At 63.3% G+C, this 55847-nt stretch carries 57 protein-coding genes and 3 tRNA genes (1 of these 60 running past the window's edge); 30 read left to right on the top strand and 30 right to left on the bottom strand.

Annotated features, from left to right (window positions below; genetic code table 11):
* From ACR9ZJ_RS01365 to ACR9ZJ_RS01355, 3 genes are all read left to right on the top strand, one after another.
* On the top strand, positions 1–37 hold the end of the coding sequence (locus ACR9ZJ_RS01365; RefSeq protein WP_481286605.1) for a ThiF family adenylyltransferase. 1160 nt of this gene lie to the left of the window's left edge; 37 of the gene's 1197 nt are visible here — the last part of the coding sequence; the start codon falls outside the window, past its left edge; the stop codon is at positions 35–37.
* Positions 25–483 carry a ubiquitination-like system serine protease family protein gene (locus ACR9ZJ_RS01360; RefSeq protein ID WP_481286604.1) on the top strand — a complete coding sequence of 153 codons (459 nt, stop codon included), beginning with the start codon at positions 25–27 and terminating at the stop codon, positions 481–483. The genes ACR9ZJ_RS01365 and ACR9ZJ_RS01360 overlap by 13 nt, the downstream gene beginning before the upstream one ends.
* Positions 484–624: 141 nt before the next feature.
* Positions 625–882: a hypothetical protein gene (locus ACR9ZJ_RS01355; protein ID WP_481286603.1), complete on the top strand. Its 258-nt coding sequence runs from the start codon at positions 625–627 to the stop codon at positions 880–882.
* 171 nt (positions 883–1053) lie between these two features.
* Here the strand turns inward: ACR9ZJ_RS01355 and ACR9ZJ_RS01350 are convergent, their stop codons facing one another.
* Positions 1054–1929 carry a LysR family transcriptional regulator gene (locus tag ACR9ZJ_RS01350; protein ID WP_481286602.1) on the bottom strand — a complete coding sequence of 292 codons (876 nt, stop codon included), beginning with the start codon at positions 1927–1929 and terminating at the stop codon, positions 1054–1056.
* Between the two features lie 327 nt (positions 1930–2256).
* On the opposite strand from ACR9ZJ_RS01350, the gene ACR9ZJ_RS01345 reads away from it, so the two are divergent.
* The 5 genes from ACR9ZJ_RS01345 to ACR9ZJ_RS01325 all read left to right on the top strand — a co-directional run bounded on the left by ACR9ZJ_RS01345 (position 2257) and on the right by ACR9ZJ_RS01325 (position 6129).
* The gene (locus ACR9ZJ_RS01345; RefSeq protein ID WP_481286601.1) at positions 2257–2877 is read left to right on the top strand and encodes an NADPH-dependent FMN reductase; all 621 of its coding nucleotides are present in this window, start codon (positions 2257–2259) and stop codon (positions 2875–2877) included.
* A gap of 72 nt (positions 2878–2949) precedes the next feature.
* Entirely contained in the window at positions 2950–3864 is a 915-nt protein-coding gene (locus ACR9ZJ_RS01340; RefSeq protein WP_481286600.1) for a pirin family protein, read from the top strand.
* Between the two features lie 121 nt (positions 3865–3985).
* Complete coding sequence (locus ACR9ZJ_RS01335) at positions 3986–4600, top strand: NADPH-dependent F420 reductase (RefSeq protein ID WP_481286599.1); 615 nt, start codon at positions 3986–3988, stop codon at positions 4598–4600.
* 90 nt (positions 4601–4690) lie between these two features.
* Complete coding sequence (locus ACR9ZJ_RS01330) at positions 4691–5782, top strand: alkene reductase (protein WP_481286598.1); 1092 nt, start codon at positions 4691–4693, stop codon at positions 5780–5782.
* On the top strand, positions 5779–6129 hold the full coding sequence (locus ACR9ZJ_RS01325; protein ID WP_481286597.1) for a putative quinol monooxygenase: 351 nt from the start codon (positions 5779–5781) through the stop codon (positions 6127–6129). Before ACR9ZJ_RS01330 ends, ACR9ZJ_RS01325 begins: the two co-directional genes overlap by 4 nt.
* Positions 6130–6447: 318 nt before the next feature.
* Here the strand turns inward: ACR9ZJ_RS01325 and ACR9ZJ_RS01320 are convergent, their stop codons facing one another.
* From ACR9ZJ_RS01320 to ACR9ZJ_RS01300, 5 genes are all read right to left on the bottom strand, one after another.
* The gene (locus ACR9ZJ_RS01320; RefSeq protein ID WP_481286596.1) at positions 6448–6945 is read right to left on the bottom strand and encodes a recombinase family protein; all 498 of its coding nucleotides are present in this window, start codon (positions 6943–6945) and stop codon (positions 6448–6450) included.
* Between the two features lie 281 nt (positions 6946–7226).
* The gene (locus tag ACR9ZJ_RS01315) at positions 7227–8504 is read right to left on the bottom strand and encodes a TniQ family protein (protein WP_481286660.1); all 1278 of its coding nucleotides are present in this window, start codon (positions 8502–8504) and stop codon (positions 7227–7229) included.
* Positions 8505–8595: 91 nt separating this feature from the next.
* On the bottom strand, positions 8596–9669 hold the full coding sequence (locus ACR9ZJ_RS01310; protein WP_481286595.1) for an AAA family ATPase: 1074 nt from the start codon (positions 9667–9669) through the stop codon (positions 8596–8598).
* On the bottom strand, positions 9659–12100 hold the full coding sequence (locus ACR9ZJ_RS01305; protein WP_481286594.1) for a transposase family protein: 2442 nt from the start codon (positions 12098–12100) through the stop codon (positions 9659–9661). Before ACR9ZJ_RS01305 ends, ACR9ZJ_RS01310 begins: the two co-directional genes overlap by 11 nt.
* Positions 12101–12374: 274 nt before the next feature.
* The gene (locus ACR9ZJ_RS01300) at positions 12375–12650 is read right to left on the bottom strand and encodes a hypothetical protein (RefSeq protein ID WP_481286593.1); all 276 of its coding nucleotides are present in this window, start codon (positions 12648–12650) and stop codon (positions 12375–12377) included.
* A gap of 323 nt (positions 12651–12973) precedes the next feature.
* Here ACR9ZJ_RS01300 and ACR9ZJ_RS01295 point away from each other — a divergent pair, with 323 nt between their 5' ends.
* From ACR9ZJ_RS01295 to ACR9ZJ_RS01280, 4 genes are all read left to right on the top strand, one after another.
* On the top strand, positions 12974–14143 hold the full coding sequence (locus tag ACR9ZJ_RS01295) for a TIR domain-containing protein (protein WP_481286592.1): 1170 nt from the start codon (positions 12974–12976) through the stop codon (positions 14141–14143).
* Between the two features lie 207 nt (positions 14144–14350).
* A tRNA-Ile gene (locus ACR9ZJ_RS01290) sits at positions 14351–14449 on the top strand.
* 17 nt (positions 14450–14466) lie between these two features.
* On the top strand, positions 14467–14850 hold the full coding sequence (locus ACR9ZJ_RS01285) for a hypothetical protein (protein WP_481286591.1): 384 nt from the start codon (positions 14467–14469) through the stop codon (positions 14848–14850).
* Between the two features lie 110 nt (positions 14851–14960).
* A complete protein-coding gene (locus ACR9ZJ_RS01280) occupies positions 14961–15326 on the top strand; it encodes a hypothetical protein (protein WP_481286590.1) in 366 nt (121 codons plus the stop codon).
* Between the two features lie 76 nt (positions 15327–15402).
* Here ACR9ZJ_RS01280 and ACR9ZJ_RS01275 read toward each other — a convergent pair whose 3' ends face one another.
* Positions 15403–17976, bottom strand: a complete 2574-nt coding sequence (locus tag ACR9ZJ_RS01275; protein ID WP_481286589.1) for a hypothetical protein — start codon at positions 17974–17976, stop codon at positions 15403–15405.
* Between the two features lie 116 nt (positions 17977–18092).
* Between ACR9ZJ_RS01275 and ACR9ZJ_RS01270 the strand changes: the two genes are divergently transcribed.
* A complete protein-coding gene (locus tag ACR9ZJ_RS01270) occupies positions 18093–19163 on the top strand; it encodes a hypothetical protein (RefSeq protein WP_481286588.1) in 1071 nt (356 codons plus the stop codon).
* A gap of 35 nt (positions 19164–19198) precedes the next feature.
* Here the strand turns inward: ACR9ZJ_RS01270 and ACR9ZJ_RS01265 are convergent, their stop codons facing one another.
* From ACR9ZJ_RS01265 to dtd, 6 genes are all read right to left on the bottom strand, one after another.
* Positions 19199–19744 carry a hypothetical protein gene (locus ACR9ZJ_RS01265; protein ID WP_481286587.1) on the bottom strand — a complete coding sequence of 182 codons (546 nt, stop codon included), beginning with the start codon at positions 19742–19744 and terminating at the stop codon, positions 19199–19201.
* A 151-nt stretch (positions 19745–19895) separates the two neighbouring features.
* Positions 19896–19971, bottom strand: a tRNA-Ile gene (locus ACR9ZJ_RS01260).
* 68 nt (positions 19972–20039) lie between these two features.
* Entirely contained in the window at positions 20040–20882 is an 843-nt protein-coding gene (locus tag ACR9ZJ_RS01255) for a nucleotidyl transferase AbiEii/AbiGii toxin family protein (protein ID WP_481286586.1), read from the bottom strand.
* Entirely contained in the window at positions 20875–21909 is a 1035-nt protein-coding gene (locus ACR9ZJ_RS01250; RefSeq protein WP_481286585.1) for a type IV toxin-antitoxin system AbiEi family antitoxin, read from the bottom strand. Before ACR9ZJ_RS01250 ends, ACR9ZJ_RS01255 begins: the two co-directional genes overlap by 8 nt.
* 149 nt (positions 21910–22058) lie before the next feature.
* Positions 22059–23921: an RNA polymerase sigma factor RpoD gene (gene rpoD / locus ACR9ZJ_RS01245; protein ID WP_306848285.1), complete on the bottom strand. Its 1863-nt coding sequence runs from the start codon at positions 23919–23921 to the stop codon at positions 22059–22061.
* 181 nt (positions 23922–24102) lie between these two features.
* On the bottom strand, positions 24103–24543 hold the full coding sequence (gene dtd / locus ACR9ZJ_RS01240) for a D-aminoacyl-tRNA deacylase (protein WP_481281857.1): 441 nt from the start codon (positions 24541–24543) through the stop codon (positions 24103–24105).
* 77 nt (positions 24544–24620) lie between these two features.
* Between dtd and ACR9ZJ_RS01235 the strand changes: the two genes are divergently transcribed.
* Positions 24621–25526, top strand: coding sequence for an LpxL/LpxP family acyltransferase (locus tag ACR9ZJ_RS01235; protein ID WP_481281856.1), 906 nt, complete (start codon positions 24621–24623; stop codon positions 25524–25526).
* Here ACR9ZJ_RS01235 and ACR9ZJ_RS01230 read toward each other — a convergent pair.
* From ACR9ZJ_RS01230 to ACR9ZJ_RS01215, 4 genes are all read right to left on the bottom strand, one after another.
* Positions 25501–25824 (bottom strand): tetratricopeptide repeat protein, encoded by a 324-nt coding sequence (locus ACR9ZJ_RS01230; protein WP_481281855.1) that lies wholly within the window; start codon positions 25822–25824, stop codon positions 25501–25503. The genes ACR9ZJ_RS01235 and ACR9ZJ_RS01230 overlap by 26 nt on opposite strands.
* Positions 25821–27767 carry an ArnT family glycosyltransferase gene (locus tag ACR9ZJ_RS01225; protein WP_481286659.1) on the bottom strand — a complete coding sequence of 649 codons (1947 nt, stop codon included), beginning with the start codon at positions 27765–27767 and terminating at the stop codon, positions 25821–25823. Before ACR9ZJ_RS01225 ends, ACR9ZJ_RS01230 begins: the two co-directional genes overlap by 4 nt.
* Positions 27768–27880: 113 nt before the next feature.
* Positions 27881–28879 carry a glycosyltransferase family 4 protein gene (locus ACR9ZJ_RS01220; protein WP_481286584.1) on the bottom strand — a complete coding sequence of 333 codons (999 nt, stop codon included), beginning with the start codon at positions 28877–28879 and terminating at the stop codon, positions 27881–27883.
* 3 nt (positions 28880–28882) lie between these two features.
* Complete coding sequence (locus tag ACR9ZJ_RS01215; protein WP_481286583.1) at positions 28883–30139, bottom strand: O-antigen ligase family protein; 1257 nt, start codon at positions 30137–30139, stop codon at positions 28883–28885.
* A gap of 144 nt (positions 30140–30283) precedes the next feature.
* Here ACR9ZJ_RS01215 and ACR9ZJ_RS01210 point away from each other — a divergent pair, with 144 nt between their 5' ends.
* On the top strand, positions 30284–31420 hold the full coding sequence (locus ACR9ZJ_RS01210) for a glycosyltransferase (RefSeq protein ID WP_481286582.1): 1137 nt from the start codon (positions 30284–30286) through the stop codon (positions 31418–31420).
* Here ACR9ZJ_RS01210 and rsmB read toward each other — a convergent pair.
* The 3 genes from rsmB to def are packed head-to-tail and all read right to left on the bottom strand — an operon-like array spanning position 31381 to position 34147.
* On the bottom strand, positions 31381–32700 hold the full coding sequence (gene rsmB / locus ACR9ZJ_RS01205) for a 16S rRNA (cytosine(967)-C(5))-methyltransferase RsmB (RefSeq protein WP_481286581.1): 1320 nt from the start codon (positions 32698–32700) through the stop codon (positions 31381–31383). The genes ACR9ZJ_RS01210 and rsmB overlap by 40 nt on opposite strands.
* Positions 32697–33641: a methionyl-tRNA formyltransferase gene (gene fmt / locus ACR9ZJ_RS01200; protein ID WP_481286580.1), complete on the bottom strand. Its 945-nt coding sequence runs from the start codon at positions 33639–33641 to the stop codon at positions 32697–32699. The genes rsmB and fmt overlap by 4 nt, the downstream gene beginning before the upstream one ends.
* 2 nt (positions 33642–33643) lie before the next feature.
* A complete protein-coding gene (def, locus tag ACR9ZJ_RS01195; protein ID WP_481282736.1) occupies positions 33644–34147 on the bottom strand; it encodes a peptide deformylase in 504 nt (167 codons plus the stop codon).
* Positions 34148–34350: 203 nt separating this feature from the next.
* On the opposite strand from def, the gene ACR9ZJ_RS01190 reads away from it, so the two are divergent.
* The 5 genes from ACR9ZJ_RS01190 (at position 34351) to ACR9ZJ_RS01170 (ending at position 41330) form a co-directional block, all read left to right on the top strand.
* Positions 34351–35505: a LysM peptidoglycan-binding domain-containing protein gene (locus ACR9ZJ_RS01190; protein WP_481281849.1), complete on the top strand. Its 1155-nt coding sequence runs from the start codon at positions 34351–34353 to the stop codon at positions 35503–35505.
* Positions 35506–35614: 109 nt separating this feature from the next.
* Positions 35615–36754 carry a DNA-processing protein DprA gene (gene dprA / locus ACR9ZJ_RS01185; protein ID WP_481281848.1) on the top strand — a complete coding sequence of 380 codons (1140 nt, stop codon included), beginning with the start codon at positions 35615–35617 and terminating at the stop codon, positions 36752–36754.
* A gap of 99 nt (positions 36755–36853) precedes the next feature.
* Positions 36854–39379 (top strand): DNA topoisomerase I, encoded by a 2526-nt coding sequence (locus ACR9ZJ_RS01180; protein WP_481286579.1) that lies wholly within the window; start codon positions 36854–36856, stop codon positions 39377–39379.
* A 1-nt stretch (position 39380) separates the two neighbouring features.
* Entirely contained in the window at positions 39381–39950 is a 570-nt protein-coding gene (tsaC, locus tag ACR9ZJ_RS01175) for an L-threonylcarbamoyladenylate synthase type 1 TsaC (protein WP_481286578.1), read from the top strand.
* An 84-nt stretch (positions 39951–40034) separates the two neighbouring features.
* Entirely contained in the window at positions 40035–41330 is a 1296-nt protein-coding gene (locus tag ACR9ZJ_RS01170; RefSeq protein WP_481286577.1) for an AMP-binding protein, read from the top strand.
* A gap of 7 nt (positions 41331–41337) precedes the next feature.
* Here ACR9ZJ_RS01170 and blaOXA read toward each other — a convergent pair whose 3' ends face one another.
* On the bottom strand, positions 41338–42183 hold the full coding sequence (gene blaOXA / locus ACR9ZJ_RS01165; protein WP_481286576.1) for a class D beta-lactamase: 846 nt from the start codon (positions 42181–42183) through the stop codon (positions 41338–41340).
* A gap of 135 nt (positions 42184–42318) precedes the next feature.
* Between blaOXA and purD the strand changes: the two genes are divergently transcribed.
* The gene (gene purD, locus ACR9ZJ_RS01160; protein ID WP_481286575.1) at positions 42319–43602 is read left to right on the top strand and encodes a phosphoribosylamine--glycine ligase; all 1284 of its coding nucleotides are present in this window, start codon (positions 42319–42321) and stop codon (positions 43600–43602) included.
* 60 nt (positions 43603–43662) lie between these two features.
* Positions 43663–45537 (top strand): MFS transporter, encoded by a 1875-nt coding sequence (locus ACR9ZJ_RS01155; RefSeq protein ID WP_481286574.1) that lies wholly within the window; start codon positions 43663–43665, stop codon positions 45535–45537.
* Between the two features lie 13 nt (positions 45538–45550).
* On the opposite strand, the gene ACR9ZJ_RS01150 is transcribed toward ACR9ZJ_RS01155, so the two are convergent.
* From ACR9ZJ_RS01150 to ACR9ZJ_RS01115, 8 genes are all read right to left on the bottom strand, one after another.
* Positions 45551–46417, bottom strand: coding sequence for a beta-lactamase induction protein (locus tag ACR9ZJ_RS01150; RefSeq protein ID WP_481286573.1), 867 nt, complete (start codon positions 46415–46417; stop codon positions 45551–45553).
* A gap of 52 nt (positions 46418–46469) precedes the next feature.
* Positions 46470–47456, bottom strand: coding sequence for an NAD(+) diphosphatase (gene nudC / locus ACR9ZJ_RS01145; RefSeq protein ID WP_481286572.1), 987 nt, complete (start codon positions 47454–47456; stop codon positions 46470–46472).
* A gap of 13 nt (positions 47457–47469) precedes the next feature.
* Complete coding sequence (gene erpA, locus ACR9ZJ_RS01140) at positions 47470–47835, bottom strand: iron-sulfur cluster insertion protein ErpA (protein WP_371023634.1); 366 nt, start codon at positions 47833–47835, stop codon at positions 47470–47472.
* A gap of 49 nt (positions 47836–47884) precedes the next feature.
* Positions 47885–48319 carry a bactofilin family protein gene (locus tag ACR9ZJ_RS01135; RefSeq protein WP_481281838.1) on the bottom strand — a complete coding sequence of 145 codons (435 nt, stop codon included), beginning with the start codon at positions 48317–48319 and terminating at the stop codon, positions 47885–47887.
* On the bottom strand, positions 48306–49049 hold the full coding sequence (locus tag ACR9ZJ_RS01130; RefSeq protein WP_481286571.1) for a DUF6776 family protein: 744 nt from the start codon (positions 49047–49049) through the stop codon (positions 48306–48308). The genes ACR9ZJ_RS01135 and ACR9ZJ_RS01130 overlap by 14 nt, the downstream gene beginning before the upstream one ends.
* A gap of 112 nt (positions 49050–49161) precedes the next feature.
* Positions 49162–49641 (bottom strand): bacterioferritin, encoded by a 480-nt coding sequence (bfr, locus tag ACR9ZJ_RS01125; protein ID WP_072323582.1) that lies wholly within the window; start codon positions 49639–49641, stop codon positions 49162–49164.
* A gap of 105 nt (positions 49642–49746) precedes the next feature.
* Complete coding sequence (locus tag ACR9ZJ_RS01120; protein WP_481281836.1) at positions 49747–49950, bottom strand: (2Fe-2S)-binding protein; 204 nt, start codon at positions 49948–49950, stop codon at positions 49747–49749.
* Between the two features lie 76 nt (positions 49951–50026).
* Positions 50027–50569: an RNA pyrophosphohydrolase gene (locus ACR9ZJ_RS01115; protein ID WP_429198413.1), complete on the bottom strand. Its 543-nt coding sequence runs from the start codon at positions 50567–50569 to the stop codon at positions 50027–50029.
* 161 nt (positions 50570–50730) lie between these two features.
* On the opposite strand from ACR9ZJ_RS01115, the gene ACR9ZJ_RS01110 reads away from it, so the two are divergent.
* Together ACR9ZJ_RS01110 and ACR9ZJ_RS01105 are read left to right on the top strand one after the other, a co-directional pair.
* Positions 50731–50807 (top strand) — tRNA-Met (locus ACR9ZJ_RS01110).
* Positions 50808–51023: 216 nt separating this feature from the next.
* A complete protein-coding gene (locus ACR9ZJ_RS01105; RefSeq protein WP_481286570.1) occupies positions 51024–51926 on the top strand; it encodes an Abi family protein in 903 nt (300 codons plus the stop codon).
* A 28-nt stretch (positions 51927–51954) separates the two neighbouring features.
* Here the strand turns inward: ACR9ZJ_RS01105 and ACR9ZJ_RS01100 are convergent, their stop codons facing one another.
* Positions 51955–52569, bottom strand: coding sequence for a LuxR C-terminal-related transcriptional regulator (locus ACR9ZJ_RS01100; protein ID WP_481286569.1), 615 nt, complete (start codon positions 52567–52569; stop codon positions 51955–51957).
* Positions 52570–52780: 211 nt separating this feature from the next.
* Here ACR9ZJ_RS01100 and queD point away from each other — a divergent pair, with 211 nt between their 5' ends.
* The 6 genes from queD to ACR9ZJ_RS01070 form a co-directional block, all read left to right on the top strand.
* Positions 52781–53134 (top strand): 6-carboxytetrahydropterin synthase QueD, encoded by a 354-nt coding sequence (gene queD, locus ACR9ZJ_RS01095; protein WP_481282735.1) that lies wholly within the window; start codon positions 52781–52783, stop codon positions 53132–53134.
* A 388-nt stretch (positions 53135–53522) separates the two neighbouring features.
* Entirely contained in the window at positions 53523–53888 is a 366-nt protein-coding gene (locus ACR9ZJ_RS01090; protein WP_306848233.1) for an ATP synthase subunit I, read from the top strand.
* Positions 53889–53891: 3 nt separating this feature from the next.
* Positions 53892–54731 (top strand): F0F1 ATP synthase subunit A, encoded by an 840-nt coding sequence (atpB, locus tag ACR9ZJ_RS01085; RefSeq protein ID WP_481281834.1) that lies wholly within the window; start codon positions 53892–53894, stop codon positions 54729–54731.
* Between the two features lie 82 nt (positions 54732–54813).
* Positions 54814–55101, top strand: a complete 288-nt coding sequence (atpE, locus tag ACR9ZJ_RS01080) for a F0F1 ATP synthase subunit C (RefSeq protein ID WP_089975626.1) — start codon at positions 54814–54816, stop codon at positions 55099–55101.
* Between the two features lie 82 nt (positions 55102–55183).
* On the top strand, positions 55184–55654 hold the full coding sequence (locus tag ACR9ZJ_RS01075; protein WP_481281833.1) for a F0F1 ATP synthase subunit B: 471 nt from the start codon (positions 55184–55186) through the stop codon (positions 55652–55654).
* A 2-nt stretch (positions 55655–55656) separates the two neighbouring features.
* On the top strand, positions 55657–55847 hold a 191-nt coding region (locus ACR9ZJ_RS01070; RefSeq protein ID WP_481286568.1), incomplete at its 3' end, for a F0F1 ATP synthase subunit delta.

Below are 55847 nucleotides of genomic sequence, written 5' to 3'. Positions count from 1 at the left end.
CATGGCTGCCAGCGAGGTCACCCCATGCCCCGTCTGAGTCGTGTTGAACACCGATTCGTGGATAGCTTTCCAGCGCCCCTGGAAGGGGGCGTTCTCTATGTCTCGCTGCGATTCCGCACGGCCGCCCACCTCTGTGCCTGCGGATGCGGAAACAAGGTCGTCACGCCCCTTTCGCCGGCGGGTTGGTCGATACGTTTCGATGGCGAGGCGATTACTATCGAACCCTCGATAGGTAATGGCCGCCTTCCATGTCGGTCACACTATTTCATTAGGGAAAACCGAATCCTTTGGTCTTATAAAATGACGAATGAGCTGACGGCCAAAGCGCAGAAGAGCGATGACGCTGCTCGCTTGCGGCATTACGGGACTAAATTCAATCCGGACTCAATTCAAGACCCAAATGCCGCACCACTTTCATGCTTCCCTGTGCCGCAACCCCCAAAACCACCACTATGGAAGCGACTACGAGGCTTTTTGCAGTAGCCGCGCACATGAGCGATCAGACGACAGATGCTTCTCACGAATATCCAATTCGCGTCCGCTAAGTTGACCACCTCTCCCTTAACGTGCGCCGGGTATATCACGACAGAGGTCCGCTGAGAGAAGATCTAAGCTCGGGAGGTCATGTCCAAAGGTGTCCTGCCCGCTCACTTCCGTGTCAAAGTGGTTTCGGCTTGCCGCCCCCTGATCGAGAAACTCGAATTCAACCTTTCTAGTCATTCGAGACAACACGTACTCAGTGAAAAGGTGTTGAAGGGTGTTCAGCTCGGCCGAAGCGGCAACGACGAGCCCGAAGCAATTGGGGCACGCATCATAGAGATCGCGAAGTGTGTCGTTAGTTTGCAGCGATTCCTTAGCCGGCTGTCGACCAAGGTCATCTAATTCGTCGATAGGAAGGTAGACCGCTGGCGCGAATCGCTCCTTCGCGTCGCCTATCCATCGAAGATTGGCCAGACCGGACAAACTTTGATTGGCCGCGACGGTCCAGCATAGTTTGTCCTATAAGCCTTATGAAGATCAGGTTATGAATTCAGCCTTACGTGGACGCGGTCGTCATACCGCCTCGCTTGAGGCAAACCATTCGACCATCAGATCGATAAACACTCTCACTTTCCTGGGCGTGTGCTGACTTTGCGGTCGTACCACAAAAATCCCGACGTCTGGCAGTGTGTACCTTGCCATGATCGGCACCAGCCTGCCGTCCTGGACATAGGGATCTGCGATCATGGCCCCCATTGCCACGATGCCTAAGCCCGCTGCAGCCGCCTCCGTCAGGACGTATGCATTGTCTGCCATAAAGCGTCCCTGGGGGTTTACCGTGAAGCTCTGGCTCCCGTCACTGAAGACCCAGCTATTCGTGCCGGCGGTGATGGCGGCATGCTTCAATATGTCACCCGGGTAGTCAGGCGCACCATTTTTCTCAATATAGTCGGGGCTGGCGTAGAGCCGCATAGGCAGTGACCCGATTTTCCGTGCGATAAGGGCCGAATCAGGCATGTAGCCGACGCGGATGGCGCAGTCAAAACCCTCGGCGACGAGATCGACATACTGATCCGAAAACCGCGTGTGAATATTCAACGCTGGATGCCGGCGGGCAAAGTCCGCGAGCACCGATGCGAAATATGTCCCTACAGAAGCTGGCCCGGCGATCCGGAGCAATCCCCGGATATCACCGTTAGGAGACATTTCATCGCGCGCTGCGTCGATCTTTGCGCAGATGTCTGCCGCCTGGTCCCGGAACGATATGCCCGCTTCAGTCAGGACTGCGCCGCGAGTGGTCCGCGAAATTAACTCAGCCCCGAGTTCCTCCTCGAGCTTCAGTAGACGTCGACTCACGATCGACTTTGCAAGGCCAAGGCGGCGGGCCGCGGAATTTATGCCACCGGCATCGGCCACCTCGACGAACGTTCTCAGATCCTCAATATCCACCCTTCTACCTCGTCTTCGTAACAGCGTCCGGGGCCGGCTGGTGTTCCCGCTTCTGGAACGAAAGGTAGCATTTCATCAACCAGTTGGGATCCCGGACGGCTTAGAAGGTCAAATACCCCTTCCAGGGGCGTCAGGAACCCGCATTTTGTGGAGATTTCGATGGCCTGTGGGGAAAAAGGAGCTCCTGCCTGTTCAAAGTGTTCCTAAAAATGCACCCCCGCAGACCGATCCTGCTATCTAGTGGAGGCCCTTCCGCTGCGTCAAATTGACTTCGCCAAGAACGAGATTGCCCGAGCAGTCTTCCCCAAATGAGCGAAGGAACTTCCGATGTCGACTACCACCGCCAAGCCTAAGATCGCCCTCATTATCGGATCGACGCGCGCGGCGCGCTTTGCCGATATTCCCGCGCAATGGATGCTCAAGCAGGCCCAGGCCCGCGACGACATGGATGTTCAGATGCTTGACCTGCGCGACTTCAATCTGCCTTTCTTCGACGAGGTTGCGTCGAGCGCCTGGGTACCGAGCCAGAGTGCGGAAGCAGCGCGCTGGCAGCAGACGCTCGCCGGCTTCGACGGCTTCATCTTCGTCGTCGCCGAATACAACCATTCGCTTACCGCGTCGCTTAAGAACGCGCTCGATCATGCCTACAAGGAGTGGAGCCATAAGCCTTTCACTGCGATCGGCTACGGCGGCGTTGGCGCGGCCCGCGCCATCGAGCACCTGCGTCTGATCGGCATCGAAATGCACATGGTCTCGACCCATGCGGCCGTGCATATCGGTGGCAGCGACTTCTTCACGATCTTCCCGGCCGTCGGCAATCAGCCGATCGAGACGATCGAACAGAACCTGCTCCCTGCGGCCGCCGCCGCGCTCGATGAATTGGTTTGGTGGGCCAAGGCGACCATGGCCGCTCGCGCCGAGACGGCGGCCCGTACCGAAGCGGTCTGACAGCCTCGCTTCGATCTTAATTGCAACCAAATGGCGGCGCGGAAGTTGACTGCTGCCCGAAGGAGAGAGCCCGTGTCCATCGTCGACGTCAACCGCGACAGCAAAGTCAGCACTACCGGCACGATAGCTGGCCGCGACGTCATCTACCGCACGCGTGGTCGTGGTCATGGCGAGGTGTTCCGACTCATGAGCCCAAGCGGTCTGGGTGAACAACTCAAGCCCTTTGTGTTTCTCGACAGCTTCGGCGGCGTGATGAGCGAATTCGCCGCCGCAGGAGGCATGCACCCTCATTCCGGCATCGGCACGGTCACCGTCTTCACCCGAGGTGACGTGCATTTCGACGATCCCGAAGCGGGCTCGGGCTATATTGGTTACGGCGGCGTTGAATGGATGCGCGCTGGGGCAGGTGTCTGGCACGGCAAGGAACTGTCTTCCGGCAAGTCCGAACGGATCCACGGCTTCCAGCTCTGGCTGGCATTGCCCGCCGCGCTGGAACTCGCTCCGGTCGATAGCCAGTATGTCGAGGCCTCTGACATGCATCAGGTCGGCCCGGCATACGTCATCATCGGGACGCATGGCGGCGTCACCAGCCCAGTGAGAGCTCCGGCCGGCGTGAACTATCTCCTTGTGACGCTCGCGCCCGGTCAGCGCTGGGATTACACGCCTCCCGCCGGACATACTGTCGGTTGGCTTGCCCTCTCCAAGGGAAGTCTATCCGGTTCTACCAAGGCCTCGAACGGCGAGCTGCTCGTCTTCTCGGAAGACGATGGCACGATTGCCCTGCAAGGCGGCCCCGAAGGTGCGACGTTCGTTCTCGGCTCAGCCATACCGCATCCGCACGATCTGCACCTCGGCTATTACTCGGTGCACGCGACCGCCAGAGGGCTGGTGACCGGCGAGCGCAACATCGCCGCGCTCAAGGAACAGCTTTTCTCGCTCGGAAACCGCCAACGCTCGTCGGGATCCACTCCGATCTACCGGGGCTGATTCCGACTTGTTGTCGTTGGATGGGACTTCCTTTGTCTAGCCACAGCTACAACCGCAACCGCAACCCGCCTCCGTCCGGGTCGTGGTCGGCGCTTCTCGTGAATGAATCTGGAGACCATACATGCCTTCAATAGGAATTATTGGAACCGGAATGATCGGCGGCGCGATCGCCAAGCGTTTCGGCGCCAGAGGTATTGCAGCGACCATCGCCAACAGTCGGGGCCCGGAAACGCTCGCCGCTCTTGTCGCCAAAGCGGGGGCCTCGATCACGGCAGGCACCCGCGAGCAAGCGGCCGCCAAGGATATCGTGTTCGTATCGGTGAACTGGCCCAAGCTGCAGGGCGCACTAGCCGGGCTCGACTGGAAGGGCCGAATCCTGATCGACACCAACAACAACATGCAGAAACCTCCGTTGCCGCCCATCGATATCGCCGGGCGTGCATCCACCTCGATCGTCCAGGAATGGGCGCCTGGGGCGCGCGTGGTGAAGGCATTCAACCATCACTTTTTCATGAATCTGGAGAAATCGCCCGATGCCGATGGAGGGCGGCGCGTGCTGTTCTACGCAGGCGACGACGAGGATGCGAAGGCCGTGGTTGCGAAGCTGATCGATCAGCTCGGTTTCTTTGGACTGGACCTGGGCGACGTGGAGCATGGCAGCCGTCTTTTCCAGTCCCCCGGTGGTCCGCTGATTGCCCATGATTTCGTCAAGATCGACAGCCCGCTGCCGTCGTGACGTGACCATCGCTGCTGCACGGCACACCCAGTTCTCGCCTCCCACGTAGGAGACGCTGGGTTCCTTCAACACGAGACAGTGGAACTACGAATGACCGATATCCATTCGCCCTTTACGCTTGGAAGGATCAATCTTCAGAACCGCTTCGTAATGGCACCGATGACGCGCGCCCGCGCGAACGAAGATGGTACTCCGGGGCCTCTGGCGGCTGAATATTATGGACAGCGCGCCAGCGTAGGCCTGACGGTCACAGAAGGAACGCAACCATCGGAGGATGGGCAGGGTTATCCGTTGACGCCAGGCATCTACACCGATGCCCATGTGGCAGGTTGGCGCGAGGTCAATGAGGCGATCCACGCGCAGGGAGGTCACATCTTCTATCAGCTCATGCACGCGGGGCGCATGTCGCATCCCGACAACACGCCGCATCACCGGCAGGGCGTCGCGCCTTCCGCGATCGCGCCGGGTGAAAAGATCTACACGTTGGGAGGGATGAAGGACATTCCGGTTCCCCGTGCATTGACGACCGAGGAGGTGTCGGCGACGGTTAAGGACTACGCTTATGCTGCACGGCGCGTGATCGAGTCCGGCGCCGATGGCGTCGAAATCCACGGCGTCGCCTACCTTGTCCACCAGTTCCTCGCGATCAGCTCCAACCAACGCACCGATCGCTACGGCGGCTCGATGGCGAACCGGGCACGATTTGCCACCGAGGTCGCGCAGGCCATTATCGCCGAGATCGGCGCCGACCGGACCGGCATCCGCCTCTCACCCGGTTTCACCGGTTTCGGCCTGGACGTCGGCCCGGAAGGACCGGATCTGTTCCGCTACCTTGTGGGCGAGCTGGACAAGCTCGGCCTCGCCTACATTCACATCGTCCATTATGGCGCGGACGACATCTTGCACGACTTCCGTAAGATCTGGCATCAGGCGATCATCCTCAACCGCCCTGGGCGCGCTCGCGAAGATATCGGGAAGGATATCGCGTCGGGTCTCGCCGATCTGGAATCCTACGGGATGCACGTCCTGGCAAATCCGGACTTCATTGACCGTCTCGCTGCGAATGCACCACTCAATACTGCTGACCATAGCGTCTTCTTCGGGCACCAGCCCGAAGGACCCGCTGCTGGATATACCGACTTCCCCACGCTAAAAGCCGAGCAGGAAGGAGTTCAAGCATGAGTCGGTTTCAGGCGGTGGTCCGTTTTGACATTCACGCTGGCATGCGCGAGGAATTCAAGCGTATCGCCGAGAACATGGTTCGGCTGACGCGCGAGAAAGACACCGGTACAGTCCGACTCGACATTTTCGTCAGCGATGATGGCTCCAAGGCGGTCTTCTACGAGGAATTCGTAAGCTCAGAAGCACGACTCGAGCACCTTGAGAATATGGGAAGCAATGTAGATGCCATGCTCGCGCTCGGAACTATGCGAGCGGAAGTGTGGACACACGCCGATCCGGTGCTACTTGCTTCTGTCCAAGGATATGATGTTAGTTTCTACACGCCGTTTCTTCGCCTCGCGCCTTAAGTTGAAGTGAAAGTGCAAGTGGAAGATGGCCACCGCGCGGCAGTCGACACAACCGCACCTACCGCGCCAAAGTTTGGGCAGGCGGTTTTGTCGACCCCTTCGCAATCGTTGCGTTCGAGCTCGCATCCGCCCGATGCTCGCACGATTGCGACGCTTTACTCACTTCGTCACGTCTAGGGGGCGTGACTGGAGCAATAAGTGCTGACGAACGCCCCGTGGGACGCGCGTCGGTCTCTGACGATTATTCGTTTTTAGCTAGTCGCCGAACTGACCGCGACTATGTCGCCATTCGTAGAAGTGTGTTGCGCTGATCGGTCGCTACCTACACCTGTCCACACGTCGCGCTGGCCATCGATAATAACCTGAACGGTGCCGGCGTCCGGCGACTTCAGGGTTAAGCCGTGCCGGCAAGTTGCGTGGGAACGGATGGCGGTCTTCGCTGGCTCCTGACGTCCAGCCGTGCCAAGGAGGGGACAACTTGCCAGACGTCCGTCGAGGTTTGGCCGCGCCCATCTCGCATAGTTTGGCTATTCTCACCAACGTAACGTCAAGCACGAGCACCGCTTTGAACTCAACGGAATCGGATTGCACATCCTCAAGCAGCCGTTGTAGCGCACGTCGCCCTTCCAGGCGGACGCCACTACGGCCTTCGTCGGAATACCTCCGAATCACTTCCATTCCGTTCGCAGTCGCATACTGAGCAATCGCGGCCGCCTGGTTCGCTGCCGAATAGATCTGTTTCTCAGTTGACATTCGCAAGTACTGCGCTACAGCAATATGCGCACGGTGCGCTTCCCGCGGAAATGAATCGATCATCTTAGAGTCCTCTAACGGCCCTGCCTGAATCGACCCTACGCCGCTTTTCTCCGATACTGAACGGATAGCTGCCACGCGCCTCGGTGGTCGCACGACACGCGTTGCCGTTCTTACCGAATAGAGATTGGCCGCCGAATCGGCCGGTGGACGAGAGCCGTGAAGGGCGTCGCGCATACAAATCGCGTCTCTAAGGCCCGCCTCGTGCCCGTACCGAGCACATCAGAGAGTCAATTTTGACTTAAAGACACAGGTCGGAAGTTGCCGCCCTTCGGCCAGCGTGCTCATGTGCGCTCTTTCCTTAGCTGATTGAGAGCCAATCTCGCCCGCCTCTTGCCACAGCCGCAGTATCTGGCAGTTGCCATGACGATGCTTTTTTGGTGCGGAAATTCTGCGGAGGGATAGCGCTGAAGCGCGGCTGTGAGAAAGATCTTTATTCTCGTGGCCTCATTGCGCTCGCATTCTTCAAACTCACGATGCCAGCGGTTTCTGTACTGGTATGTGAGGCCGGGAAATCTATAGCGTAGGTATCCATCCGAAATGCCAAGCTCGCGCAATATAACGGGGTAAGGCGTAATCCTGTCGTGGCTAGGCCTCTTGAGTTCTCGGCGTATGCGCTCCGAAACGTGATAATGAAACGATGGCTCTCGTCTATGCGGGCTGCTGTTCGGAGGAATAAGAGGCGGCACGAGCTGTCCTGCAGAGCGCGCCGCTTCGACTGGTGACGTCAGGATATCGATGGCTCGCACTCCCGCGGCAGCGCATTGGCGAAGCAGCGAGGGAAAATTGGGGTGCCTCTGGTTTCGAAGGCTTACCATGGTTGTGTACTCGATTCGCGCTGCTTCACGATATGGTGGCGGAGCGGAATCCTTTGGATAAAGTCCAAGCCGCTTCATCTCGGTGCAAAAGTTCCAGCAAGCCTCATCGACGGATCTGATGAGCTGACCTGTCGCAATAGAACTCACTAGCTCAATGCAATCTCGTTCACCAAACGTGGGCCGATCCCGAATCTTCCAGAGTTTGGTGGGCGTATCCAAGTCCGAGCCGCAGCGAAAGCATTGAGTTAGCGCACCGCTACGCGGCCATTGAGTCTGCGGCGAGCCACATGCCGAGCAGGATGAGACCAGTTCTGTGTGGTGAATTGGGCACCGCTCAATCAAAGCGAGCGACCAAGAAAGTCGATCGTAGACGGTCGACCCTGATGACACATGCTCGTGGAGGCATGTCGGGCACCATGCCCTGCCTCGACGTGTGAGGGCGGTTGTCCGCATTGAGATAGCCGGCGCAATCGCCAGGAGCGTAGTCCGTTCGATATGTCTACTTCCGGTCGCCTGCGTGAGCGCGCGCACATACAGCTTCAGCGTTGGCTGGACCCCGCATAGCGCAACAGATGATTGATAGAGACGATCCGAAGGAAGCTTAGAGCCGTCGCCAAATCTGCCCCACCACTGTGCAAGATGAGTACAGAATTGCTGGATACTTACGCCGTGCACTGCAGCCAGTCGGGCCAAGTAAGATGGGAATGACTCTATTTCTTCGGAGTCAAGCCCCTGGGGTGTCAATCGGAAGTAGTCGGCCAAGGCTCGGACTCCGTATTGTCAGTGCCGCGCTCTCAGGGATGGGGAGCCTTGCCGTCGCGTTCTCGGAAGACACTCAATCGCCCTGGTAGATTTCTATTCCCTTTATCTCTATACGCTGGGGCAAGCTCTCGAACGCCCGGCGCTTCTCTTTAGGATCGGCGGGACTGTCTGGGTTAGCTCGAGCCTGCGCGCCGCCTTCTGCAGAGGATGCCCGGACTTCGGCGGTAGGCCCGTCGTTGCTCAAAGAGTCCCCGCCCCTACGTATATCCTCGTATATGAGCTTTTGTTCGTGAATTGGGGGCGCACATCGTCGTATCACATCTGCGGTGATCGGGACGCCCAAGCATTCCGTAGATTGCCTACAGGTCCATAGCCATTTTTCAAGCAGCCCAATGGTTCCGTTCGAGGCGAGCAGAAGCGGCTCAGCCATATCTACGAGAAGCGTAAGCGGTTTGAGCTGTAGGTAACTGCTAAAGGAGTTGAGAATTCTCATCCACTCGGTCACATGTGTCGCCGATGTCGTGTAACGACCCATGTCATATACCGTCGTACGTCCGGCGAAATGGGGATGATCGAAGAGGCCCATGTAGGCGAGTTCGTAACCTCCGCACAACAGTAGCGTTCTATCGATCGCAGCCACGGACTTCAGGGACTCAAGGATATACCCGCGAAATGCTGATCTCTTGCTTCTTGTAAGAAGGTGAGCCTCGTCGATCGCGATGCAATTTGTCGCTCGCGCAGTCAGGGCGGCATTCATTGCGATACGAAGCGAAGCTTCATCCCGGCCCCTACTTGGGAGATAGTGGTCGAGTTCATCCATATCGCCGATGTGCATGTAAACGGGGTGGCGAAGTGCCTTCAGGATCATGACATCAAGCCATTTCCCCTTGACTCGCCCTTCCTCGACGGTCTCGATTTGTACCGACACCAGTGGGATTCTTCCGTCGGTCTCAGTTTCGGCGTTGTCAGTCATGGATTTGAGTATCCGTCGGAAGATAAGTGACTTTCCGGCCTGTGTCGGGCCCACCATGGCGATGACTTGGCCCGGGTGCGCGCTCGCACACATCGCGCCAAATATCGTCCTAGCCTGATTGAACAGAAGGTGGTCAATCGGCCTATCGGTGATCTTGAGGAAGTTAGAATTCATCGAGCTCCTCCAGCGGCGCTTCGTCAGAAGATGCACTTCTCCTGGCGTGGTCGAAGGCATTACCTGTTGGTGTATCAGGACGGGAAGTGATGTCGGGAGTAGCCGGCCGCTTGGCTATCTGATCGAGACTCTTCCTCACGATGGATGCCGCCTCCGCATCCAGCTGCACTTGAATTTCCCTCCGCAATGCGCGCAGCTCATGGCGCTCACGTGCTTCTTCTACCAGTCGGCGATCTGAGGCGGCTGCGTTGTAACTTGTTGACGTATTTCTGCAGATGAGCCATTTCTCGTCGATGCACACATAAATTAATGATGAGTCAAACGGTTCGAGCCGGACCTGCATGTCCTTCTTGAAGCCGTAGTACCTAAGGAGTGCGGGATTGGTGTACCACTGCCCGTCCACGTGGATGCCTCTCCCACGGAAAAGCGTGTACCCGGCTTGAGGCGCATCGATAGACGTGGAAATCATGAATGGAAGGTCCCATGGGATGGCGACCCCTGATGAAGGGAACGTAGCCGTGCTTGCCATTCGCATGTCTGTCCTTGTCTTGACTGTGCTCGACGAGCGCTTTGAAAAGTTGTATCCCTGGAAGGCATACCGTTCGAGGATTTCAAAGGCAGAGGATGTCGTCAGAGTCGCAGTTCGATGCGCCTTGTGCGACCCCGATACCGCGCGGGCCTGTTCGATGCTGAGGCCAAACCCGGGTAATCCGCGCGCGAACTTTTCTTTGAGATGACCGAAGAGACGTTCGACCTCCTTTCCGAAACGAGGGTCTTCAGGCGGACGTTCGCACCGAATGACCCCAAACGTTGCAAGCATGACCGCAAAGTGGACACTCCTGAACTCAGATCCCCCGTCGACAACCAGCATTTCAGGAAGCCTCCCGTGCCTTCGCACGCAGTCGCGAATGACCATTGAGCACGATTTCTTGCTGGGAGCTGCCAGCGACATCCATAGCGCAAGAATCTCTCCGGTAAACGAGTCGACCATGGCGGTCACCCAAGGTCGGGCGGTAAGCTTTTTCCCTTTTAGATGACCGATGACCACGAACAGGTCTGCTTTCCAGTGATCTATATGCGCTGTCTCAAATGCGCGAGTGGCGATGATGGTCTTAGATATAGGGTCAAAGACATCGGCTTGAGCGTTCTGAAGCCTTCGGCCTCCCCTCTCTAACGCATCACTGTCGGTGTGTTGGGCTTTTTCCCACATTCGATAGTAAGTCGCGCGAGACACGGGGCGTTCGTGGTAAAGCTCAGTAGCGGCGCCAAATGCGCCATGCGAAGCCTGGTAGCTTTGGTAGCAGGCATAGACCGTGGGACAACTCGTATCTCGCCGCCCCTCCCTGATGCTACCGATGATTGCGGAGAGGTGAGTCGCTCCGATTCGTGCTTCGTTGTTGCCGCACACATCCCACTTGGGCTTGAGACATCGGATATCACCGCCGCCGTCTCTTAAGAGTTTCCGATATCGACGCACGGTGCGGGCGGACACCTCCTTGCCGCGACGGCCGATCCTAGTTGCACCGTCTATGATCGCCATCCGAATAGCAACGTCGGCAAGATACTTTCCGCCAAGTACGTCGCTCGTCGTCAGTGTGGACTGATCACGAAGAATCTGAGTGAGGTGCTTGTCCGATTGCTGAATTATGTCAACGTCGCTTTGAGAGGACGAAAGCCATACGTTTTCGATGTCGGACAAAATTGTCTGGTCAAGGGATGCGAAGATGAGTTCTTGATCGATCAGTTGGAGAATGGCGGTAGCGTCGCTGCATCCGAGCCGTTCTAGCAATTCGCTACCTCGGATTGCGTACTCCGATGCCACGATTCCGTGGACGATATGGCGCATTTTTCGAAGCTGCTTAGTGTCAGTCTGGCGACGCGAGGCTTGGAGCAACCTGAGATTGTCTCCACGGACTGAACTAAGTTGGCTAATCGGTACGACTATGTGCTTGATGCCGAGTTCAGAAAAATGATGTTCCGCGGGCAAGTAGTGGTATCCGTCGACGTCCCGACGCCAATCTGAAGGCCGTTCGTCACTGAGTCTTTCGAGCTCGAAGTCGGCCTTCACTTCGTAGACTGCGACCTGGTTACCATCGACTACGAGGTAGTCGGCGGTATATGAAATGCGGGTTCGACGACCCGCTCGATCAGTGATTTGCAATGGAACACGTGTCGGCTGATCATAGGCAGCGCATATGTCGTTTCGACCGTTGAGCTGAACGAGAAAAAAGAACTCTCCCGACAGGGACTCCGCTTGAAGGGAGACTCCCAACGCGGGCATCGGCACGTGGAGTATCAGATTGCGGCGCCGCCTGCGCCCGACTTTCCTGTCCGGGGGCGAATCCGATACGCGCAGTACGTAGTTGACTCCGGCCTCGGTCAGGCCACGGGAGCGGAGTTCGTCCGCGCTCACACAGTTAGAAGCCGTCATTTGGGCACCTCCGCAGCGCAGAATGCGCAGTCCAGGACAGCCGCTGGATGGACGGAATTTGACCTCCGGCTGCGTCCGGGCACGAGCGCAAGCTGCAGTTTCGTTTCTGCGTGCCGACGGGGAGAACGCGCCCGACCCGGCTGCAGCGGGTACTTGAAATCTGCTGGATGGAGGGTTTAGAGTGAGCTCACAACGCTCCCAAGCGCTAAGCTCAAGCATTTCCCGGCCCGCAAAGCCGGGTTTTGCTTTTCTAGCCCTCAGAAATCGGACTAGGTCATGACTCCTCCTTGGCCACCAGACCTGACTGGGTTCGACTAGTGGGGGGCGACGATATCCCTGTCGCAGCGACATCGAGCCATTTGGCAATAGCCGAGGTCTCGGCGAACCAGCCCTTCCGGTGCGGAATCCGGAACATATGAATGGGCAGCAGGCCCCTGCCTCTCGCTTTTGCCAGCGCGTCCGTGTTCTTGAAGCCAAGAAGGTGCGCGGCATCGGCAGAACTGACCACTACGCCAAACTCGCGTATCAGAAGCGTTTCCAGTGGCTGCATTGGGCCCACGGATAGTCCTGCCTTGTCCTGCTAAGGCTTAAAGCTAGGCCTGTTCGAATCGTTTGGCAAGCGGCTGTTTTTGAAGTAAAAATAGGGCCGTTCGTTACTGTAACGGAAGTCAACCGGGCGAACTATCTAGCTACCCGGACCGCATGCCGGCGGTGGACAGGTGGCTTATTGATTGCCGCCATCCGCATCTGGGCTGGGTGTTGCATTGGATGTTGGCGCGACCGTTGTGGGGGTGCCAGATCTATATTTACACCGCAAATATAATCTAGTCTGCCGATTGGGCACGTTCCAACACAGAACGCTAAGGAGTAGCAATGGGTAAGGCAACCAAGAAGGCGACACCGGCAAATAAGGCGACACCTGCCAAGAAGGTGGTGAAACCCCGTTCTTACATGTCCCAAGAAGACATCCCGGCGTACGACCTGGATGAGGCACTCTTAGTGGCCAAGGCGTTGCTTCAAGAGTACGGCGGGCACGCAGCCGCGCCACTCGACGTTGCGGCAGCAATGGATCTCACTCCTACTAGTGGTAAGTTTCGAATGTTGTGCGGCGCATCCATCGCTTACGGCCTGACAACCGGTGGCTACAACGCTGCCCAGATCGCACCAACCAACCTCGCAACCCAGATCGTAGAACCTCAAGATGAAGGGGCCGATCTAGCAGGTAAGCGCGAAGCACTCATGAAGCCGCGAATTCTTAGGGAGTTCCTTTCGAAATACTCGGGCTCTCCGATGCCGCGCGAGGACATCGGCATGAACGTCCTAAAGGGAATGGGAGTGCCGGCCGATCGGACAAAGCAGGTTCTAGACATGGTCATCAAGGGAGCCGACTCAGTCGGCTTTCTTCAGACGATCAAGGATCGGAAATACGTCAATCTCGGCGGAACCAAGCCCGCAGCGCCCACCGGATCTCAGGAGATCGAGGAGAGCTCAGTCGAGCCTCCACACGCTGAAATTAAGGATCTAGTGCGGATTGTCTCGGAGCCGGAGCCTGCGGAAGTCATGCATGAATCGAGACGTTCCGCGACGCATAACGATTCCAGGTTGCGTCGGGTTTTTATCACGCATGGGAAAAATACTGCGTTCATCGAACCGATCAAGGAGCTCTTGGGCTTCGGTGAGTTGATCCCTGTCGTATCGATCCAAAAGGAGTCGGTCGCGCAGCCCGTACCTGATAAGGTAATGAACGACATGCGGGGCTGCGGAGCAGCGATCATTCATGTCGATGGTGAGCTGACTCTTCTTGATGCCGACGCTCGAGAGCACACGGTAATTAACTCGAACGTACTGATCGAGATCGGGGCCGCGATGGCACTATACGGAAGGCGTTTCATTCTTCTTGTCCGCGACGGCGTAAAGCTTCCATCCAACTTGCAGGGGCTTTATGAGGTCCGATATCAAGGCGATGCGCTGGATGGCGCGGTTACGATACGGCTGTTGAAGGCGATTAACGAGATGAAAGCTGTATCTCTGCCAATGGATTAGATTTGTGTTCGATTTACATTGGGCGCAAGCGAGGAGCGGCGGAATCGGGCTGGGGATATCAGCCCGATTCCCCGGTACGGAAGAGGTCCCATATCCATTCACGCTGATGTGTCGGCCTTCTGATAAGCTGTTCCCATGCCATCTATCAACCTCTGGTCTCTGCGAATATCGCGAAACCGCGAGTGAGCTTAGCTCCCCGTGAGTTTCGCCCCCGTGGCCGAGAGGTTAGGCGTCCGGTTTATACCCGGATAAAGGCAGTGGCCAGATAAGCCGCGCATGCAGGTTCGAGTCCTGCCGGGGGCACCAGCTTTCAGGTGCCCAAGATGAATTCTCAGAACGCGCTCGCCCTCTATCAGCAGTTCCCTTCGCTGTATGGCTCTGTTCGGGTGGATCCGACGGATCCGTCCAGTCCGCGAATCGAGCCTGTCCTATTTTTTGAGTGTGGTGACGGATGGTTTGAGCTGATTCGTCGCCTCAGCTCTAGTTTGTGTGTTCTCACGGGCCTTTCAGGCGACGATATCCTGGTCGTCCAAGTGAAAGAGAAGTACGGCCGTCTCCGCGTTTACGTCGACGGTGGGAATGAGGCAACTGAACACCTCATTGATGCTGCGGAGAAAGAGTCGGAGTACATCTGCGACCTTTGCGGTGCCACGGGATCGATCTCCGTCGCCGGATGGCGCTCGACACGCTGCACGAAACACCGCTGAGCGTTGTGAGTTCGGATCGACCGGCTGTAGCCATTAGGTCGAGCCGCGCATCGATCCTGTCTCATCGCGATCGACCGGCCTCTATCGCGCCAAGTTCGAAAGGAGTCATGATGTCCGATCAACACTTGCCGTCTGCAATCGGGTGGGAGCTAACGGATCCTTTAGAGAAAGCGGTCTGGGGAACCACGTTTGCAATGAGGCTGGCCCAATTTAGTCCGGAAGAGGCGGCGGCCATTGCGAACGAGGCGGTCAGGTCAGCCTCGTTTCTCGTGCCGGGGCGGAGCGGACCAATCGATCCGGCTTTGCGCGCCGCTCACTCAGCGATCGAAATCAGAAGGAGTGACTTCGAGGTATGGTTCCGGGTCGAACGTCAGCTACAAGCCGGCCGTTGGCATCAATACAGCACAACCGTGACCAAGCAAGAGATCGACGAGGCATTCGAGCGCTATTCGAGAGGGAGATCCGACTTTTACTAGGTTGCCATATTGCACACTTCGACGTAATAGCCGGTAAGGCAGGAGATGAGCGATGTTTACATGCCAGCTGCCGCTGTCACATGAAGAACCACGGGTCATTGCTGATGTCATTTTCCTCGTCCAAGGTCCACAACTGAGGTTCAACTCCGGTCCCTTCCAGCGCCTGGGAGAACTCCTCGAACTTAGCGTCGAGACTAGGTGACCTTGGTCCCATGACAGCGATGAGAGCGACATCTGGGCGCAGTCTGGCCAGGTTTTCAGCGACGCGGCCCGGATTCACAAACACTCGCTCCGACTGCTTAGCCTCGCACATGATCACCTTGCCCTGATGGACGATCGTTAGATCAATGTCTGTGGTGACCCTGCGCTGCTCGTAGGCCTCCTGGTCGAAGAAAATGTTGAGGGGACCTTCGAACCAAAAGGAATCTCGAAAGGTTTTCTGGCATCTGCCAAGCACCCAGAACAAGGGGCCGGTGCCATGGCGTTGTAATGCGTCTCGGATGAAGCCATTCAATCGAAACTGCCACGGCCGTTCGACAGGCGGCAACGCAATCTCGTGGCAAACCTGACACGGCATTTTTGACTTGAGGTCCACTATGCCGATCCAGTTCTTATGAAGACACTTGGGGCACTTCAACTCGTATCCCTGGTGAAATACTTCAATTTCACACATGCGTCGCAGGCAATCACTAAGTTCTTTCCTGTAGTGCTTCCGTTTCTCCTCATCGGTCTCGGCTTGTTTTTCATCGGCGTGCTGATTGGCCGCCATGAAGCCAGTCACAAAGGTTTCGAAGTCGTCGCTGATATGGCCCCACGATCGATTACCAATGGTGACCTTTTCTTCATGAACTATCTGAACGACGATGTTCGCTAGGGAAGCTCGGTAGTCTGGCGTGTTCGGATCTATGCCGCGTAGTCGCCCTTCGATGGTTTGGAGCACTCGTTCGTGGCGAGCCACGGCCCGCCTGTCGGTAGCTCCAAGTTTCTCCAACTGGTCCCGCCAAAAGGCATGAAGCAGCACGGATGCTGCGGCGCGCACAGACCCGAAGAGCTGGAAAGTTCCGTAAAAGTGCTGTCCGGCGTCCGACCGATCGGCGTAATAGCTAAGCTGGGTGGGAGCGCGCTCCCGATCGCGCCGATGGAATGGCGGCCAGTCCCGGCCCCTATGGAGCGCGCTGCGAATGGCATCCGAATCGCTGGGCAGATTGATCGGCGGCAACTCGTGCTCTGGCAATGTAAAAACGGTCAGAAAGTCCCCTCTGGACACCCGTGGCCCCACAAAAGGGCCGTGGGGAGTAGTGATCTGGTAGTGATCGCAAAACGCTATTGCCACACGGAGGCGCCTGGGCAGACGCCACCGGTGCCGAACATTGTCATAGGGTGAGTGGTTGATCGCCCGCTCGATGTCCAGATCTACAGCCCATGCGCCTGAGTCCGGTGACAGTGCTTCAGGTGGAAGCACGCGTAGGTGGTCGGGGCGCGGCGAGCCGAGGCGCAGGGTATGCCCGGTGCTATAGCTCTCCTTCCAAGGGTTTGAAGATGAATACGACCGATTCAGCGCTAGGCCAGCGTATTCCAGCGTGCGGGGACCCGGAACGCAGCCGTCCAGAGATGCGACTTGCTCGCACGCCACGACCTGTCCCCGAATGGAACCCGCCAGTGCCGCCCTGAGTGGCTCAAGCTGATCTTGGGTCAGACTGACCGAGCGCAGAGTGATTCGAGACACGCTGTTGTTGTGGCCATCGTCCACCGAATTACGGCGTTGGAGTAGCTCGGCCAGCGCCGCAACGAAGTCGGCATCGTTGAACCGCTCTGCCGGGACGCACATATCCACCATCTGCCCATCCCGCCATGCCGGGATAAAGAAACGGGCATTCCAATACATGATGCGGTCGGCGACTGTATCGCCAACGACCAAGTTGAAGGATCTTCCCCAGCGCTGATCTTCGAGGCCCAAGCGGGGCGCGGCCAACGCTGAGAGTTGTGTGAGGCCGACATCTCGTGGCGATGCGGCGATTGCCCGAAGAAGAGCCTTGATATCAGGCACCACTTCTTCGCTCTGGACAACATAGGGTGCACGGGGCTGAAGCTCTTGATCAGCGATAACAATCAGCGACGATCCGAAGGGCGCTAACCGGCTTCGCAGTGCGTTTCTCAACGCAAAGTCCGAGCCGAAGCTATCTCGAATCGACCGATCCGATTCTGAGCTCCCCATCGCGCTGACCACTCGGCTCCCGCGGACGGCGTTGAACATGGTTGGTATGCCAGCCAGCGGAAGCACTGTGGCAACGCTAAGGGGCTTGAACGGAAGCTCAGGCCGGAATCTGGCATTTTGGTCGTCGCCCTCATCCGGGTGACGGATCAGATGGGATGGATAGAGATCCTCATGAATCGCGAGCTGTTGCTCAGGGGTAAGGTCCACATAGGAGTAGATGACGTCTGGATCGTAGGCTTTGAGCCATGCCGCATACGACACGGCAGGCCCCGCCTCATCGCACGGCACGATCAGGGAAAAACGACCGGCCCAAAGGGCTAGAGTCGACTCGAAGACGGCATCTATGATCCTTTGGCCGCGATCATCTGTGGGGACGAAGAAGGCGATGCGAACGGGCCTTGCTCGGGCCAAGGTTTGGATCGTCGTAGTGTCCATGGTGTGGCTCCCCTGGGCCTGATGCTCGGATTCGGTGCCGCGGCTGGGGATCAGGCGGTAACGCCGGCATCCAGCCGGCCACGATGATAGCCTTGCGCTGGGATCAGGAGGGGCATATGAAGCTCAGGCGAGAAGCAAGGACTCTCAAAAGCAAATCGCTGGCATCTCTTCGGCGGGGGCTTGAGGCGTTCAACAGCCACGATGATCAAGGACGCCCCGAGGCCGTTCTTCTTTACCTTCAACATGCGTGCGAGATGCTGATGAAGGCCCTTCTTGTCCAGAAGGGCCAAGCGGTCTTTGTAAAAGAGCAGGGCACATCGATCGGCCTAGAAAAAGCATTGAACATTGCTCAGTCCAAGGCATGGATCACGCAACCGCAGGCTGGATCTATCCGCGTGATCGATGCCATGCGCGACCAAGCCCAGCATTGGATGATCGTGGTTCCTGAGGATGCCCTCTACATCAACGCCCGCGCGTTGATCACGACCATCGACGAAGTTCTCCAGGGGCATTTTGAAGATACCTTGGCCGATAATCTGCCTCTTCGGGTGCTGCCCCTCTCCACGGGCCCGATTCCATCGTTCGATATGCTGATCAATCGGGAATATGACCAAATCAGAGACCTCCTCGCCCCGAAAAAGCGGGCAAGAGACGAAGCACGAGGCCGCATGAGCGCGCTCCTCGCGATGGAGGCCCATGTCAGTGACGATGTATCGGTCTCCGAGCGCGACCTGGACCGCATCGAAAGAGCGGTTCGCGATGGGGCGCCGATCGACCAAGTGTTTCCACGCTTGATGACCCTGTCAACCGATGTGGTGGGTGAAGGTCCGACTGTCCGCGTGCGCATTGTGAAGAACGCCGACGCGCCCGCCGTGCGCTATGTATCCGGCGACGACCCGACTGCCGCTGCAGCGATTCGAGAACTGGATCTCCAGAAGAAATACCACTTGAGCCCGCAGCAGCTTGCCGATCAGTTGCAGCTGAGCACCAGTAAAGCTAAGGCGCTGCGCGGACATCTCGGGATTGATGATGATGCCCGTTATGTCCATGTTTTCGAGTTCGGAAGCCAGAAGCACCCGCGCTATTCAGACAACGCCATGCGAGCACTTAAGGAAGCCTATACGCCTGCGCTGATGGAGCAAGCCTGGGCAGCGAGGCCCAGGCCGAAGGCCAGGGGCGCCAATTGAGGTCGACTCGATTTAGCTCGTATCCTGGGTCGAAATCAGCCGAGCCGGACCGCCTCGACGGGATCCATCCCTGCGGCTACGCGCTCACGCACCCGAGCGATCTGGGCGAGGGTCTTGGCAGGATCTATCCGCAGGCCAGCGCCAATCAGTTGGCCGTTCCGACGGTGCTCAAAAGCGCCGTCGTCCGTTCGGGTCACGGTGATGGCGCTGTCCGGTATGAACTCGAAGTGCGTGCCACCGACATGCGGCATAGGAGTGATGCACAGGTAGTCGTCACCCGAGGCGATCACCGTGTGAAGGACGAAGGTGCCGCCCCCATCGCTGAGCCAGCCGGAGCAAACACGCGTGGCACCGGACGGGTCGTGCTCGGCATACCAATGGCAGTTGTCGTGGCACAACCGCGGCTTCATTCGCATCTGCGCGAGGCGCTCAGGCGGAACCCGGGACACGAGGACGACTGGGAGCTTCTCGACCTCACAGACCATCGCCGCCTCCCATTCTGAAGGGGGATGGCTCCAATCATCGAAGACACGGAGCAGGCTGTCCCGCTCACGCTGCTGGCGCACCTTCGCTTGTCCCATCACTTGCTCCGATAGTCTGCCTCCCGGATGTCCGCACCGGAAAACTTATGTTGAGCCGGTCACGGTCAAACTTATGGGACGTCCGCCATAGTTTGTCCGTTGTGGCCAAACTATGTGAGATCGCGCAACTCACCAGGGACATCGCATTCGTTGGTGGGCCCACCAGGACTCGAACCTGGAACCAAAGGATTATGAGTCCTCTGCTCTAACCATTGAGCTATAGGCCCTTGCAGCGCAAGGAGTGTAGCGGATGGCGCCCGGCAGGTGGAGAGGTTGTCATCCCAGCCACTTCGACTCACCCGCGCAACTCACCCGCGAGATCATCAAACAACTCGCGAAACAGATCCAGCGGGTTATCCAGATCCGGGCGTTCGGCGTAGGCATCGAGCGCGAGCTGTCCGACGTTCGCGGGTGTTAGTACGTTTTGTACGGCGAGCAGCGTTCCGGCGCTGCAAAGCTGCTTCACATCGCGCCCGAGCAACTTGGCTGAACCTCGAAGGTAATCGTGTCCCACGTCGTCCAGCAGTGCTGGGTCGTCATACATTCGGTCGATATTCCCTAGTTCTGCGTAATGGCTCAATAAGGCGTGGAGGTCGCTCGCATCCTTGCGCGTCGCGGCATGGCGGTCATTCCAGGCGAACAGTTTGAGCAACGCCAGCCCAGGTGCATTCAGCACATCGATAACGGTACCGCCGACGTCGACTTGCGCCGCCGTCCTGGCGGCATCCGGATATCCCTCGACGTTCATCTCGATATCCGGATCGTTCGGCCACCTGAACTTCGGTCCGCCCACGCCCGGGCCGAACGGCACGATATCCACAGGAATGGCATGGCTGATCGTGTCGGCATGGAAATAGAGGCGATGGGCGACATCATTCCGTGTGGTAAATCGTGTGTCGTCGCGCAACCGATGGACCATCGATTCAAATGCATTCCATCCTTGGATGGCCACCGCGAAGTCGACGTCCGCCGTGGCGCGTCGTAGCGGAATGTCGTGCACATGACTGAGTACGATATCCCTCGCGCTGGCGCCGACCACCATCACCCTCACGCCGATGTCGGCGGCGGCCAGGGTCACCGCACGGATGATCGCTCGGCTGGTGGGATCCAGCGGCGCATTGGTCCTCAGTTTAAGCACCGACGTACTCTTTCCGTATCAACGCCGCCGCCTCTGCGGCACGTGAGTCCTTCGTGGTGAGGAGGTCTGCGTAGATGAGCAGCGGATTCACGATGCCTTGTGTATGCGCGTATGTATCATCGAAGTGCCAGAAACGCTCGACGACCTCTATGGCGCCTGCAGGATCTGCCCGCAACCGGTATTTTCTCAGGAGTGGGTTGATTGCATCGCCAGTGACACCTTCCGATAGGTAGATCGTCTGTGTCGCGGGTCGTAAAAAGCCGTTCAACCTATGGGCGGCGACTTCGCCGCCCCAAAGCGCGCTGGACCCGAGATCCGCATCCTTCCACCAGTCCGGCGCCGGCGCGCTGAAGCGACGTTGGCTCAATCGTGGGCGGAGTTTGTGGGGGTAATTGTTTACCCATTCGCCCTGGAGGCGGTCGATTGCCAGGAAGTGCCTGCGTCTATCGCTGTCTCGCGCCGACACAAGGCCGCGTTGCTCGAGGTCGGCGAATATCGGCGGTATGGCTCCCAGCGATACTCCCGCCGCCATGGCCAGTTCGCGGTAAGGCGCAGCGAGCAAGGGACGATGACAGAGCAACGCGTAGACCACGCGTAGGGATGCGTAACTGGTGCCGCCCCTGTAAGGGGAGGGGGCGGTGGTCCGGGAAGGACGGTTCCCCCGCACGAGCACCCACCGCGGACCTGACCTGAGCAGGCAGTTGCCGGCGGTGTCCATGAAGTCCAGGTCGATTTCCAGGCAGTGGTCGATCTGCCCGCTTGTAAGATGGTGGGTCACGATAAGCGGCCGGGGTCGATCGTGGTGCGTCGTAATCTGTTGTCTTATAAATGTTAATTGAGCATCGCCAATGATGCGGGGCTTGCATTCGGCAACGAATGAAAGAGTGCCGTCGGGAAATTCGACGGTTACAAGCCCATCTGGCCGATAGTCGCCCGGCCCTTCTGGCGCGGGAAGAACGCGGATATGCAGGCCCGTGGTCGCCTGGACCGCCTGGGCGGCATCCTGAAGCAGCGTAAGCTCGCCCATGCCGGATCCTTGTTCAGTAATTCTATATGTTCATTTTTATAAAACATATAAAACAATTGAACAAGGGTCCTGGGCCTCCCGTTGGCGCCGCCCAAAAGAAAATGCCCGCTTGCGCGGGCATTTTCTTCTTACCTTGTGACGTCGCCCGATCAGTCGATATCGAGGAACGAGCGCAGCGTTTCCGAGCGGCTCGGGTGGCGCAGCTTGCGCAGGGCCTTGGCTTCGATCTGGCGGATGCGTTCGCGGGTGACGTCGAACTGCTTGCCGACTTCTTCCAGCGTGTGATCCGTGTTCATGTCGATGCCGAAGCGCATGCGCAGCACCTTCGCTTCCCGCGGGGTGAGGCCGGCGAGCACGTCGCGCACGGTTTCCATGAGACCCGTCTCGGTCGCCGACTCGACGGGCGAGCTGGCGTTGGTGTCTTCGATGAAGTCGCCAAGATGCGAATCTTCGTCGTCGCCGATCGGGGTTTCCATGGAGATCGGCTCCTTCGCGATCTTCAGGACCTTGCGGATCTTGTCTTCCGGCATCTCCATTTCCTTCGCCAGCTCTTCCGGCGTCGGTTCGCGGCCGAACTGCTGGAGCATCTGGCGGGAAATGCGGTTCAACTTGTTGATCGTTTCGATCATGTGCACCGGGATACGGATGGTGCGGGCCTGATCGGCGATCGAGCGGGTGATGGCCTGACGGATCCACCACGTCGCATAGGTCGAGAACTTGTAGCCGCGACGGTATTCGAACTTGTCCACCGCCTTCATCAGGCCGATGTTGCCTTCCTGGATGAGGTCGAGGAACTGCAGGCCTCGGTTGGTGTACTTCTTGGCGATCGAGATCACCAGGCGCAGGTTCGCCTCGACCATTTCCTTCTTGGCGCGGCGGGCCTTGGCCTCGCCGACGGACATCGCGCGGTTGATTTCCTTGATGTCGGTCAGCGGCAAATACAGGGTGCGCTCGATCTGGGCGAGCTTCTCCTGCTCCGCGTCGATGGCCTCGCGGTAGTTCTTGATGTTCGGCGACCACTTCTGGCGCTTGCGCGACAGTTCGGCGGCCCATTCGAGATTGCCTTCGTTCGACGGGAAGCTCTTCAGGAACTCGGCACGCGGCATCTTCACCTGCTTGACGAAGATGTCCATGAGCACGCGCTCGTGGTGACGGATGTCGTTCACCACTTCGCGCAGCTTGCGCACGAAGCTGTCGATCAGCGCCGACGGGAGCTTCAGGTTGAGGAAGGCCTCCGACATCTGCTCGCGGATCTTCGCGACCTTCTTGTCGTTGATCTCCGCCTTCGGCGCGGCCTTCTGGAACTTGGCGTGCAGCGAACGCAGTTCTTCCATGCGGCGCTTGACCTCTTCCGGGTCGGGACCGGTCGGGCCGGCCTCCTCTTCCTCGGCGGGGGCGCCCTCGACTTCCTCGTCGTCGGTCTCGGCATCGGCGTCGACCACCACGGCGGCGTCGGCTTCGGCCTGGGCAGCGTCGGCGGCTTCTTCCAGGTCGGCGAAACCGGCGAGGATCTCGCTCAGGCGGCGCTTGCCTTCCACGTGCTGGTCGTATTCCTCGAGCAGCAGCTGGATGGTGAGCGGGAAGCTGGCCAGCGCGGTCTGGACCTGGCTGAGGCCTTCCTCGATACGCTTGGCGATGGCGATCTCGCCTTCGCGGGTCAGCAGCTCGACCGTGCCCATTTCGCGCATGTACATGCGGACGGGGTCGGTGGTGCGGCCCACCTCGGCGTCCACGGCGGACAGCAGCGCCACGGCTTCTTCGGCCGCGGACTCGTCGTCGGTGCTGGCACCGGGGGCGGCGCCGTCGGAAATCGTGTCGGTGTCCGGCGCGGAATCGTGGACTTCGATGCCGACGCCCTTGAGCACCGCCATGATGTCTTCGATCTGCTCCGGATCGACGATGTCGTCGGGCAGGTGGTCGTTGATTTCCGCGTAGGTCAGGTAGCCCTGCTCCAATCCCTTGGAGATGAGCTGTTTGATTTCAGACTGTTGCTCGTGAGCTTTATTAGTCATGCCGACCGCCGCGGGTTACAGGAACCGATCAGTATAGTCATCTGATGATTTTTTGACCAGTTTTCAAGTGGATCGGCCTCACCGGCACCACGCAAAAATCGCGCCAGAAGCCCTGTTCGGGCCGGGGCGTTCACGTGGCGGTGAGGAAGGATGGGGGGCTCGGCCCCTCGGACAGGACGCCTCAGCGCACCTCCAGACGGAAGGTGACCGGGCCATCGTTGATCAGGTGAACCTTCATATGGGCACCGAAGCGGCCGGTTTCCACCCCCGGGTGGGCGATGCGTGCCAGGGCGACCAGGCGGTCGAACCAGCGCCGGCCCTCTTCGGGGGGCGCCGCCGTGGTGAAGCTGGGGCGCATGCCCTTGCGGGTGTCGGCGGCGAGGGTGAACTGGCTGACCAGGAGCAGGCCGCCGCCCGTCTCGGCGAGGCACAGGTTCATCTTGCCCTGCGCGTCGGAGAACACCCGGTAGCCGCGCAGGCGCTCCAGCATCCTCGCGCACTGGGCCTCGCCGTCGCCCGGTTCCACGGCCACGAGCGCGAGCAGGCCGGCACCGATGGCGCCCACCGTTTCCCCGTCGACCTCGACGCTTGCGGACTCGACCCGCTGGATCACTGCAATCATGGACAAGCTTAGCGGCGGACTGGCGCCAAGCTTAATGGCGAACGAGGCCTATTGGCAGGCGGGTTACACTTCGCGGAATGCGCCCGGACATCTATCTCCTTTATCTCCTGCTCAGGCTGGTGAGCCTGTTCCCGCTGCGTACGGTCCATGCCATGGGTGCCTGGATCGGCCGGCGCTCGTTGCGCTCCCATTCGCGCAGCGCCCGCTACAGCGCGGTAAACCTTCGCCTGACCCGTCCGGAGTTGTCCGAGGCCGATCGCGCCGACCTGCTGCGCCGGACCATGGAGGAATCGGGCAAGTCGGTGACCGAGGTGGCGGCGATCTGGGGTGGTGGCGCCGAGAAATCGCTGGGCATGGTCCGCGAAGTGGTCGGTGGCGAGTTGTTCGCCGAGGCGCTCGCCTCCGGCAAGGGCGTCATCGTGGCCGCTCCCCACCTCGGGTGCTGGGAGCTGCTGAACTACTGGCTATGCAGCAAGACGCCGATGGCCATCCTATACCGCCCGCCACGCATCAAGGCGATCGAGGCGTTGCTGCGCAAGGTGCGCGGCAAGCTCGCGCCCGAGCAGGTGAGGGCGGAAGGCGCCGGCGTGCGTACCTTGTTCAAGCGCCTGGGCGCCGGTGGCACCGTCGGCATCCTGCCGGACCAGAAGCCACGCGAAGGGGAAGGCGAGTTCGCGCCGTTCTTCGGCGTCGACGCGCTCACCATGGTGTTGCTGCCGCGGCTCGCGGCACGCACGGGGGCGACGGTGCTATTCAGCTTCGCCGAGCGCCTGCCCGATGGCGAGGGCTTTCGCATCCACGTGCTGCCGGCGCCGGAAGGCATCGACAGCACGGACCTGAAGATCGCCTGCACGGCGCTGAACCGGGGCGTGGAGCGTTGCGTGGAGCGCGCCTTCCCGCAGTACCAGTGGCACTACAAGCGCTATACCGCGCACGACCGCCCCGATCCCTACAAGCTCAACGCGGCCGCGAAAGCCGGTTGAGGAAGACGGTCATTTCCTTCGCCGCCTGGATGTCGCCGCGCCGGGTGGCGGTGTCGATACCGGAACGCCACGCGGTCGCGGCGCCTTCCTCGTCGTCTACCGCCAGCAGGGCCTTGCCCAGCAATTTCCACGCCGCGGAATAGTCCGGGTCGAAGGCCAGCGCCTCGCGGAACGACTGCGCGGCCTCCATGTACTGCCCTTCGCCGAGCAACGCGTTGCCGATCGAAAAGCGCAACAAGGCCCCGTCGCGGACGCCGCCGATTTGCGCGCGCAGCCGTTCGACGAGGGGATCGGTCACCGGAGTGCCGTCCGCGTGCGCCAGTAATCCTGCGGATAGAGCAGGGTCGGTTGCCGCGGCTCGGCCGGAAGCCGGCCGTTCTGCAAGGCGTTGAGCGTCGGCGCGTCCCAGATCATGAGCCATCCCGTGCGCGAAGGCTGGATCAGGCGCGCGTAGCGGAAGGCGTTCGCAGGCGGATGCTTGGCGTAGGAGACCACCACGCCATCGGGATGGTGGCGGGCGAAGTCATCCAGTGTGTCCCCGTCGTGCACCACGTCGTCGTCCTCGTCCTCGTCCACCTGCGTCGGCATGCCGGGCGCGACCTTCAACCGCGCGATCGGGTGCATCAGCCGGCCGGCGAAGTGGTACTGGCCGTTGTACGAGACACCGAGGTTGCCGATGGGCCGCCCGGCGGCATCCGCCTGGCCAAGGAACAGCGAGGCGGGAGTGAGGTCGTAGCGGTACCACAGGCCCAAGGTGAAGAGCGCGTTGAGCGCCACCGTGCCGATGAGGCCGGCGAAGGCCAGCCGGCGCATTTCGCCGCGGCCGCGAAGCAGCAGCAGTGCGCCCAGCACGATGAAGATCACGCCGAAGAAGCGCGCATACGGCGCCATGCCCACCAGCCAGATGTTGTCCGGGAAGCGCGACGGCACCACCGACGGCATGGCGAACAACGCGATGGCCAGCAGGAAGGCGCCCAGCGAAAGCGGCCATGTGCCCAAGGCGTAATGCGAAGCCAGCCCCTTGTGCCGTTCGCGCAGGTCGGCGACCGACGCGGCGACCAGCATGGTGGCGCCGGCCAGTTCGGGCAGCACGTAATAGAGCTGCTTGCCGGTGATCAGCGAGAAGGTGAGCAGGGTGGGCAGCAACCAGGCCACCAGGAAGCGCAACCCCGGTTCGAGCGGCTGCCGCGCAAGCGCCAGGAACAGCGGCAGCAACACCAGCACCACGAGGATCTTTTCTGCCCAGCCGGGGAAGTGGCCGCCCGCGGCGGACACGAGCAGGAGCAACAGCGATACGCCTGCGCAGGCCAGGGCGGCGGCGGTGCCCGCACGCCAGGGCCGGCGAAACAACGTGGTGGGCACGGCGACGAGGCCGCGCAACCAGCCACTGAGCGGGAACAGGAGCACCGACAGGAAAAGGAAGTAGTACCAGGCCGGCCGCGCGTGGTTCTGCAGGTCCTGGACCTTGGCGTCGACGACGCGCCCCGCGGTCTGGGTGAAGAACAGGCGCTGGCGATAGGCCTCGCCCCCTGACTCGCCGGCGGGAATCGCCCATGCCAGCAGGATCGCGAAGCCGAGCAGGAGGCCGAGGACGCCGAAGCCGTACCAGCGGGCCTTGTTCTGTCGGGCCCACTCGTTCCATAGCGGGCCGAGCAGGAACGGAAACAGCACGTGCACCACCATCACCGGTCCCTTGGTGAGGAGACCGGCGCCGATCATCAGCCCGAACAACCACCATCGCGGTTGCGCCCGCGTGGCGGTAGGCGTGAGACAGAGCAGCGCGGCCAGCACCCAGACCACGAGGAGCACCTCGTACATGATCTGCAGGCCGAACAGGAACGCGTACGCCAGCGCCATCAACAACCACGGCGTGGCCTTGGCCACCCATGGCCGGGTGGGGAACAGGCGCGCCGCCAGCACCGAGGCGAGCACCAGCTGCACGCCACCGAAGATCACCTCGAGGATGCGCGGCCACACGTCGGTGACGCCGAACACGGCCCAACCGGCGTGGATCATCCAGAACAGCAGGGGCGCCTTTTCGCTGTACGGGTCGCCGTTGATGTGTGGCACCAGCCAATGGCCGTGCGCCCACATCTCCCAGGCGACGGCGAGCGTGCGCGTGGAGAACATCGGCATCGGGCCGTGCGCGAAGATGGCGAGCAAGGCCATCGCGGCCCATAGCGGTAGCCATGGCCAGAGGGCACGGAGATGTTCCGATCGGGTATAGGCGCTGTTGGACAAGGGCGTCGTCACCGTTAAAGGATCATGAATTCTAAACGCACCATGGCGGGAATGGCTGACTTTAGTCCTACCGCTCCCCCCGTCTGTGCGGCGTGGACACCGCCGGGCACCGGCTACCCGAGCAGGTGGTCGAGCGCGCCGCGCAACCTGCCGGCGAACCCTGCCTGGTTGTTTTCGTACCAGCGCCGCGCGTTTTCCCCCAGGCGGTGCAGCTCCTGGTCGGGCATGCCGGCGGCACGCTCGACGCATGCCGCCAGGGCGGTCTCGTCGAATCGCCACAGCGCGGATGCGTTGAGCGTGCCGTTTTCGTGTGCCGCGACGAGCAGGCCCCGGTCTTCGCCCACGAGTTCGTTCATCGGCGGCGCGTCCGTGGCGAGGACGACGGCGCCACAACTCATCGCTTCGACGATGTAGTGGCCCCAGCCTTCCGCTTCCGACAGGCACAGGTGGAAGGCATGCGCATTCTGCAGTCGCCGGATGTCCTCGATGTCATCGACATAGGTGACGCGGTGATCCAGGTTCGCGGCCGTGCCAGCTTGTTCGGCGCGCGCGGTGGAGGGCGATTGGAGCACGTGCAACGTGGGCCACTCAGGGTGGCGGCGCCAGACCTCAAGCAACCGTTCCGTTCCCTTCATCCGGCTGGCGCCGGCGAGGTGGAGGAAGTCGCGGTTTCGTTCGATGCCTTCGCGACGGCAATCGATGCTCTGGAACCCGATGACGTGCACCGGCAGGCCCTGTGCGGCGAAGGTGTCGCGGGCGATGGTGGTCTTGCACAGGATCGCGTCGAAGCGATGCAGCTGGCGCCGGTCGCGGCGCGAAAGCCATTCCGGGTTCGGCACGAGCGCGTTGCGTCGCGCGAGCGGCAGGTACGCCGCATGCACGTGTTCGAGCGTGATCCCCAGATCGTAACGGCGCGGTCCCCGCCGGGCCAGCCAGCGCGCGTGCATGCGCAGCCGTTGCCACCAGGCGCGCCAGGGCAGGCCCCGGCTGCGGCGCGGCACCGAGGTGATCGACACCTCGTGCCCCAGCGCGAGCAGCGCATCCTCCAGCAGGCGGATGTCGTGGCTGAGGCCTCGGCCGTTGTTCCAGGCGATCAGGTGGATGGAAGCCACGTTTCAGAGCACCGTGGCCGGTCGTTCGGCGGCATTCAGCAGGCGTCCGATGTAGACGGCGAGGCCCAGCGTGAGGAAGAAATAGAGCGAGTGCGGCATCGGGCGGTAGAACACGTTGTCCGTCAGTGCGCAGAGGGTGTACATGCACACGGTGCTGAGGCCCGCGCTGGCCGGCATGGCGATGGCGTTGTCCGGATGCAGCGCATATCGCAGGAAGAACACGAGGGCGGCGCCGAACAGCAGGACGAGCACGGCCAGCCCCGGCAGGCCGCCGGTCACCGCCCATTCGAGGTATTCACTGTGCGGGTGGTCGTAACGTTCCACCGTGGCGTTGACCTTGCCCTCGGCGATGCGCGCCCGCGCATAGTCGCCGAACTGGTTCAGGCCCACGCCGGCCAGCGGGTGGTCGTCCAGCGCCATGGTCGCGGTGCGCCACATCTCCAGGCGTTCGCGAACGGCGCCGCTGGCGTCCTGCTCGCTGTACGTGGACATTTCCTCCGTCACCGCGGCGAAGCGGGTCAGCACCTCGCCATGCATGGTCGTCGCCGCGCCCGCGGCGGCGGCGATGCCGACCACGAGGAACAGCAGGCCTTCACGCCAGCGGCCGGTCCGGCGCGACTGGATCAGCACCACGATGACGAACACCGGCAGGAAGGCGAGGATCGGTCCGCGGCTCTGCGTCAGCAGGGCGCCGTAGATGCCCAGTGCGGCGCAAACGACATGCAGTACGCGCTCGCCACGGCCGAGTTCGCTGCGCAGGGCCTGCACCACGGCGATCAGCGCCAGCACGAGCATGAACATGCCGAATTCGATGGCACCCCACAGCCCGTTGTTGATCCCGTAGACGCGGTCGATGCCTTCGATATAGTGCTGCTCCAGGCAGACGATCCCGAGTACGCCGGCGGAAGCGGCGAAGCCGATGCGCAGCACGATCGGCCGCAGCGGACTGGCGAAGCCGACGGCGATGACCAGGAAGGCGAGGATGTGCGAGGTGACGTCGAACTCACGCCAGTCGATGCCGTGGATGGCGACGTTCACCAGCCAGAACGCGAAGGCCAGTGCCGCCGTGCCCAGCACCCAGCGCGCACGACGAACGGCTGCGCGTGCCTCGGGATCGCGGATGAGCATCCAGGCGCCGAGAAGGAACAGGGCGGCGGCGGGAATGGCCTTCGCTTTGATCGGGAGCGCGAACGACAGCGGCATCATCGCGATCAGCAGCGAGACGATCCATACGCGCCACGGGTTGGTTTTTTCGAGCACTCGGCACCTGGCTTGGATCGGGACGGCATGGCGGCTACGCCGCATGGCGGCCCAGATGGTACTTTACCGGACGGCCGATGCCGCTCAGAGGCGATCCTCGCGGGCCGGCCAGAATTCAGCTTCGGCAAGGACCGACCCAGGGCGATGAAGCTCCTTTTCACGAACTTTCATGACGGCGACGGCGGCGGTCACACCACTTACATCATCGGCCTGGCGCAAGGGCTTGCGGGGCGCCACGAGGTGCATGTCGCCGCACCGCCGGGCAGCCGCCTCAACCGCGAAGCGCGCACGATCGCTGGCGTGCGCGTGCTCGACCAGCCATTCCCGAACGGGCTTGGCCGTCTTCCGGCACGTCTTCGTGCGCGGCGACAGCTCGCCGACTACCTCCGGCGCGAGCGGTTCGACCTCGTCCACGTGAATGGCTCGGCGGACCATCGGCTGGTCATGTCGGCCGTGCGTGGCATGCGGCTTCGTCCCCCCATCGTCCTGACCAAGCACAACTCGAAACCCATGACAGGTCCCGGACATGCCTGGCGCTCGCGCTTCGGCACCGACCAGGTCATCGCCGTGTGCGACTTCGTGCGGCGCCAGTTGCTGGCCTCTCCTTACAGGCGTTGCCGCGTGGCCACGGTCTTCAATGGCGTGGACATCGACCGGTTCGCGCTGCGCGAGCCGGAGCCGGAGCAGCGCGCGGTGTGGCTGGCGCCGGACGCCGGGACCGATCCCCTGCTGATCGGCAGCAATGCCGGTACCGCGCGCTACAAGGGCTGGATGGATCTGGTCGAAGCGATGGCCTCGCTGGCGCCGGACGAGCGCTCGCGCTTGCGGGTGGTTCTCGCCGGTGGGATGCCCGGCGCGGAGGATCTCGCCCGGATCGAGGCGCTGGGTGTCGCGCCGCAGGTCCATTTCACGGGCCGGCTGGCGGACGTGCGCCCGATGGTGGCCGCGCTGGATGTGGGTTTCGTCTTGTCCTGGGACGTCGAGACGATCTCGTTCGCCTGCCGCGAAATGATGGCGATGGGCAAGCCGGTACTGGTCAGCGATTACGCGGGTCTTCCTGAGAACATCCGCCAGGGCGAAGACGGCTGGGTCGTCCCGGCACGCGACCGGGCGGCCATCGCCGACGCCTTGCGTGCCTTGCTGGCCGCGCGCGCATCGCTTCCCGCGCTGGGGGCCGCCGCGCGCGCGCATGCGCAAGCCGAGTTCGGGATGGATCGCTTCGTCGATGCCACGGAAGCCGTCTATGCGGCGCTGGTGGCGGACTTTTCCAACAGGGCGTAGTACATGCCGTCGAGGTCACCGTCGCCCGGCAGGATCTGCCAGCCCACGGTGGCGGGCTGCCCCACGGGCAAGGTGAACGGCACGGCGATGGCATCGTCGCGGCCGGCGAGGAAGGCCGCGACCACGCCCTCGTTCTCCCGCCGCAAGAGCGAGCACGTGACGTAGAGCAGGCGCCCGCCGGGAGCCAGGACGTTCCAGCAAGCAGCGAGGATGCGTTCCTGCTGCGGGATCAATGCGTCGATGTCGCCCGCCCGCCGGTGCAGGCGTACGTCGGGCCGGCGGCGGATCACGCCTGTGGCCGAGCACGGTGCATCGATCATCACGCGGTCGAAGAGGCGTCCGTCCCACCAGGCCCTGGTGTCGCCCGCGTCGCCGACGATGACCTCGGCTTCGAGGCCCAGCCGCTCCAGGTTCTGCCGGATACGTGGCACACGGTGCGCCTCGGATTCCACCGCGACCAGCGACACCGCCGCCCGCTCCAAGACATGACAGGCCTTGCCACCCGGCGCCGCACAGGCGTCGAGCACGTGCTGGCCATCGGCGAGGCCGAGCAGGTCGGCGGGAACCTGCGCGGCGCCATCCTGCACGGCGAAATGGCCTTGGGCGAAACCGGGCAGGCGGGTGACGTCGGTGCTGTGCGGCAGGACCAGTCCGTCCTCCAGCCAGGGATGGAGATCGACCTCCTGGCCGACGGCGCGCAAGGCTTCCGCCGCCTCGCCACGTGCCACGCGGCGGCGGTTCGCGCGCAGCATCAGCGGCGGTTCGGTGTTCGCGGCGGCGAGGACGTCGTCGACCTGCTCCGGCCAGTCGTTCGCGATCGCCTGTACCAGCCACGCGGGATGCGCATGGCGAGTGGCCGGCACCGCGTCGAGTTCGGCCAGCAAGGTTTCGCGTTCACGCTGCCACCGGCGCAGCACCGCGTTGACCAGCCCGGCAAGTCGTGGCCGGCGCAATTCGCGCACCGCTTCGACCGTGGCGGCCACGGCGGCGTAGCCGGGCAACTCCAGTATCTCCAGTTGCACCAGCCCGGCGACCAGCAGTGCATGCACGACGGGTTCGTTGCGCCGGATCGGCTTGTCGAGCAGGCGATCGAGCGCCGCGTCGAAGCGCGGCCACCAGCGAGCTCCCTCGTTGAGCAGCGCGGTGAGCAGGGCGCGGTCGCGTGAATCCGGCAGTCGGGGCAGGGCGCGGTCGGCGACCTCGCGCAGGGAGTGCCCGGAAAGGGCGACGTCGGCCAGGGCTTCGGCCGCAAGGGCGCGTACCGAGATGGCGCGGCTCACGAGGCGGCCCGCTTCAGCTCCGGACGGGCGTTGAGGTAATCCGCCGCGCCGATCCGGCGCCCGCCGGCCCGTTGCACGGCGGTGAGTCGCAGGGCGCCTTCCGCGCAAGCCACGTCGATGCCTGCCCGGGAAGCCGCGATGACCTCTCCGGCGGGCACGCCGGGGACGCCGTCGATGGCGCGTGCGGACCAGATGCGCAACCGCTCGCCCGCGACATCCGCTTCGGCAACCGGCCAGGGGTCGAAGGCACGAACCTTTCGCTCCAGTTCGGCGGCCGACAGCGCGAAGTCGAGGCGGGCTTCCGCCTTGTCGAGCTTGTGCGCGTACATCACGCCGTCCTCGGGCTGGGCCCGAGCGGCCAGGGTTTCACCGGCGAGCGTCCTGCGCAGGCCTTCGGAGAGTGCTTCCGCGCCCAGGGCGGAAAGCCGGTCGTGCAGGCTGCCGCCGGTATCGTCCGCGGCGATCGGCGTGCGCCGCTCGACCAGTACGGGACCGGTGTCGAGGCCGGCCTCCATCTGCATGAGGTCGACACCCGATTCGCTGTCGCCGGCGAGGATGGCGCGCTGGATCGGCGCGGCGCCACGCCAGCGTGGCAGCAGCGAAGCGTGGACGTTCCAGCAACCCAGCCGCGGAATGGCCAGTACCTTGCGCGGCAGGATCAGGCCGTACGCGACGACGACCATGAGGTCGGGAGCATAGGCCGCGAGTCGCTCGCGGTCGGCTTCGGCCTTGAAGGACTCGGGTTGCTCGACCGGGATGCCGGCGGCGAGCGCGGCTTCCTTCACCGGACTGGCGGCCAATTTGCGACCGCGGCCGGCGGGCCGGTCGGGCTGGGTGTAGACGGCGACGACATCCGCGCCCGAGGCGCGGCAGGCCTCCAGGCAGGGCACGGCGAACTCGGGCGTTCCAGCGAACACCACCCGCAGGGAACGGCCGGCCACGATCAGGCGCTTGCCTTGCGCTGTTTTTCCATCCGCTTGAGCAGCATTCCGCGTTTCAGCGGCGACAGGTAGTCGACGAAGACCTTGCCGGCGAGGTGGTCCATCTCGTGCTGGATGCACACGGCCAGGGGGCCTTCCGCCTCGATCAGGATCTCCTTGCCCTCGACATCCCGGGCGCGGACCTTTACATGAAGGGCCCGGGTCACATCCGCATAGATACCGGGGAACGACAGGCAGCCCTCCTGGTAGACCTGCTGGCCGTCCTTTTCCAGGATCTCGGGGTTGATCAGCGCGAGGGGCTCGTTGCGGTCGTCGCTCATGTCGGCGACGAGCACGCGCTTGTGCACGTTGACCTGGGTGGCCGCCAGGCCGACGCCATTGGCGGCATACATGGTTTCGTACATGTCGGCGACGAACTGCTTGAGTTCGGCATCGAAGACGGTGACCGGGTCGGCGACGGTGCGCAGGCGCGGGTCGGGGAATTCCAGGATGGCGAGGGTGGACACGGTGTCACCTTGAACGTTCACGGGCCGCTGCGGCATCTGTGCCCGGATTTGCGGGCAAATCGGCGAAATCCAAGCAACGGCGTCTGTAGGATGGCCCCGTATTCTACGCCCGCGCCGGGGACCGGGCGAGCAGGCTTACGTATTGTGCCCGTTAACGATTCAGTTACACTCGCGACAGCACCGGGGAAGGGGGAAAACCCGCCATGATCAAGAAGTTCGCCATGCTGCTTGGCGGCATGTTTTTTACTGTGGCCGTCTATGCGGCGGCGGCCCAGATTCGTCCCGATCACCCCGACACCTACACGGTGCGCAGGGGCGACACCCTTTGGGACATTTCCGCCCGCTTCCTCAGCAAGCCCTGGCTCTGGCCGGAGATCTGGCAGGCGAACCCGCAGGTGCGCAATCCGCACCTCATCTATCCGGGCGACGTGCTCAACCTGTCGATGACCGGAGGCGGCCCGCGCATCGGCCTGCAGCCGCGCGTGCGCACCGATGGCGACGCCGTCCCGGCGATTCCGCTCAGCGAGTTGCGCATGTTCCTGAAGGAACTGCGGGTGATGGACGCCGACGAGGTCGAGCGCTCGCCGTACCTGGTCGGTTTCGAGGAGAACCACCTGCGCGCGACGCCGGGCAACAAGATCTACGCCCGCGACCTCGATTCCGCCCAGCCCGGCCAGCGCTGGGCCATCGTCCGTCCGACCAACCGTTTCCGCGACCATGGCGGTTCGGACGGTAACGTCGACATGATCGGCAACCCCTCGCACGGCTCGTTCGTGGCCGACGAACTCGACAGCGACGTCTCCATGGCGCCGAGCCCGTGGCGTGAGGATTCGCGCCACGACACGCATACGGGCAAGGGCGACGATCGCGGGGTCGAGGTATCGGTGATCGGCACGGCCGAGGTCATCGCGACCAATGGCGATGTCTCCAGCCTGGTCCTGGTCGACTCCACCCTCGAGGTGCGCAAGGGCGACCGCCTGATGCCGGTCGACGACAAGCCATACGACCCGTATTTCTATCCTCACGCGCCGAAGTCGATGCCGACGGATCCTCGCGTGATCGGTTTCACCGACGCCCTGAGCGGCGTGGGCAGCCGGCAGGTCATCTCCATCTCGGCGGGATCCGCCGATGGCGTCGACAACGGCACGACCTTCACCGTGATGAGCCAGGGCGAGAAGATCCCCGACGAGGTCAGCGGCAACTACAACCGCCGCGATACCTCGCGCAAGGTGCAGTTGCCCGACGAATTCGGTGGTCACGTCATGGTGTTCCGCACCTTCGACCATGTCAGCTATGCGCTGGTGATGGACGCGCTGCGTCCGTTGCGCAAGGGCGACCGTCTCGTCCTGCCGGAATGACGCAGGACGGTGGGGGCCGTGAACCGGCCTCCACCGCTGCGCGCACGCCCCACCTGAATTGGTGGCCTGTTCCGACAGGCAGCCCATGCGCGCCCTCTAAACTGCGCGGATGACCGACTCCGACGACCTCCGCGACTGGTTGATCCTGCTGCGCACCCCCGGCCTCGGGGCCCGGCGCATTCGTGAGGGCCTCGTCGCCCGCGGCGACGCGGCTTCCCTGCTCCGTTGGCTGGCGCGCCACCCGGATACCCTCGATGGCGAAGGCCGGGAGTGGATCGAGCGGCCGGACGAAGCCACGCTCGCCCATGACCTCGCCTGGCTCGCGGGCGACGGCCAGCGCCTGCTTCGGTGTACGGAAGAGGATTTCCCGCCACAGTTGGAGGCCATTCCCGATCCGCCGGCGGCCCTCTTCGTCAAGGGCGACGCATCGTTGCTCCTCCGCCCGCAGGTCGCGATCGTCGGCGCCCGGCGGGCCCAGGCGCCCGGCCTGGCCAATGCGCGGCGCTTCGCCGCCGAGCTCTCGGCGGGCGGGCTGCTGGTCACCAGCGGCATGGCCGACGGGGTCGACGGCGCGGCGCATGAGGCCGCGTTGGACGCGGGCCAGCCCACCGTGGCCGTGATCGGCACCGGGCCGGACAGGGTCTATCCCCGGAAACACCATGCCCTGGCCCGGCGCATCGCCGCCCAGGGCGCCATCGTCAGCGAATACCCGCCGGGCACGCCCGCACTGGTCCACCATTTCCCCCAGCGCAACCGCATCATCGCCGGCTTGAGCCTGGGCGTGGTGGTGATCGAAGCGGGGCGCCGCTCGGGCTCGCTCATCACCGCCCGGCAGGCCGGCGAGCAGGGGCGGGAAGTGTTCGCGCTGCCCGGATCGATCCACAACCCCCTGGCCGAGGGCTGCCATGCCCTCATCGGGGAGGGCGCCCGCCTGGTCCAGAAGCCCGATGAAGTCCTCGCCACGCTGGCACCCGCGGCCCTGGAACTGGGCGCGGAACTGCGCGCCCGGCTGGAGCGCGGCGAGGGACCGGCCGGGGTCGGCCGGCGCAAGACCGGCCCGTTCGATTGGCGCCAGGATGAGGAATATCGCCGCCTGCTCGACGTCATGGGGTACGATCCCGCCTCCCTCGACGCCTTGGTGGACGCGACGGGCATCGCTCCCGGAGCGCTGTCGTCGATGCTGCTGATACTGGAACTCGAAGGCGAAATCGCGACGCTGTCGGGCAACCGCTACCAGCGCATGGTCTGATCGCCGACGCTTGACAGCCGTCACGGCGATATGTTTCCAACTAAATATATACATACGCTGGGGTCAACTCGCCCCCGCGATCCTCGGAATCGGTAACGCATGGCAAAGAACCTTCTCATCGTCGAATCGCCGGCCAAGGCCAAGACGATCAACAAGTACCTGGGAGCCGACTTCCAGGTGCTGGCGTCGTATGGCCACGTCCGCGACCTTCGGCCGAAGGAGGGCGCCGTCGACCCCGAGCACGGCTTCGCCATGGCCTACGAGGTGATCGACCGCAACGAGAAGCATGTCGACGCCATCGCCAAGGCGGCACGGGCGGCCACCAGCATCTATCTCGCGACCGACTTGGATCGCGAAGGCGAGGCCATCTCCTGGCATATCAGCGAGATCCTCCGCGAACGCGGCCTGCTGGAGGGCAAGGACGTCCAGCGCGTGGTGTTCAGCGAGATCACGCCGAAGGCCATCAAGGAGGCCGTGGCGAATCCGCGCAAGCTTTCGCACGACCTGGTCGATGCCCAGCAGGCCCGCCGGGCGCTGGATTACCTGGTCGGTTTCAACCTCTCTCCGGTGCTCTGGCGCAAGGTGCAGCGCGGCCTGTCCGCCGGTCGCGTGCAGTCGCCGGCGCTGCGCATGATCGTCGAGCGCGAGCTCGAGATCGAAGCCTTCAAGGCGCGCGAGTACTGGACCATCCAGGCCAACCTGACCCATCCGGAAGGCGCGTTCGACGCCCGCCTGGTCCGCCTGGACGGGAAGAAGTTCGAGCAGTTCGACCTCACCAACGAGGCCGATGCCCTGGCGGCGCGCGCCGCGCTGGAGAAGGCCGCCGCCGGCCGCTTCACCGTCGGCGAGGTCACCAGCAAGGAGCGCAAGCGCCGCCCGGCGCCGCCCTTCACCACGTCCACCTTGCAGCAGGAGGCCGCGCGCAAGCTCGGCTTCTCCACCAGCCGCACCATGCGCATCGCCCAGGGCCTCTACGAGGGCGTGGGCTTGGGTAGCGAGGGCAATGTCGGCCTCATCACCTACATGCGTACCGACTCGGTGGCGCTCTCGGAAGACGCCGTGGCCGAATTGCGCGACCTGATTGGGCGCGAATACGGCAAGGGAGCGTTGCCAGGCGCCGTCCAGGTCTACAAGTCCAAGTCGAAGAACGCCCAGGAAGCGCATGAAGCCGTGCGCCCGACCTCGGCCATGCGCACGCCGCGCAGCGTCGCCTCCTTCCTCAACGACGACCAGCGCAAGCTCTACGAACTGATCTGGAAGCGCACGGTCGCCTGCCAGATGGTCCATGCCACGCTGAACACGGTTTCCGTGGAATTCCCCGTCGGCGAATCGGCGTTCCGCGCCACGGGCACCACGGTGATCGATCCCGGCTTCCTCGCCGTGTACGAGGAGGGTCGCGACCAGAAGGGCGAGGACGAGGACGAGCAGCGCCGCCTGCCCCGGCTCAAGCAGGGCGACGTGGTGCCGGTCTCGCAGATCGTGGCCGACCAGCATTTCACCGAGCCGCCGCCGCGCTTCTCCGAGGCGAGCCTGGTCAAGGCGCTGGAGGAATACGGCATCGGCCGTCCCTCGACCTACGCCAGCATCATCCAGGTGCTACTCAGCCGCGAGTACGTACTGCTCGAAAGCCGCCGCTTCAAGCCCACCGACGTGGGCCGCGCGGTCAGCCAGTTCCTCTCGGGGCACTTCGCCCGATACGTCGACTACGACTTCACCGCCCGCCTCGAAGACGAACTGGATGCCGTCAGCCGCGGCGAGGAAGCCTGGGTGCCCTTGCTCGAACGCTTCTGGCTGCCGTTCAAGACCCTGGTGGACGACAAGACCGAGTCGGTCGACCGTAACGAGGCCACCGGCGCGCGCGAACTGGGCAACGACCCGAAAACGGGCAAGCCGGTGTCGGTGCGCCTGGGGCGCTATGGCGCCTACGCCCAGATCGGCAGCAAGGACGATGAAGCCAAGCCCACTTACGCGAGCCTGCGTCCCGGGCAGAGCATGCACACCATCACCCTCGAAGAGGCGATGGAGCTGTTCAAGCTGCCGCGAACCCTGGGCAAGTCCGACGCCGGCGAGGACGTCACCGTCGGCATCGGCCGCTTCGGGCCCTTCGTGAAGCAGGGCGACACGTATGCCTCGCTCAAGCCCGAGGACGATCCGTACGTCATCGAATTGCCGCGCGCGCTGCAGCTGGTGCAGGAGAAGCTGGAGGCCATCGCCAACCGGACGATCCTCGACTTCGGCAACGGCGTGCAGGTGCTCAATGGTCGCTACGGTCCGTACATCACCGACGGCGAGAAAAACGCGCGCATTCCCAAGGATCGCGATCCGAAAACGCTCACCGAGGCGGAATGCGCGGAACTGCTGGCCGCTGCCCCGGTGAAGAAGCCCCGTGGCGGTCGCGCGGCCAAGAAGACCGCGGCGAAGAAGACCGCCACGAAGAAAGCGGCCACCAAGGACGCGTCGGCCGTGAAAAAGACGGCGACGAAAAAGACGGCCACGAAGAAGGCCGCGAGCAAGAAGACAGCGGCGAAGAAGGCAGCCACAAAGAAGACGGCAACCAAGACCGCCGCGAAGAAAGCCGTCGTGAAAAAGACAACGAGCAAGGCGACCGCGCCCATCGCCGACTGACATGCGCCGTTTCACGCTGGCCGACATCGAACGGGCCGCCTCGCTCCTGCGCGATGGTGGCGTGCTCGCTTATCCCACCGAGGCCGTTTTCGGCCTCGGTTGCGATCCTCACGACCGCACCGCCTTCGAACGCCTTTTCGCACTGAAGGGCCGGCCTTACTCGCAAGGCGTCCTGCTCATCGCCGCCGATTTCCTGCAGGTGGCGCCGTATATCGACCTGACGAAGGTTTCCGCAAAGGCCCTGGAGCAGGTGCTCGCCTCCTGGCCCGGCCCGAACACGTGGATATTCCCCCGCAGCGCCCACGTGCCCGAGTGGGTCGCCGGCACCCATGCCGGCATCGCACTGCGGATCACGGCCCATGCCCCCGCCGCCGCGCTGTGCAAGGCCTTCGGTGGGGCCGTGGTGTCGACCAGCGCGAATCCCCATGGCGAGCCGCCGGCACGGGACCTGCCGACATTGGAGCGTTACTTCGGCGCCCGGCTCGACGGCGTACTGGACGCCGAACTCGGTGGCCTCGACCGTCCGACGGTCATCCGTGACGCCCTGAGCGGCGCTATCATCCGCGCCTGATAGGGGGAGAAGCCGTTGTCGTCGAACGTATTTGAGATTGCCGGACGGGCTCCCGGCCTACGGCTGCCCTTGCTGGTGGGCTCGTTGTCACGGCCGGTCGCATGGCGCGCGGGACAACCCGTCAGCGCCGCGATGTTCCTCGGCCACGTGCGCCAGGTGGCCTCGCTCCTGCCGGACGCCGGCAGCGCGGTGAACCTGTGTGAAGACCGCTATGCCTTCCTGGTCGCCTTCGCGGCACTGGTCGTGCGCGGCCAGACCAATCTTCTTCCGCCGTCGCGCGCGCCGCACGCGGTCGACGAAGTGATGGCGGGACACCCCGGCTCGTATGCGATCGGCGAACTCGACCTGTCGCCCGCCCCGGCCGGCTACGTGCGGATGCCGGCGTTCGACGACGGCATGCCCGTGGAACCCGAGGTACCGATGATCGCCGCCGACGCGGTGGTCGCCATCGGCTACACCTCCGGTTCCACCGGCAAGCCCAAGCCCAACGTGAAGACGTGGGGCAGCTTCGTGGCCAGCAATGCCGGGAACGCGAGCATGCTCGCGAAGAGCATCGGCAAGGCGTTCGATCTCGTCGCGACCGTGCCGCCGCAGCACATGTACGGCATGGAGATGTCGGTGCTGATGCCCCTGCTTTCCGAGGTGAGCGTGCACGCCGGGCGGCCCTTCTTCCCGGCCGACGTGGCGGCGGCGCTGGCGACGATGCCGGAGCCGCGCGTTCTCGTGACCACGCCCGTGCACCTGCGCGCCGTGGTGGAATCGGGCGTGGACCTGCCGCCGCTGGCGGCGTTCGTCTCGGCGACGGCACCCATGCCGGTCGAGCTGGCGACAATCGCCGAGGAACGCTTCGGTGCGCCGCTATACGAGGTATTCGGTTCGACGGAAACCTGTGTCTTCGCCAGCCGCCGTACGTCGACGGACGAGGACTGGACACTCTATCCGGGTGTCATGTTGCACCCGCAGCCCGACGGCACGCTGGTCGATGCCCCGCAACTGGGGGAAGCGATCACGCTGGCGGACATCGTTACCTTGCACGGCGAGGGCCGCCTTTTCCGCTTGCGCGGCCGCAACAGCGACCTGCTGGAGATCGCCGGCAAGCGCGCCTCGCTGGGCGACTTGAACCGGCGCCTCCTCGCCATCGACGGCGTGCGCGATGGCGTGCTCTTCCAGCTCGACGAAGCCGACTCGTCGGGCGTGCGTCGCATCGCCGGTCTCGTCGTCGCACCGGCAATGACCGAGCAGGCGGTGATGACGGCCTTGCGCGACGCCATGGATCCGGTCTTCCTGCCGCGTCCGTTGCGCCTGGTCGACGCGCTGCCGCGCAACGAAACCGGAAAGCTGCCGCGCGACCGGTTGCTGGCGATCCTGTTCGCGCGCTGACGCGCGGTCAGCGGGAGCCGAACGCGCCCATCGTCCCTAGTACCTCGCGCGCGATCGCTATCCGGTTGCCACCGTCCTCGGGTTTGGCGATGTCGATGTTCAGCGCGAAGAACCAGCGCTTGCCGCCGTGTTCGACCCAGCCGACATACCAGCCGATGTCGTCCGCCTTGGCCGGATCGGCATTGTTCTGCGCACCGTGCGTCGCCCAACCCGTCTTGGCGTGCAGCACATAATCCGTGCCGGCTTCGTAGATCGTGATGCGCCGCGCGATCTCTTGCGCACGTGCCGAGAAGGGCAGCGTGCCATCGGCCAGCCGCCGCAGGAAAGCGACCTGTTGCTCGGCGGAGATGCGCAATGCGCCGTCCAGCCAGAACCTGTCGATGCCGCCGCCGATATCCCGGTTGCCGTATCCCGCCTTGTCGACCCACGACTGCATCCTTTGCTGTCCGGCCCGGCGTGCCACTTCCTGGTACAGCCATACCGTGGAGTAGCGCATGCCACTGGCGAGGCTGTTGGCGCGATTCCATTCGGTCATCGGTTTGCCGCCCATGTCGCGGACCTTGCCGTCCCAGGCGATCGGGTCGAACTCATCGGCGACCGCGCCGGTGTCGATGGCCACCATCGCGTTGAAGATCTTGAACGTGGAGGCGGGGATGTAGGCCTTGCGGGCGCGTGTCGCGTCGAAAACGTGTGTCGTTCCCGAGCCCTCCTCGTACACCATGAGGGTTCCGTGCACATGGGCGTCGGCGAAGACCTTGCCCCACTCCGGATGCTCCTGCCATCCGGCGGCGTGGGACGAGGTGGCTAGCACGAGGGCGAACAGTGCGGCGAGCAGATGGGGCAGGCGTACCATGCGGGCGATCTCCTTGGTCTGGGTGGGCCAGCTTCCTTCCGCCACGGGCAAGGCACGGGGCTCCGAAGTGGCGTTTCGCGGGCAGCGCCCGAAGACGCCGGGTAGAATAGGCGGTTCAATGTCTGGAGATACCCCATGAAAGTCCTCGTCATCGGCGGCGGCGGGCGCGAGCACGCGCTGGCCTGGAAGCTCGGCCAATCCGCGCGCGTGGACGAAGTGATCGTGGCTCCCGGTAACGCCGGCACGGCGCACGAACCGGGCATGCGCAACGAAGCCGTGGCGGTGACCGATATCGATGGACTGGTGGCGCTGGCGAAGCGCGAAGCCGTGGGCCTGACCGTCGTGGGCCCGGAAGTGCCGCTGGTCGCGGGCGTGGTCGACCGCTTCACGCGCGAAGGCTTGCGTTGCTTCGGTCCGGGCGCCGCGGCGGCACAGCTCGAAGGTAGCAAGGCGTTCGCGAAGGACTTCCTGGCTCGACATCGCATTCCCACCGCGCACTACGCCGTGTTCACCGAACTGGCGCCCGCGTTGGCGCACGTTCGCGAGCAGGGCGCGCCCATCGTCATCAAGGCCGATGGCCTGGCCGCGGGCAAGGGCGTGGTGGTGGCGATGACCCTCGACGAGGCCGAGGCGGCGCTGCACGACATGCTTGGCCAGCAAGCCTTCGGCGATGCCTCGTCACGCGTGGTGATCGAGGAATTCCTCGACGGGGAAGAAGCCAGCTTCATCGTGATCGCCGATGGCAAGAACGCCTTGCCGATGGCCACCAGCCAGGACCACAAGCGCCGCGACGACGGCGACAAAGGCCCGAACACGGGCGGCATGGGCGCCTATTCGCCCGCGCCCGTGGTCACCGATGAGGTGTCCGCCCGCGTGATGCGCGACATCATCGAGCCGACGCTCGCCGGCATGGCCGCGGACGGTGCTCCCTTCATCGGCTTCCTGTACGCGGGGCTGATGATCGACAAGGCGGGCGCACCGAAGGTCATCGAGTTCAATGTCCGTTTCGGCGACCCGGAAACCCAGCCGATCATGTTGCGGCTCACCTCGGACCTGGTCGACCTGGTCGAGGCGGCGCTCGATGGCCGGATCGCCCAGGCCACGGCCTCGTGGGACCGCCGTCCTTCGCTCGGCGTGGTGCTGGCCGCGGAAGGCTATCCGGGCAAGGTCCGTTCCGGCGACGCCATCGAAGGCGCCGACACCGATTTCGGTGCGGACGTGAAGGTATTCCACGCGGGGACATCGGAAGGAACGGACGGCAAGCCGGTCACGGCGGGTGGCCGCGTGTTGACGGTATGCGCGCTTGGCGACGACTTGGTCCAGGCACGCGAGAAAGCTTACGCCGCGTTGGGTGCCGTCCGTTTCCGCGGCGGCTTCTACCGCCACGATATCGCCCATCGGGCGCTGGCACGCGGTTGATCCAAGGGGCGCCGGTGCGCTCGGCTACACTGGCGTCCATCTTTTCGCAGGGACCACGGCATGTCGCAGTTCTCCCTACTCGCCAAGCGCCGCTTCGCGCCGTTCTTCTGGACCCAGGCGCTCGGCGCCTTCAACGACAACGCGTTCCGCAACGCGATGGTCATGCTGGTGGCGTTCCAGATGGCCTTGCCGGATGCGCAGGTATCGCTCTACACGAACCTCGCGCCGGCGTTGTTCATCCTGCCGTACTTCCTGTTCTCCGCGACGGCGGGGCAGCTTGCCGAGAAGTTCGAGAAGACCCGCATCATCCGTTTCGTGAAGCTGTTCGAGATCGCCGCCATGGCGATCGCGGCGATCGGGTTCTTCACCCACCACGTGTCCTTGTTGCTCGTCGTCCTGTTCCTGATGGGCGTGCATTCCACCGTGTTCGGGCCGATCAAGTACTCGATTCTGCCGCAGGCGCTGGAGCGTAGCGAACTCGTCGGCGGCAACGCCCTGGTGGAGACGGGCACACAGCTCGCGATGCTGACGGGCATGATCCTCGGCAACTCGCTGATGCTGATCGCCGGCTACGGCACGCTCGCCGCGTCGCTCACCACGATAGCCATCGCATGCACGGGTTATGCCGTGAGCCGCTCCATCCCGATCGCGCCAGCGACGGCCCCCGACCTGCGTTTCAACTGGAATCCGTTCAGCGAAACCTGGCGCGTACTGAAGATCACCCATGAAGACCGCGCGGTGTTCAACGCCGTGCTGGGCATCTCGTGGTTCTGGTTCTTCGGTACCGTGATGATCGCGCAGTTGCCGAACTACACGCGGCACACGCTCGGCGGTGATGGCTCGGTGAATACGCTGGTGCTGACCCTGTTTTCACTGGGCACGGGTATCGGTTCGCTGCTGTGCGAGAAGCTTTCGGCCAGGCGTGTGGAAATCGGCCTCGTACCGATGGGTGCGTTCGGCCTCACCGTGTTCGCCGTGGACCTGTTCTTCGCGCGCCCGATGGTCACGCCGGGTGCGGGCCTGGGTTGGCTCGCCTTCGCCGGTACGCCGGGCGCATGGCGGGTGATGCTCGACCTGACGATGATCGGCGCTTTCGCCGGATTCTACGTGGTGCCGCTGTTCGCCTTCGTGCAGAGCCGCGCGCCGCGCGAGCGCCTGTCGCGCATCATCGCGGGCAACAACATCGTCAATGCCTTGCTGATCTGCGTCGCGTCCGGTTTCGGCATCGGCTTGACCGCCCTGGGGTTGGACGTTCCCACCATCTTCCTGATCACGGGCATCGTGAACGTCGCGGTGGCGGTGTACATCTTCACCCTCGTGCCCGAATTCATGATGCGCTTCATCACCTGGGTGCTGGTGCGCACGCTCTATCGGGTTCGCGTGGACGGCCTGAAGAACGTGCCCGACGAAGGCGCGGCGCTGGTTGTCTGCAACCACGTGAGCTTCATGGACCCGTTGATCCTCATGGCGAACGTGCGCCGGCCGATGCGATTCGTCATGTATTACAAGATATACGACCTGCCCATCCTCCGTTTCGTCTTCCGCACGGCAAGGGCGATTCCCATCGCCGGGCGCAATGAAGATCCCGCCTTGATGGAACGCGCGTTCGAACATGTGGACGAGGCACTGGCGAACGGCGAAGTGGTCTGCATTTTCCCCGAAGGCGGCATCACCCGCGACGGCACGATCCAGAACTTCCGCCCGGGTGTCGATCGCATCCTCGCGCGCCGGCCGGTGCCGGTGGTGCCGCTGGCCTTGCGTGGCATGTGGGGTAGCATCTTCAGTCGCCGCGACAGCGCGCTGCGCCGGGCACGCCTTCCTCGCCGCTTCTGGTCGAGGATCGAACTGGTGGGCGGTACGCCGCTCCCCGCGGCCGATGCCAACGCGGCCGTGCTGGAGGCGCGCGTCATCGAACTCCGCGGCGACAAGCCCTGACGAATCGCCGGCTTCAGGCGAACCAGGCGGCCAGGACGATCACCGCGACCACGGCCAGCCACACGATCAATACACGACGGATGACGCGCCGGGCGTCCTCCAGTTCCGCGATCGGATCGCTCACGTCCTGCACGTAGCCGTCGCCAGCCTCCACGTCCGCATCGACGCCGGCGCGAGCGACAGCGCCGAGGAAGTCGGGTTCGAGACGGGAGCGCGGGCTGCCCGAGGTGTGATGCCACTGCCTCCAGGCGCCCATCACGGCGTCGAAATCCGACACCAGCGCCATGGCGAAGACCATCAGGTGGGCCGGCATCCAATCGAGCGCGTCGGCGACACGACGCGCGGCGTTGCGCGTGGCGGCGTCGAGTGCGAGGGCGGCCTCGCGGCCGAGGATTTGCGCGAGGCGATAGCCGAGCGCGCCGCAGGGACCGAGCAGGAAGAACCAGAACAACACGCCGAAACGCCGGCGCAGGGCGCCGTAGAACGCGGCTTCGACCATGACGGGGGCGAACCATGTCAGCGGCGCGTCGTCGTGGCGCAGGGCAGCGATGGCTTCGTCGCGGCGCAGGGCGTCCGGCGCGCGCAGGACCGCATCGATGTCGGCCTCGATCTCGCGGGGGCCGAGGGCATAGACGAGCACGATCACCGCGAAGGCGAGCCAGCCCAGGTCGAAGAAGGGGAGCGAGCGCAGGATGCCCGCGAGGATGGCGCATGCGACGACAGGCACCAGCAGCACCACGGCGACGCGTCCCGGACCTGACGTATCGCTCAGCCGGTTCACCCAATGGCGGAACCAGCGGTCGTCGCGCCAGCGAGCCAGCTGCGGGACGCTCCAGGCGACGACGAGGGCGATGAGGACGGCGAGGAGACGTAGAGCCATGGTGTCGGGGAATCCGCGAGTCGTTGCCCCGATTGTAGGCGAAGCGTCGCCGTCAGCGACGAGACGCGTTGGCGACCAGTTCATCCAGGTGCACGCCGCGCAGGCCCAGCCAGTGTTCGATCAGCCGGTACGACACCGAGAGCGGCGGCGGCACGCCGAGCGAGCCCGAGGTCATGCCCTGGACGATATCGTCGACGGTGAACCAGCGGGCATCCTCGAGTTCGTCATCGCGCAGGCGGATCTCGCGTGTTCTGGCGGTCGCGGTGAAACCCACCATCAGCGAGGCGGGCAGCGGCCACGGTTGCGACGAGTGATAGGTGGCGTGCAGCACTTCCACCCCGGATTCCTCGCGCACCTCCCGCTTGACCGCGTCTTCCAGCGATTCGCCGGGTTCGATGAAGCCGGCCAGCGTGGAATAACGGCCGGGCGGCCAGCCGCGCTGGCGGCCGAGCAGGCAGGCGTCGCCGTCTTCCACGATCACGATGATCGCGGCGTCGGTACGCGGGAAATGCATGTGCGGGCCGTCTGGGTTCGTGCACTGCACGCGGTGGCCCGAGGCCACGACCAGGGTGGGCGCCCCGCATTGGCTGCAGAACCGGGTCTGCCGCTGCCAATGGGTGATGCCCTTCGCATAGGCGAACAGGCCGGCTTCGAAGGCGGGAAGAATCAGTCCGGCCTCACGCAGCGACATGCGCCGCGCCCCGGTCAGGGCAATGAAGAGTTCGGCATGCGCTTCGTCGACCACGAGCGTGAACCAGGCGCTGTCGTTCGCCAGGCCGAGCAGGGTGGAGGGAAGGTCGCCGAAGCGCTCGGAACGCATCGCCGGCGTCATCCAGTGCGGCATATCCGCCTCGGCCTGGACGAAGGCCTGGCCTTCGCTGTCGAGCACGAGGAAACGCGTGCCTGGCGAGCGTTCCGTTTCCTCGACCCAGAGGCGGTCGTCACGTCGCTCGGCCATGCGGTCGATGTCGATGCCGGCGAAGACGTTCTCGCGGGCGCGGCTGGCGACCGCCTTGTCCCGCTCCTGCTCGACGCTCACGCCCACCGACCGGTCATGCGCTGAACGAGGAGCCGCAGCCGCAGGTGGTCTTCGCGTTGGGATTGCGAATGACGAATTGCGATCCGCTGAACGATTCGGCGTAGTCGATTTCCGCGCCGGTGAGGTATTGCAGCGAAAGCGGATCGACCACCAGCGTCACGCCTTCGCGGGACACGGCCAGGTCGTCCTCGGCCTGTTCCTCGTCGAACGTGAAACCGTACTGGAAGCCCGAACAGCCACCGCCGCTGATGTACACGCGGAGCTTGAGGCCCGGATTGCCTTCCTCTTCGATCAGCTCGTGCACCTTGCGGGCGGCGGCTTCGGTGAAGACGAGCGGCGCGCCCGCGGACCGATAGTCCGGTGCCGAACTCGGGGCCATGGGAAATGGGTTATTCATGCTGCTCATAATGGCGCCGTTCCGTGTCAGGTCAAGCCTCGCTGAGGACCGGGGCGGCCTCGATCGCCGCCTGGGCCAGCTGGCGAACCGTCTGCGGGGCCCGGTGCACCATCTTGCCGTTGACCTGCGCACCGGCCGCCATCTCCAGGACCTGGTAGCGCACGTCGCCCTCCACCCGGGCCAGGGGAGCCAGCTCCAGGCGCTCCGTGACGTCGATGTCGCCGGTGACGCCACCGTTTATCACGGCCTGGGGCACCTCGATATGGCCGATGACACGACCCGTCTCACTGATCGTGAGCACGCCGTCCCCGGAAGGATCGGCATGGATCGATCCCTCCACCGTTCCGTCCAGGTGCAACGCACCACTGAACAGGACGTCGCCGCGGAGGGTGACGCCACGGGCGATAAGGCTTGTGGCGGTCGTGCCCACGGCGGGAGCCTGGTTCTTCCGGTTATTGCTGAACATCGTTGGCCTCGTCGTTGCGCAGGGCATCGGTCCACGCCACCGTGCCGGTGACGGACTGGTCGCCGGTGATGTCGGCGACCAGCCGCAGGCGGGTGGGTTTAAAGCCCGCCGGCAAGGTGAAGCTGCCCTGGATCTGCTGGAAATACTTGAAGGAGAAGGGGAGTCCCGTCGTCTGCGCACCCTGGCCGAGCGCCGCGCCCTCGAGCGTCGCGACCTTGTCGTCCTGGATGCCCTCGACCGCCAGTTTCAGTGAGCCTTTCACCAATTCCCCCCGGCGCGCATTCTGGGTGAGCGTGATCATCAGGTTCCAGGCGTTCGCCGTGCCCTTCACCGACGCGATGCGGGCACCCTGGATCTTCAGCCCGTCGCGCTGGCCGCCGCCACCGACCAGGCGCGAGTAAAAGGCGAGGTCGGTGCGCAGGCCGCTGATCTCTTCGTCGCGCTCGGCCATGTTGCGCTTGAGTTCTTTCGCCGCGATGTCCGCCACCTGCGCGGAGCGCTGCAGGTTGGCCACTTGCTGGCGAAGGTCTTCGTTGTCGGCGGCGAGTTGGCGAACGCCGCCGCGGTCGGAGACCGCGGCAGGCCCACGGGCCGCCAGAAACCAGGTACCCACGGCCACCAGGACCAGGCTGAGCGCCCAGGTACCGGTCAGGACGAGGCGCTTGCGGCGCTCGCTGGCCGCGTCGTCGAGCGAGCGCACGACGAAACGCGGCGGTGGGCGTGAAGCCATGGACGATACCGTGGAGAAGACGTGAAGACGCCGATGGTATATCCCCCGTCTTCCCCTACGGTCAAGGAACCGCTCCCCATAACGGAGAAGGCCGCCTCGCGGCGGCCTTCGATCAGTCGTGGAGCGATCCGACCTTGCTGAGCATGTACCGCTCGGGGCCGATGTCGGAGATCAGGCTGAACTGGGTTTCCAGCCAGTCGATGTGCTCCTCTTCCTGGCCCAGGATGAACTTGAAGAGGTCGCGGCTGACGAAATCGTGGATGCCTTCGCTGTAGGCGATCGCTTCGCGAAGGTCCTTGGTGGCCAGCATCTCGAGGTCGAGGTCGCCCTGGAGGGCTTCGACCACGTTCTCGCCGATGCGCAGCTTGCCCAGGTGCTGGAGGTTCGGCAGGCCGTCGAGGAAGAGGATCCGCTCGATGAGCTTGTCCGCGTGCTTCATCTCCTCGATCGACTCCTCGTACTCGTGCTTGGCGAGTTCGTTGTAGCCCCAGTCCTTGAACATCCTGTAATGCAGGAAGTACTGGTTGATCGCGGCCAGCTCGTTGTAGAGGACCTTGTTGAGGTATTCGATGACCTTCGCGTCGCCCTTCATGAGGGGTCTCCCTGAGTGTGCAGGGCACGACTATACGTGGCCCGGCATGGGCATGACGTAACGAGAATGAAGGTGGTTTGCGTCCGCGAATGGACGCGGCGCGCGTCAGGCCGGCGAGGGCAGGAAGGTGAACACGGAACGCGTTTCCGCCACGGCTTCGCGCAGGCACTGGCGGGCTTCGGACTCACAGGCCCCGCAGCAGTCCGAGCAGCCCGTGCGGGCCTGGAGCTCGGCAAAGGATTCGACGCCCTCGGCCGCGGCGCGGCGGATGGCGTGGTCGGTGACGGCGTTGCACATGCAGATGTACATGGCGCGTATTCGAACGCGAATGCGAACGATTGTCAACTACACGAATGTGAAGGGGCCGCCAGCCAGCTGGCGGCCGTCATTCCCCGCCGCGGGCCAACCGCTCCGCCTCGGCCTGCTGCGGGCAGGTTCCGATCGTCACCGAGCACACCGTCTCGACCGTGGGGGCGAACTGGCGCAACGCCCGCTCGTAGACCTGGCGCTTGAAGTTCACCACGTGATTGGCCGGGTACCAGAAGTCGACCCAGCGCCACAGGTCGAACTCGGGTTTCTCGCAGGCATCCAGGCGGAACGCGTCCTCGCCGCACTTCAGGCGGAGCAGGAACCACACCTGCTTCTGGCCGATGCAGGTGGGGCGCTGGTGATGGCGCACGAAGCGGCTCGGCAGCCGGTAGCGCAGCCAGCCACGGGTTTCCGCCAGCACTTCCACATGCTGGGCGAGCAGGCCGGTTTCCTCTTCCAGTTCGCGGTACATGGCCTCCAGCGGCGTTTCGTCGCTGCGCATGCCGCCCTGGGGGAACTGCCAGCCGTCGCGATTGACGCGGCGCGCCCAGAACAGGCGGCCGTCTCCGTTCAGGAGCACGATCCCCACGTTCGGTCGATAGCCATCAGCGTCGATCATCCGCCCTCCACGAACCAGTTCGGCGCGTCCGCAGATGCGCTCGATGCGCCCGATTCAACCACAGCGTGAGAAGCGCGGGCAAGGCGCTACTTGAACGGGAAGCCTGCGCCGATTAAACTGCCCGGCCTTCGCGGGTCCGCCCGTGAACGACCAGGTTCCATGGCTAGGTAGCTCAGCTGGTCAGAGCGCGGCACTCATAATGCTGAGGTCGGCGGTTCGAGCCCGCCTCTAGCCACCATACGTGTTGCAATGCGCCTCAGGCGGCCTCAACGGCTCCTGGGGCGTATTTGCTTCCGGAGTTGCGTCGATCGCCGCTTCGGGTAGTGGTCTTAACAATTGCTCGTCCAGCCGGAGATAAACTTCGGTCAACACACCCGCCACGCTTCTAGCCTCACGGCTTGCGTAACCAGGCGGGTTTTTTTTGCCTGGAGCGTGGTGGTCGCGGGAGACGCGTGTGCAGTATCCAAAGGAGGCTCTGACCTTCGTCGATCAGTTGGAACTCATGAGGGTCAGAGGGTTGCACGTTGGCGACGAACAGGCCGCGCTAGGGGTGTTACGCCGGGTCAGCTATTACCGGGTGGCCGGATATCTGTTTCGCTTTCGCCTTCCAGGTAGCGATAATTTCGAACCGGGCGCATCTTTTGACGAAGCTGTTCGCCTCTACGAGTTCGATCGCCAGCTTCGATTGCTGGTCCTCGATGCGGTCGAACGGCTGGAGGTTGCTCTGCGCACAGCCATCACCTACGAATTCGGGCATCTCTACGGGCCGTTTGGTCATGTAAGTGTGGCTAACTTTGCCGCGGAGCGGCGGGTGGGCGAGCACGCCGGCTGGTTGACGACGGTTCGCGCAGAAGCTGGCCGGGCGCAGGAATTGTTCGTACGTAGCTACGCGGGAAAGTACGAGGGATTTCCGGACCTGCCGATCTGGATGGCAAGCGAAGTGATGTCGTTTGGCACCCTGTCCAGAATGCTCGCCAGCATGAAGAATCCGGATCAAAGGGCGGTAGCCCGGCACTTCGGTGTTCATCAGGCGGTGCTTCCGGGCTGGTTTCATGCTTTGAGCGTGGTTCGAAACAGGTGCGCGCACCATTCCAGGCTCTGGAATTGGCAGCTAGGCGTTACGCCGAGGCGTATCACCAACTCTCCTGCCTGGAACAGGCAAGTGCTGCGGCATGCCAACCGAACGTTCTACGTATTGCTTGTGATCAGGAAGCTCCTTCGTGCCGCAGGTGAGGGGCACGTCGATACATGGCGGGACAGAGTGACGGAACTCCTGCGGCCGATCCTGGCGTCACCTCGCTATCAGGATGAAATGGGCGCGCATCAGCACTGGGAGGTGGACCCTCTTTGGCATTGACGCCGGCCGTCTCGCCAGCCATCCCGGATCAGGACGCGCGTTCCACCAGCGGAAGGCCCTCGCCGCGCGGTGGCGTGTCCAGGACCGCCCGCGCCAGCTCCACCACGTTGTGGACGCGCAGCTTGGCCATCAGGTTCGCCCTGTGCAGTTCGACGGTCTTCGGGCTGATGTTCAACTCGCTGGCGATGACCTTGTTGAGCTTGCCGCCCATGATCCCGTCCAGGACCTGGGATTCGCGGCGGGTCAGCGAGACATCGGGGCGGAGGCTGGCGAAGACGTTCGCCGCCGGCTCCTCGCTGCCGGGTTCGTCGTCCGGAAGGGGCATCAGGAAGACCGCATGGAAGGCCGCGGGCGGCACGTCGAGCAGTTGCCGGGTGAGTCGATAGCGGCGGGGAGGCGCATGCCGGTCGCGAAAGATGAATTCGTCCGCGTGGTCGGTGCGATGAAGATGCTCCTCCAACCATGCCGGTCCGGCCCGTCCCCTCTCGGTCATGCCGAATTCGCGCTGGAAGGCCGCATTGACCATCACGGCGCGGCCGCCTTCGTGGCGCCAGACGACGCAGGGCCAGGGCAAGGCGGCGAATACTTCCTCGGCCAGCCCGCAGGTGTGCGAGCCGTCGAGCGAATCACTAGCAAGGCACATCGATGCCTCCTGAATGTACGCGTGGGAAGCCGGTGAAGCCCCTTCGCTTCACCCGTTGTAGTTACCACTGCAACCGTTTCCCGATGAAAAGTCCATGAATCGCGGCCGCGGATATGCCGAACTGCGACCTCCGTCGTGAATACCACTTCCGGAGGGCCGCCGGCACGCCCTCCGCTACAATGTGGAGTCATCCGTGAAAGACGCCGTCCCCATGCGCATATTCAAGACGTTCAACATCGAAGCGGCCCACCGCTTGCCGAATGTGCCCGAAGGGCACAAATGTTCGCGCCTGCACGGCCATTCATTCCGTATAGAACTGCACGTCGAAGGCCCGACGGACCCGGTGCTGGGATGGGTGATGGATTTCGGCGACCTCAAGGCGCGCTTCCAGCCGCTCTACGATCGCCTCGACCATCACTACCTCAATGACATCGAAGGCCTGGAGAACCCGACCAGCGAGAACCTCGCACGCTGGATCTTCGAACGCCTGCGGGCGGAGGTGCCCGGCCTGGCGAAGGTCGTGGTGCACGAGACCTGTACCTCCGGCGCCGAATACTCCGCCTGAGCCACGGCTCCAGGCGGAAACCTGCCTGCGCAACAATTCGCGGTTGCCGCGTTGTCGGAGGCGGGTCTACACTCCGGCACTCCCCGTTCCCCGACGGTTGCCGCGATGTCCCATGTAAACGCTTACGCCGAATTTGCCCGATGCCTCGGGCGGATCGCGTCGGCTGCGTGGACGATCACGTCGCCCGGCGCATCGGCAGGCCGCCCCGCCCGGGCCTGACCGACCGCGTCTCCTCGCCAACGACGCGACGGATGGTCGCGCCGGCGGGTGGTTATGGCCTTTCGTCGCTTGTCCCGTCGTTTACGGCACTGGTATACTTTTCCAGATTAAACCGTGGCCCGTTGAACCATCTGGTGCCGCCTTCGAGCGAAACCACGGGAGCCTCGCGTTGCTCAACAGTCTTGCAGCCGGTCGTCACCTCGCCATGCGCATCGTCATCGCGCAGCTGGTGGTGGCCGTCATAGCGGGACTCGCTTTTTCCCTGCAAGGTCGTCCAGCCGCGCTGGCCGCCTTCGGGGGTGCCCTGGTCGTCGCCATCGCTACCGCGCTGCTTGCCGCGCGAGCGTTCAGCGCGCTGGGTGGAGCGGGAGCGACGTTCATGAGGTTCCTCGTGGGAATGATCCTTCGCTGGATCGTCCTCATAGGTGGACTGGCGCTCATCCTGGTTCAGTGGAAGCTGCCACCCTTGCCCGCCTTGGTGGGACTGGTGGCCGGCTACGCGGTCAACGTATTTGCATTCAGATTCAAGGGTTGAGGCATGGCGAGCGAACCGCAAGGCGGTCTGACCGAATACATCCAGCACCACCTGAACCACATGACGGTGAATTTCAGCGCCGATCATTTCTGGTTCTGGAACCTCCGTGCGGACTCGATCATCATTTCGTTCGTCCTCGGCGCCGCGTTCTGCCTGTGGTTCTGGCTGTTCGCGCGCAAGGCCACGTCCGGCGTGCCGTCGAAGGGCCAGGCCCTCGTCGAGCTGGCGATCGAGTTCGTCGACACGCAGGTGAAGGACACCTTCCATGGCGACCGCCGCACGGTGACGCCGCTGGCGCTGTCGATCTTCATGTGGGTGTTCCTCATGAACGCGATGGACCTGCTGCCGGTCGACCTCGCCGGCTGGCTGGTGCATACCTTCGCCGGTGACGAAGCCGCCCACCACACCTATTTCCGCATGGTGCCCACCGCCGACATCAACACCACCGTGGGTCTCTCGGTCGCGGTGCTGTTCATCGTCATCGGCCACGGCATCAAGGCGAAGGGCGGCTTCGGCTTCGGCAAGGAACTGCTCACGGCCCCGTTCCATGCGAACAACCCGATCGCCAAGCTCGTGCTGGTGATCCCGAACTTCCTTCTCAACGTCGTCGAAACCCTGTCCAAGCCGGTGTCGCTCGCCATGCGACTGTTCGGCAACATGTACGGCGGCGAATTGGTGTTCATGCTGATTGCCGGTCTGATGGTGAGCTGGATCAGCTTCGTGCCTGGCGTCGTGTTCAACACGGCGTGGGCGATCTTCCACATCCTGATCATCGCCCTGCAGGCGTTCATCTTCATGATGCTCACGATCGTCTACATCGCCACCGCGCGGGAACACCACTAACTCACCGCACCGACGTTAGAACTTCGATTCCAAGCCCTTTCGTTTCCACCCTTTCGTTATTCGTATATCCCAGGAGAACACCATGGAACTCGCCTCGCTTCTCGCCCACGTCCAGGGCATGACCGCCATCGCCATCGGCGTGATCATCGGCCTCGGCGCGCTCGGCGCCTGCCTCGGTATCGCCGTCATGGGCTCGAAGTTCCTCGAGTCGGCCGCTCGCCAGCCGGAACTGGTTCCGCTGCTGCAGGGCCGTATGTTCCTGCTCGCCGGCCTGATCGACGCGGCGTTCATCATCGGCCTGGCCGTGGCGCTGCTCTTCGCGTTCTCGAACCCGCTGGTCGGTGTCGTGCGCGCCGCCGTCGGCGGCTAAGCAGCCGTTCGTCTTGTCGCCGTGACCCACGCGGTCACGGCGATCGTCAGTACCCAAGCGTTCGGAGTCTTTCGGAGAGATCATGGAAATCAACATGACCTTCCTGGGCCAGATGATCTCTTTTGCGATCCTGGTCTGGTTCACCACCAAGTTCATCTGGCCCCAGCTCAACGGTGCCATCGAAGAGCGCCAGAAAAAGGTGGCCGAGGGTCTGGCCGCCGCCGAGCGCGCGCGCGCCGAGCTCAAGGACGCCGACGCCAAGGTCGCCGTCGAGATCAAGCAAGCCCGCCTGCAAGCCACCGAGATCATCGACAAGGCCCAGCAGCAGGGCAACCAGATTCTCGAGAAGGCCCGCGCCGAAGCCACCGAAGAGATCAACCGTCTGAAGGCGCAGGCCCAGGACGAGATCGCGACGATGGCCCAACGTGCACGTGAGCAGCTGCGCGAGCAGGTTGGCGCGCTCGCCGTCCGTGGCGCCGAGAAGATCGTCCAGCGCGAGATCGATCCGGCGGCCCACAAGGCCCTGCTCGACCAGCTCGCTGCCGAGATCTGATCATGGCCCAGGCGCTCACCCTCGCTCGTCCCTACGCACGCGCCGCTTTCGAAGTGGCGCATGCGTCGGGTTCGCTTGCCGAATGGCTGGCGGCGCTGAATTTCGCGGCCGCCGTCGCGGTGGATCCGCGTGTCGCCGGCCTCGGTAACGATCCGCGCGTGCTGCCGACCCAGCTGGTCGCGCTGCACCTGCC

The organism is Luteibacter sp. KNZ12-1A (genome assembly GCF_056755675.1).
This window is presented reverse-complemented; position numbering and strand designations above follow the sequence as displayed.

Coding starts and splice junctions, on each gene's coding strand:
- ACR9ZJ_RS01360 (WP_481286604.1), top strand. CDS start 25: ATGCCCCGTCTGAGTCGTGTTGAACACCGATTCGTGGATAGCTTTCCA.
- ACR9ZJ_RS01355 (WP_481286603.1), top strand. CDS start 625: ATGTCCAAAGGTGTCCTGCCCGCTCACTTCCGTGTCAAAGTGGTTTCG.
- ACR9ZJ_RS01345 (WP_481286601.1), top strand. CDS start 2,257: ATGTCGACTACCACCGCCAAGCCTAAGATCGCCCTCATTATCGGATCG.
- ACR9ZJ_RS01335 (WP_481286599.1), top strand. CDS start 3,986: ATGCCTTCAATAGGAATTATTGGAACCGGAATGATCGGCGGCGCGATC.
- ACR9ZJ_RS01330 (WP_481286598.1), top strand. CDS start 4,691: ATGACCGATATCCATTCGCCCTTTACGCTTGGAAGGATCAATCTTCAG.
- ACR9ZJ_RS01325 (WP_481286597.1), top strand. CDS start 5,779: ATGAGTCGGTTTCAGGCGGTGGTCCGTTTTGACATTCACGCTGGCATG.
- ACR9ZJ_RS01320 (WP_481286596.1), bottom strand. CDS start 6,945: ATGATCGATTCATTTCCGCGGGAAGCGCACCGTGCGCATATTGCTGTA.
- ACR9ZJ_RS01310 (WP_481286595.1), bottom strand. CDS start 9,669: ATGAATTCTAACTTCCTCAAGATCACCGATAGGCCGATTGACCACCTT.
- ACR9ZJ_RS01305 (WP_481286594.1), bottom strand. CDS start 12,100: ATGACGGCTTCTAACTGTGTGAGCGCGGACGAACTCCGCTCCCGTGGC.
- ACR9ZJ_RS01300 (WP_481286593.1), bottom strand. CDS start 12,650: ATGCAGCCACTGGAAACGCTTCTGATACGCGAGTTTGGCGTAGTGGTC.
- ACR9ZJ_RS01295 (WP_481286592.1), top strand. CDS start 12,974: ATGGGTAAGGCAACCAAGAAGGCGACACCGGCAAATAAGGCGACACCT.
- ACR9ZJ_RS01285 (WP_481286591.1), top strand. CDS start 14,467: ATGAATTCTCAGAACGCGCTCGCCCTCTATCAGCAGTTCCCTTCGCTG.
- ACR9ZJ_RS01280 (WP_481286590.1), top strand. CDS start 14,961: ATGTCCGATCAACACTTGCCGTCTGCAATCGGGTGGGAGCTAACGGAT.
- ACR9ZJ_RS01275 (WP_481286589.1), bottom strand. CDS start 17,976: ATGGACACTACGACGATCCAAACCTTGGCCCGAGCAAGGCCCGTTCGC.
- ACR9ZJ_RS01270 (WP_481286588.1), top strand. CDS start 18,093: ATGAAGCTCAGGCGAGAAGCAAGGACTCTCAAAAGCAAATCGCTGGCA.
- ACR9ZJ_RS01265 (WP_481286587.1), bottom strand. CDS start 19,744: ATGGGACAAGCGAAGGTGCGCCAGCAGCGTGAGCGGGACAGCCTGCTC.
- ACR9ZJ_RS01250 (WP_481286585.1), bottom strand. CDS start 21,909: ATGGGCGAGCTTACGCTGCTTCAGGATGCCGCCCAGGCGGTCCAGGCG.
- rpoD (WP_306848285.1), bottom strand. CDS start 23,921: ATGACTAATAAAGCTCACGAGCAACAGTCTGAAATCAAACAGCTCATC.
- dtd (WP_481281857.1), bottom strand. CDS start 24,543: ATGATTGCAGTGATCCAGCGGGTCGAGTCCGCAAGCGTCGAGGTCGAC.
- ACR9ZJ_RS01235 (WP_481281856.1), top strand. CDS start 24,621: ATGCGCCCGGACATCTATCTCCTTTATCTCCTGCTCAGGCTGGTGAGC.
- ACR9ZJ_RS01210 (WP_481286582.1), top strand. CDS start 30,284: ATGAAGCTCCTTTTCACGAACTTTCATGACGGCGACGGCGGCGGTCAC.
- ACR9ZJ_RS01190 (WP_481281849.1), top strand. CDS start 34,351: ATGATCAAGAAGTTCGCCATGCTGCTTGGCGGCATGTTTTTTACTGTG.
- dprA (WP_481281848.1), top strand. CDS start 35,615: ATGACCGACTCCGACGACCTCCGCGACTGGTTGATCCTGCTGCGCACC.
- ACR9ZJ_RS01180 (WP_481286579.1), top strand. CDS start 36,854: ATGGCAAAGAACCTTCTCATCGTCGAATCGCCGGCCAAGGCCAAGACG.
- tsaC (WP_481286578.1), top strand. CDS start 39,381: ATGCGCCGTTTCACGCTGGCCGACATCGAACGGGCCGCCTCGCTCCTG.
- blaOXA (WP_481286576.1), bottom strand. CDS start 42,183: ATGGTACGCCTGCCCCATCTGCTCGCCGCACTGTTCGCCCTCGTGCTA.
- purD (WP_481286575.1), top strand. CDS start 42,319: ATGAAAGTCCTCGTCATCGGCGGCGGCGGGCGCGAGCACGCGCTGGCC.
- ACR9ZJ_RS01155 (WP_481286574.1), top strand. CDS start 43,663: ATGTCGCAGTTCTCCCTACTCGCCAAGCGCCGCTTCGCGCCGTTCTTC.
- ACR9ZJ_RS01150 (WP_481286573.1), bottom strand. CDS start 46,417: ATGGCTCTACGTCTCCTCGCCGTCCTCATCGCCCTCGTCGTCGCCTGG.
- erpA (WP_371023634.1), bottom strand. CDS start 47,835: ATGGCCCCGAGTTCGGCACCGGACTATCGGTCCGCGGGCGCGCCGCTC.
- ACR9ZJ_RS01135 (WP_481281838.1), bottom strand. CDS start 48,319: ATGTTCAGCAATAACCGGAAGAACCAGGCTCCCGCCGTGGGCACGACC.
- ACR9ZJ_RS01130 (WP_481286571.1), bottom strand. CDS start 49,049: ATGGCTTCACGCCCACCGCCGCGTTTCGTCGTGCGCTCGCTCGACGAC.
- bfr (WP_072323582.1), bottom strand. CDS start 49,641: ATGAAGGGCGACGCGAAGGTCATCGAATACCTCAACAAGGTCCTCTAC.
- ACR9ZJ_RS01120 (WP_481281836.1), bottom strand. CDS start 49,950: ATGTACATCTGCATGTGCAACGCCGTCACCGACCACGCCATCCGCCGC.
- ACR9ZJ_RS01115 (WP_429198413.1), bottom strand. CDS start 50,569: ATGATCGACGCTGATGGCTATCGACCGAACGTGGGGATCGTGCTCCTG.
- ACR9ZJ_RS01100 (WP_481286569.1), bottom strand. CDS start 52,569: ATGTGCCTTGCTAGTGATTCGCTCGACGGCTCGCACACCTGCGGGCTG.
- queD (WP_481282735.1), top strand. CDS start 52,781: ATGCGCATATTCAAGACGTTCAACATCGAAGCGGCCCACCGCTTGCCG.
- atpB (WP_481281834.1), top strand. CDS start 53,892: ATGGCGAGCGAACCGCAAGGCGGTCTGACCGAATACATCCAGCACCAC.
- atpE (WP_089975626.1), top strand. CDS start 54,814: ATGGAACTCGCCTCGCTTCTCGCCCACGTCCAGGGCATGACCGCCATC.
- ACR9ZJ_RS01075 (WP_481281833.1), top strand. CDS start 55,184: ATGGAAATCAACATGACCTTCCTGGGCCAGATGATCTCTTTTGCGATC.